The organism is Muribaculum sp. NM65_B17 (assembly GCF_004793735.1).
Lineage (GTDB): Bacteria > Bacteroidota > Bacteroidia > Bacteroidales > Muribaculaceae > Muribaculum > Muribaculum gordoncarteri.
The window spans coordinates 173,014-230,280 of sequence record NZ_SRYY01000004.1; the positions used below are offsets into that span (position 1 = coordinate 173,014).

The window sequence follows — 57,267 nt, forward strand, 5'->3', positions numbered from 1 at the left end:
GCATTGGGGCGCTTGTAGCGTTTCACTATAAGGTCGATGCCGTCGCAGATGAATTTTTTCACCGTGTTGCGGGCTTTGTACAGCGTTGTGCCTCCCGATTCAAATGTTTCGGGAAGTGACTTTATAAAGTCGCCAAGTGAGCGGAAATCATCGTTTACTATGGTTTTCATTTCAGTTGTCCCTGTATTGTTCTTTATCAATTCCGAATTGAGTGCGCACGCGGCGTGTCGCTTTGGTTTCACGGCGTATCGCCCGGTTGATCGCGATAGCCTCCTCGTTTTTATAGGGGCGGTTGTGGTCGAGATGCAGCAATATTGCCGAATACCTTATCTGCCGTGACTTCATGCCGCTGTTTACGAGTCTTTCGCCAAATTCACGGTCCTCGCCTCCGTAACGCATCCTTTCGTCAAATCCGTTGGCTTTAAGGATGTCCTTGCGCCACACCGACGAGTTGCAGCCGTTCCATGACGCGCGAGCCGGTGTTATGCGGTTCATCAGCATTGTAAACAGCTTCGATTTCACGAGCTTGCTGCACTTGAACGAGCACTTCAATCCCCGGCTGCGAAGCCATTTAAGATCGAAAGCCCGGCCCGAAGCGATGTCGTCGGGCGTTATGTCACGGCTTATGTCCATGGGCAGCTTGAAGTATCCGCCTGAAAGGAAATATCCCTCGCGGGCATATCGGCGATGAGTTTCTATGAAGTCCCTGCGCGGGATGCAGTCCTGGTCGGTGAATATGAGATAGTCGGCCGTGGCGGCTGAAATGGCTTTATTGAGTATCTCGGTCTTGCGGAAACCGTTGTCCTCATGCCACACGTGGATTATAGGCAGATGCGTGGAGTAACGCTCGATGAGCTTGCGGGTATCGTCGGTCGACCCGTCGTCGGCAATGATTATTTCATCGGCTTTGCATGATTGCGACATATATCCCAACAGCGTCTTCTCAAGCCATTCGGGATTGTTGTAGGTGGAAATTACAACGCCTGTCGTCATGTCGTTATTTCTATCCATATAACGCAAATATAGACAAAAACCTGTAACAACCCAAATAATCATGCAGTCATGTATGGAAAATTTGTATATCTTTGTGGAGCTAATGACCAATTAACAGCCATGCCGATAGTTTCATATATCATTCCGGTCTACAACGTAGGCCCCTATTTGCGAGAATGTGTCGACAGTTGCCTCGGGCAGAATGGAAATCATGATTATGAAATCGTGCTTGTCGATGACGGATCGACCGACGACAGCGGCGCTATATGCGATGAATATGCGTCATTGCATGACAATGTGAAGGTTGTGCATCAGCCCAACGCCGGTTTGCCGGCCGCACGCAACAAGGGACTGTCGGTCGCTACGGGACAGTGGGTACTCTTTGTCGACTCCGACGACTTTGTCAGTCCCGATCAGCTTTCAGTGTGTCTTGGTGCCGTCAATAGGTATGGCGATGTCGACATGGTGCAGTTTGCCTACGAATATGTGAAGCATACCGGAGAGTCTATGGGCAAGGTGAAAGGCGCCAAGTGCAACAATCTCTACACCGACATAACCCGATACGGAAATGACGGAAATTATAAGCCGGTTTCAGTGGGCTATCTGATAAACCGCAGTTTACTTGACGGTCACGATCTACGTTTCGATGAAACTCTCCGAGCCACCGAGGATGCCCACTTTACTTTGCGATACCTGTTTTATTGCAAGCGCATAGTCACGATTTCCGATGTGTTGTACTACTATCGTCAGCGTCCCGGTTCTATAATGAATCAACGTGTCAACTATCGTGTACCTTATCATCATCTTAAAGTGGCCGAGTTGTTGATGGCGTTTTTCCATGACCAAAGCTCGGGCGGCGACTATCCCCGATTTTTCAAGAAGCAGACCACGCAGCTTGTAGTCAGTTTCCTGAAGAAGTTGTACAAATTTGAAGGGAACGACAAGCGCAGGGCCTACGCCGATTATGCCAAGTTCAAGCAATATGCCAAAAACTATCCCGGCAGCCTTGTGGGTGGATTCAACATGGGAGTCGCCAAGCTCAACATTTCACTCTACCGTAGAATGAGGCGATTCTTTCACGGCAAGTTATAATCTTAATTCAGCATCATGACCAATGTTCAATACCATGCCTACCGTATCGATTATTCTTCCGATATATAATGTCGAGCCCTATTTGCGAGAGTGTATCGACAGTTGTATCGAGCAGGTTGACGCGCCCGATTATGAAATAATTCTTGTTGATGACGGGTCGACCGACAACTGCGGCGCTATATGCGATGAGTATGCATTGTTGCACGACAACATCAAGGTGGTGCATCAGCGTAATTCCGGACTGGCGGCTGCACGTAACGCAGGATTGGCCGTCGCCGGGGGACGATGGATTCTATTTGTCGACTCCGATGACTTCATCGATAAGAGTCTTCTGTCGCGTTGCTTCAAGGCCATTAAGCACTACGGCGATGTCGACATGGTGCAGTTTGCCTATTGTCATGTCGACGATTCAGGCCTGCCGCTTGATGTTGTAAAAGGAGTGCGTTATAACCGCTTGTATAACAGCTTGGAGGAGTATGGCAGTGAGCGAGGGTATCGATGGGAGGCTTGGAGCTTCCTGGCGAGGCGTGACATAATAGAGCAACATGATTTATACTTTGATGAGAAGTTGCGGTTTGCCGAGGATGTGCATTACACGATGCGTTATCTCTACTACTGCGACAGAATAGTCACAATTGCTATCCCTCTATATTATTATCGGCAACGAGCCGGTTCCATGATGTTTAATCGCAATGTTTACCGTCAGGTAAAGTTTAACCTTACAGCTGCCGAGCTACTCATGAAATTCTTTTACGAGAAGAGCGGAGGAAGCTGTTATCCGCGTTTTTTCAAGAAGTGCACTACCCGATTGGTCCTGAATTTCATCAAGGCTCTCGACTCGCTCGATGCCTCCGATCTTCAAAAGGCCTCGGTTGATTATGCAGAGTTCATTAAATGTAGGAAGCGTTATCCGGGCACTTTGATATGGAAATTAAAAATAATGCTGACTGACCTTAATTTCAATCTGTATGTAAAAATGCGTCGCAGGTAGCGGCGATGATTCATCAGCGGCTCGGTTCCCCCGGAATTGAGATAAATTTTATATAAATAGGGCGCTGATATGATGATGTAGTTGATTTATTTCGTATTTTTGTATAGTTTAGAAATGCGGAAATACGATGCGAATTGTTATACAACGTGTACAGCATGCCTCCGTCACGATTGACGGCAGTGTATATTCCTCTATCGGAGCCGGACTGCTCGTTCTGGTCGGTGTTGAAAACGGCGATGTCGCCGCCGATGCCGAATGGCTTGCAGCAAAGACCTCGTCGCTGCGCATATTTGACGATGAGGCCGGCGTGATGAACCGATCGGTCAAGGATGTCGGCGGTGAAGTGCTTGCCGTGAGCCAGTTCACGCTTACGGCCTCGACGCGCAAGGGCAACCGCCCGAGTTACATACGCGCGGCAGGGCACGAAACTGCGGTACCTCTCTACGAGCACTACTGCAAGTGCGTGCATGACTTCACGGGTCGTGAGGTGAAGAGAGGGGTATTCGGAGCCGACATGAAGGTGGAGCTGCTGAATGACGGCCCCGTAACCATAATCATAGATTCAAGACTTAAAGAGTGACATGACTGACAATAATGACGACATAACGTTGCGTGACGCGCAGGCCACGGTCGACAACTGGATCACAACCGTTGGAGTGCGTTACTTCTCCCCTCTCACCAACATGGCGGTTCTCGCCGAGGAGGTGGGCGAGGTAGCCCGTATAATGGCGCGTCGCTACGGCGACCAGTCGTTCAAGGAGGGCGAGCGTGACACTCTCGGCGACGAGCTTGCCGATGTAATGTGGGTTGTCATGGCAATTGCCAATCAGAGCGGTATCGACCTTACCGAGGCATTCAAGGCCAATCTGCGCAAGAAGAGCGAGCGTGACGCGTCGCGCCACAAGAACAACAGTAAATTATCCAACTAATATATAACTCAAATACTTAGAAATCATGAGCGACAAATACCACGACACCGTGTCGGCATCGGCTGTCACTACCGATGACAACGAAGTGAAGGCTGCGGTAGAGAAGATAATTTCGGAGCACCTCAGCGAAAACATGAATCAGGATGTGTATAAATTCCTGTTCAACTGCATTGACCTCACCACATTGTCAACTACCGACTCTCCGCAATCGGTAGCCGATTTTGTCGAGAATGTCAATGCTTTCGACAACGATCATCCCGAGCTGAAGAATGTAGCCGCTATATGCGTCTATCCCAATTTTGCCCCTGTCGTGCGCACCGTGCTCGATGTGTCGGATGTAAAGGTGGCCTGTGTATCGGGCGCATTTCCCTCGTCACAGTCGTTCCTTGAGGTGAAGATTGCCGAAACTGCGCTTGCAGTAGCTTCAGGAGCCGATGAAATAGACATTGTGTTTAATGTAGGCAACTATCTCGACGGTGACTGGGAAGAGGTGGCCGATGAAATAAGCGAGCAGAAGCACACCTGTCGTGACGCTCACCTGAAGGTGATTCTTGAAACGGGTGCGTTGAAGACGGCCGAGAATATACGTAACGCATCGATATTGTCGATGTATTCGGGTGCCGACTTTATAAAGACCTCTACCGGAAAAATCTATGAGGGTGCTACGCTTGAAGCCGCTTACGTGATGGCGCAATGCATCAAGGAGTACTACGAAAAGACCGGCAACGCGGTGGGCTTCAAGGCCGCAGGAGGCGTGTCGACTACCGAGGATGCGGTTAAGTACTATACCGTAATCAAGGAGGTGCTCGGCGAAGAGTGGCTTACCAACGAGCGTTTCCGCATTGGTGCGAGCCGACTTGCCAACAATCTGCTCAGCGATATTCTCGGAGAGCCTGTGAAGTGTTTCTGATAAAAATAATCGGGGAGTGACCGCCCGGTCGCTCCCCTCTAAATAACATAGTAATGCAATACTGGACTATAGTCAACAATGTCAAGGTGGGCCCCATGAATGCCGCTCAGCTTATAGCCTACGGCATAAATCCCAACTCGCTTGTGTGGTGTGAGGGAATGGCTCAATGGACTCAGGCCTGCCGTGTGCCTGAATTAATGCCCTACTTCAGGAGCGCGCAGCCTGTAAACAACTTCCGCCCTTGTCCGTCGACCTATTTTCCGTGGGCCATAGTCACGACATTGCTTTGCTGTTTTCCGGCCGGAATCATTGCTCTTATCTACTCCACGATGGTCGAGTCGCGCTATTCGCGTGGCGACTATTACGGCTCGGTGAAAGCGTCGGAAACCGCTCTGCTGTGGTGTATAATAGCCTTGGTGTTCGGCCTTGTAAGCTGGCCCTTCGCACTGTTCTTTAATTTTCCGGCCAATTACTATCTATTTTAAACAGTGGCGGCTAAGTCAACCAACCGGCGCCTTTTTATAGCTATAGGAATCCTTGTGGTTCTTGTGGGATTGTGCGTATATTTCTATTTTGACCCGTCAGACAGCGCGTTTTTTCCTAAATGCGCATTCTTTTCCATGACCGGCTACAAATGCCCCGGATGCGGCTCGCAGAGGGCAATTCACGCGATGCTTCACGGCGATGCGTTGGGAGCCATCCGATACAATGCCATGCTTCTTCCGGCAATTCCTGTTGTCGTGCTTCTTTTTGTCGCTGAATTCAACCGCGAGCGTTGGCCTCGCTTCTATTCCAAGGTCAATTCCCGATGGATGATATGGGGGTGCTTCATCATGGTCACGGCATGGTGGATAGGCCGCAACATCGCTGATTGGTGAACGAGGGTCTAATAGTCGCTGAAGAACTGGGGCTTGATTACGAGTCCTACGCGCAATTGTGAGTGAAATTTGTTGTATTCGAGCAATCCTTCGCCGTATCCGTTGTAATACTGCATGAAGAAGTATTGGTTTTCGGCCTTGAAGAGCCTGTAGTTAAGCTCGATTATGGTGTTGTAGTTAAGATTCCATCCTTTGCGCTTAACGAGCACCACCGAGGCTCCGAATCGCTTCGACGGTGGCATGTAACTCAATCCCATCTGGTATATTCCGCTGTATTTCAATATGTCGCGGTTGTTCTCGCCGTCAACTATCGGAATCCAGAATTTTCCGTGAACCATGATTGTGGGGTCGATGAGAATGTTGGCTCCGAATGTGATTTTGTTCCATGAACGGCTCATTTTTCCGGCCTTTCCGTTGCTTTCATGTTCGATTAGGAATATCGCCTTGCCTATGAAGCGGTCCTTTACAAAGAGCGGGCGTGCCAATCCTATACCCGGGTTGAAGTTGAGGTCGGTCATTGGCATTGACTTCTGCAATACATTCCAGAAGCACTTTTGGGTGTAAAATAGAAATAAGTAAGTGTTGAACGGAAGCACGCTCTTGGACAGGCGCTGTGCTACCGATATCTGAAATTTTACGTTGGTGTTGGACTTATTGGCTTTGGGGCCTATCGACGGACCGAATATGAAGTAATTGTCCTTGTAAAGACCGAAATATGGAGCGTTGTCAAACTCGCGGCGCATCGAGTCGACATCATAAACGGCATCACGTGACGGTGCTACTATCTGGCCCGTTGTCACGCATGGAGCAAACAATAAGATTGCGAACAATAGCAGAAGGCAATATCTATTCATTATACTACTCAATATTCTTTGCAAAGATAGTCATATAAATTTGTGGGATATTAAAATAAATGTCCCTAAATATGTCCGATTGTTCATATTTTTCTTTGTGGCGTGTGGCCTTATCATTAACTTTGCGGTAATCATAATAATGCCGTCACTATGGTGAAACGTTTCAATTTGTTAATTGTTTTGGTCATATCGCTAATTCTTTCTTCATGCGGTGATGACAGTCAATTTCGCATAACCGGGTCCATCGAAGGGCTCGGTACCCGTCATGTCTATATCATGTATGTTGCCGATGGCACCGTAAACCGATTCATGACAACGGCCATCGACGGTAAGTTTGTTATCGACGGCGTGTCAAACGACTATACTGTTGTAGAGATATTTTCATCCAATAAGGAGCTTGTGGGGCGTGTATTGGCTAAAAACGGACAGACGATAGAGTGCCGGTTCAACCCCGACGATTACTACTCGATGAAGATAAAGGGTAACAAGCCTACCGAGCAGTGGGGACGCTTCCTTAATGAAAATTCAAAGGTATTGTCGACTGGAACTCCTGCCGAAGTTAATGCATTGGTGAAGAAGTATGTAGTCGACAACAGGGACAACATCGTTTCATCGTTGCTTATGATGACACAATATGACGCTATCGACAATGAGTCGCAGGCCGATTCGCTCTTTTCGCTGATAGAGCCTAAGGCGCGTCCCGAGAAACTTGTCGACGATTATCGCCGGCTTCTAATACAGATCAACAATTCAGCTCTCAACATCAAGGTGCGTCCATTTTCGCTATATTCCTACGGTGACTCGATGGAACGCTACTCACCTTCGAGGTCGAGCTGCTCGTTGCTCTATTTTTCGACTGTCCAGTCGGGCCGTGACACTATAATATCCACTTTGCGCAAGGCATTTGACCGTTATCCTCGCCGCCGGTTCAAGTTGGTCGATGTGTCGTTTACTCCCGATACCTTGTCGTGGAAAAATGTAGCGCGCATGGATTCGGTTGGCTGGCCTCAGGTATGGGCAGTGGGTGGCGTGGCCAATTCTGTGTTTGATGAACTCAATATTCCGCGCCTGCCCTACTTCATCGTCGCCGATTCAACCGGAAAGCAGCTTTATCGCGGAGCGTCGGTGAGCCGTGCGGTGTCGGCCGTCAACAAGCGGTTGAGCCATTAAAACATATAAAATTCAGGTATTTGGACAAAATAATTTGAAATCATTCCAATGGATTTCAAAAAACGCGTTATCTTTGCGAATGTCCTCACTTTTTATACCTGAAAAATGCTTGTAAAGACATACGGAGCCGCCGTTTACGGCATTGATGCTATAATCGTCACCATCGAGGTGTCGGTTGAGATAGGCGTGTCATTTAACCTTGTGGGTCTTCCCGATACTGCAGTCAAGGAGAGTTATCAGCGCGTGGTGGCCGCCATGCGTCACAGCGGGCGTGACTTTCCTCGGCGTTCGGTATTGGTGAATATGTCACCTGCCGATGTGAAGAAAGAGGGTGCCGCCTATGACCTGCCCATAGCATTGGGAGTATTGGCCGCCTCGGAGCAGATCAACGGCGACCGCCTGTCGCAATACATGATAATGGGGGAGCTGTCGCTTGACGGCAGCGTGCTGCCTATACGCGGGGCTTTGCCTATGGCCATAAAGGCCCGTGAGGCAGGATTCAAGGGTATGATTGTGCCCAAGGCCAATGTCACGGAGGCTGCCGTGGTCAACAATCTTGATGTGTACGGTGTCGACAATCTCACACAGGTGATTGATTTCTTCAACGGCCTGCTGTCGGTTGAGCCTACGGTCATAAATACCCGCGAGGAGTTCAGCAAGGGGGTTGCCGAATTTGACTTTGATTTCTCGGAGGTCAAGGGGCAGCATCTTGTAAAGCGGGCATTTGAGGTGGCGTGTGCCGGCGGTCACAACATTCTGCTTGTGGGCGCTCCGGGTTCCGGAAAGTCTATGATGGCCAAGCGGTTGCCGTCGATAATGCCCCCGTTGTCGCTTCAGGAAGCTCTTGAAACCACCAAGATACACTCGGTAGCCGGCAAGCTTAAACGTGGATCCATGCTGATGACGCAGCGGCCATTCCGTTCGCCTCATCACACCATATCGCCGGTGGCCCTTGTGGGCGGAGGTGCCAATCCCATGCCGGGGGAGATTTCGTTGGCTCATAACGGAGTGTTGTTTCTTGACGAGTTTCCCGAATTTTCAAGGCAGGTGCTTGAGGTGATGCGTCAGCCGCTTGAAGACAGGCACATATCAATATCACGTGCCAAGTATCAGGTCGACTATCCGGCGGGTTTCATGCTTGTGGCATCGATGAATCCATGTCCGTGCGGCTACTATAATCATCCCACCAAGGCATGTGTATGTCCGCCCGGTGCGGTGCAGAAGTACCTGAATCGCATTTCGGGTCCCCTGCTCGACCGCATCGACATTCAGGTGGAGATAATGCCGGTTCCGTTTAAGGAGATGTCGTCGGACACGGCCGGAGAATCGAGTGCTTCGATAAGGGCGCGTGTTGTAAAGGCCCGTCATATTCAGCAGCTTCGTTTCAAGGATTGCAAGGGTGTTCACTGTAACGCACAGATGAACTCACGCCTGCTTAAGACTTATGCCGCACTTACCGACGAATGTCTTGATATATTGCGGCAGTCGATGGAACGATTTGACATGAGTGCCCGCGCCTACGACCGCATCCTTAAGGTTGCACGCACAATAGCCGACCTCGATGGGTCGCCCTCTATCTTGCCCTGCCACATCCGCGAGGCCGTCAGCTACCGCAGCCTTGACCGCTCGTCGTGGGGTGTCACCTCACCCCGCCTCTGATTCCTTTTCAAACAAGCGGAGGCAAGCCACCTTGCGCCTTTTTGAGGATTTCTAAAATTACTCCGACTTGACTTGCAGGATGTAGCCGCGTTTTTTGATGGAGATGATGGTGAGTGACGGGTCGGTGATGTGTCGGCGCAGATAGGTTATCTGAACGTTGAGTGCCAACGAGTTGGAGTAGCTGGCATCGCCCCACACGCTTTCCAGTATTGTGTCGCGGTTGACAATATGGTTGCAGTTGGAGGCAAGGATGTCGAGTATTTCGGCCTGCCGCACCGATAGGGATGTTGTTTCGTTATTGTAGGTAAGTGATGACTGCGACACGTTGAACAGGGTATTGCCAAGCTGATATATGCGCTCGTCGGCTGTTGTGTCGTCGTTGAATCGCTCCTCGATTTTGGCAATCAGCACCTCGGGATAGAATGGTTTGGGTATATAGTCGTTGCCTTTTAGGCTGAATCCTTTCAGGCGGTCGGCTTTTTCAGTGCGGTCGGTCAGGAAAAATATTATAGTGCGCCTGTCGTGCTCCCTTATCAGCGAGGCCAGCTCAAAGCCGTTCATCTCGGGCATGTTTATGTCGAGCAGAATGAGGTCGGGCTTCTCCGATGAGTAGAGTTCCCATCCTACCCTGCCGTTGTTGGCATAGGTGACGCCGTAGTTTTCGGCTTCAAGAAACCGCTTAAGCAACATGGAGTTTTTGAGGTCGTCGACGAGCAATATGTTGAGTCGTTTATTCATGTCTGAGGAATGGTGATGGTGAATGCTGAGCCTTGTCCCGGCTTGCTGCTCACGTTGATAGTGCCGTTATGTGCTTCTACAAGCATCTTTATGTAGGTAAGGCCGAGTCCCATGCCGGGTACATCGTTATGCGACGGCACGCGGTAATATTTGTCGAATATGTGGGATATGTCTTTGGCCGATATTCCGAATCCGTTGTCGGTAACTGATATTGTCGCCAAATTGTCGGTAATTCGGTAGTCGATGTCTATCTCCACATTGTCAGATGAATATTTTATGGAATTTTCGATAAGGTTGCTCATGATGTTTGACAGGTGTATGAAGTCGGCGTTTATCGTTATATCGTCATCGGGAATGATTTTTATTTCGACCGATTTGCATGACGGCAGGTGGGTTTTGGCAATTACATCTTCAAGCATGTCACGCACGCTGAACCGGGTTGCGTTCAGGGGAATCTGCTCAACGTTGTTGAATGTTATGTCACGCAGTTTTGTAAAATAGGCCGACAGGCTGTCGAGTGCGTCACGGCTGTCGGAGAGGATTTCATCACGGGTTTCACTGTTTTCCAGCATGCGTTGGTTATTGAGTCCCGAAACACACATTTTCAAGGTGGCTATGGGGCGTTTCAGCTCGTGAATCATCGTGCTTACGAAGTCGTTGCGCATCTTGTCGAGGCGGTTTTGCTTAAATATTGTTGATATCTGCCAGATAAGGCACAATATGAGCAACAGCGATATGATGATGCTGAGAATCAACGTGTCCATCATTATTGTGATTACATTGAACACGGGAATGTCATAGTCGATTATCACAACTTTCTTTTCAAGGGCGCTGAATGGGCTCGTTATTCTGATGTGAGGTGATGTCAATGATTTTTGGTGTTCAAACTTGTTTTGCCACAGCATAGTGTCGAGAGTGGCAATCGTTATGTCGGCCGTTATATCCTCCCGGCGTAGCACCGAGTCCAGTCCCTCGGCAGTGAAAGGCGAATAGAATTCAAGCTCAAAGTCCCTCATGGCATCCCATATATCCGACTCTTTCGGTGCGTTATCAACCTTGAATGTGCAATCGGTATAATCAAGGTCTTTGATTTTATTCAATGCGATATTGTTGGCCTCCTCCTCTTGCTCTTTGGTCAATTGCTGGTTACGCGGAATCGAAAGCAGCTTGTGGGCATCAAAAACGTAGGTGGTTATGTGGGCTATTTTGCTATTTGGAGAGTCGTATTTATTTATATCTTGGTTGAATGACAGAGAGCATCTTGTATTATATTTGTAGTCACCGGTTGGGATGTTCTTGTTTTCACTTTGGTAATTTCGGTATGCTTTTATCGCAGCCATTATTTTTTCGTTAACGGTTGTACTATATTCCGTTATGGAGTACTCGTAACGTGAGTTCAGCCAGTAGGCCTGCATACTCAGAAAAGCGATGATTGATACTATCGTGATGATGTATATTATTTTGATGCGTCGTTCCATATAGACAAATTTACGTATTGTCAATCGATTATGTGTTGTGTGGGAAGCCGTTTTTCGTGTGGAGTAATAATTTAGTAATAATTGAGCAATAATTGGGTAAGGATTATTTTCGGTCGATAGGGGTAGTTCTATGTTACTTTGCCTTCATAAACTTAAAACAATTAAGAGTTATGATCAAACGAACGATTCCTTTCGTGATTTTGTGTGCAATCGCATTGCTGCCTGACATAGCCAATGCAAAGGTGCTGCACCGCCGGTTGAACATTCTTCAAAGCTCGGTACCTGATTCAAAGTCACTTGCAACCGACAACATGGAGTTTATCTATGACTTCTTCTATAGTGTCGACACGGTTAGCAACAGCATTGACACTCGTGACAAGATGATGCTTCAGATTTCGCCTGAAATGTCGAAGTTTTCAAGCTACACCAACATGAATGTCGATTCACTTATCAATACGATGTCACCCGATGAGATTGTGGCAAATGCTGAAAAGCTGGTCAACGGCATACCCATGATAATTTTGAAGGATTATGCGGCGGGAAAATTCACCCATTCCGAGAAGATATGCGTCGACTGGTTCAAGTATGAGGAGCCTGCCCCGGAATTTGAATGGGAGCTTGTCGACAGCGTAACCACTGTATTGGGCTATGAGTGCAAGGGTGCTCGATGCTCGTTCCGCGGCCGTGAATGGATGGTGTACTATTGTGAGGAGATACCTGTTATGGACGGGCCATGGAAATTTCACGGGCTCCCCGGACTTATTATGGCCGCCCGCGATGCCAACAAGGAGTACGCATTTGAGTGCATAAGCATCAATTCACACTCGTCGCGTGACATAACGGTGTACGATGTCCCCTACAACAACACTACACGCAAGAAATTCTACGACACGCTGCATCGCTATGATACAAATCCTTTCAGCTATTATCAGACGACTACGGGCGGCTCCGTCACCGTGACCGACGAGGCCGGAAATCCCGATCTTACAGCCTTCGATCCCATGGAGCTGGATTACGATTATATTGAACGTGACTGGAGGGAAAAATGAAGCGTTACATCACCCTATTTATGTCGACTCTATTGGGAATCGCCGTCATGACGGCTGCGCCTGAGATAATCAGGGGCACCGTCACCGACAGCGAAAGCGGAGAGCCGTTGCCCGGTGTTGTCGTGCAGTCGATAAATGAAGCGTCGAAGTCGGTGAGCTTTTCATCGACCAAGGCCGACGGGTCGTTTACGCTGAATGTCAAGAGCGGTGTGAGCGTGACATTCCGCTGCATGGGCTACGAAACTTTGTCGATGAAGGTGACCGACGACTTTGCGTCGGTGAAGATGTCGCCCAAGGCAACACAGCTCCGCGATGTTATAATAAAGGCTCCCGACATATATCAGAAAGGCGATACGCTGGTCTACAATGTCGACAAGTTTGCCAAGCAGCAGGATGACGCCATAATCGATGTCATAAAGCGTCTGCCGGGTATAAAGGTGGACGACGACGGCACAATCATGTATAACGGGAAGCCCATCAACAAATTCTATATCGACGGGAACGACTTCATCGGCGGCCAGTACGGACTTGCGACAAATAATCTGTCGAAGGATGACGTGAAGTCGGTAGAGGTGCTTGAAAACCATCAGCCCATAAAAGCCCTCGACGACATAGAGTTTTCCGATCAGGCGGGTATAAACCTCAAGCTAAAGGAGGATGCCCGGCAAAAGTGGGTGGGCGTAGCTCAGGGAGCCGCCGGATTTTCGCCGATGCTATATGACGCATCGCTTTTTACGATGCGCATTGCCTCCAAGATTCAGAATATGTTTACGCTTAAGGTCGACAATACCGGCTGGGACCCGTCGACACAGATAATCGAGCATGATTATGAGATGCTTTTTGACCGGAGTTACGACGCAAATATATGGAGCGACTACATATCGGCCGATGCCGTGAGCATTCCGCTTGCCGACAGGCGCACACGCGACAACCTGTCGATGCTTGCCAATGCCATAACGGCATGGCGCACAGGCGACACATCGATGAGGCTTAAACTCAATTATTCGGGTGACCGCCTCGATTACAGCTCGGGAGTGACTACCGATTATTTCAGCAGCGACATACCCGACTTCGTTCAGAACAAGTCGCTGCGCACATCAAGCCATGATGTCACGGCGCAGCTTAACTCGGAGGTGAACAAGAGCGGATACTATCTGAAAAACAAGCTTGTGGCCGATGCATTGTGGCGTAACTCCGACTCCGATGTGTCGGGCTCTTACAGCCTCGGGCAACGGGTGAAGCGTCGCACGCTGTCGGTTGTCGACGATCTTCGGCTTGTAAAGCGCAACGACAAGCGGCTCGTAACAGTGTCGTCGCGCAACTCGGTGAACCACAATCCGCAGGAGCTGAATGTGACGGGAGATGAGATTAACGCCGACCAATGGATAAACACAACCGATGTGCGCAGCACCACCGAGGTGAAGTATGGACGCTTTTTCGGGCGATGGAAACTGTATACTTCGGGAGGTGTCGACTTGAACTACCACAGGCTTAGGTCGTCGCTTACGGGCCGGGAGTTGCCTGTGGAAGGTGACGGACACTATAATGCCTTTGTGTCGGGCGTCTATGTCACGCCGCAGCTCGACTATGATTACAGGTCGTTCAACCTGTCGATTTGGCTGCCTGTCAAGTGGCGTCACTACAGTATAGCCGGCAATCGTGACTTTGTAGATGTGTCGCCGCGGGTGTGGGTGCGCAAGCAAATAGGGGCGAAATCGGAGTTTTCGGCTTCGGTGGCCTATGCAATGTCGTCGCCTTCGGCTGAAATGTTTGTCGACACGCCATTCATGCTCGACTCCCGCAACATCTATCGCGCAGTGGCTATGGAGCGTTACACCAACAGTTCGTCGGCCTCGTTAACCTACAAGTACCGCAATCCGTTGTCGGCCTTTTTTGCCAACATATCGGGCTCGTTTCAGCTTAGTCGCGCACCTTTTATGTCCAATCAGCTCTTTACGGGCGATTTTATAGTGTCGACCTACTCGCCCATGGCCTGCACAAGCCGCATAATGTCGCTTTCGGGCGGTCTTAGCAAGGGTGTCGGCCACGGACGGCTTGTGATGGGCATCGACGCCTCGATGAACCATGTCACATCGGCAACCATGCGCGAAGGAGGCAAGGTTCCGTACAAGCAATGGTTTGTGTCGGTGAATCCCTATGTGAAAGGAAACATCGTGAGGTGGCTGTCGATGGCCTACGACATGCACGGACAGCACAACAGTTTCGCCATCGAGGGTGAGCCGCCAAGTCACGTAAATTCATTCAACCACTCGCTGTCGTTGACAGTGTTGCCTAACGACTACTGGATGTTTACGGCGGGATGTGAGCACTATTACACGCGGTTTGCCGAGGGCAATCACTCCAATCTGGTGCTGTTTGACGCATCGGTTGTGTGGCAGATCACCGGACGGACACGCTTATCGCTCACAGCGTCCAATCTGCTTGATGAGCGCAGTTACCGTTACATGAGCTACGGCACATTGTCGCAAAGCGAATATGCCTATCGCATAAGGCCGCGCAACGTGTTGGCTTCGGTTCAGGTAAGATTCTGATTGTCGGGCGACAACCGGTTGAGGTTGCGCAACAGTCCTGAAAGTTTCGTGCGCTTTATGGCCGAGTGCCTGAACAGCGCATTGAAACGCTCGGGAGTGAGATTGGCAATGTCGTCGCGGTCGAGTGCGAGAAATTCGGGTGACGGAGTGAAATCCTCAATTTCGGTGGGACGGCTCTTGCGGTTGTGAGGACACACTCTCTGGCAGGTGTCGCAGCCGTATATGCGGTTACCGAGATTCACGCTGTCGGGAAGTTCGCCGCGATATTCGATGGTGAGATAGGAGAGGCATCGTGACGCGTCGACAGTGCCGTCGCCTCTGATTGCACCGGCCGGACATGCACGCTGACAGGCCCCACAGTCGCCACAACGCCTGTTACAAGGCTCTGTAGGCGTTATCTCGGCAGTTGTGAGGATTTCTCCAAGAAAGAAGTAGGAGCCGCGAGAGGGCAGGATAAGCAGCGAATTCAGCCCCTTGAATCCAAGCCCCGACTTTACGGCCCAATATCGTTCAAGCACCGGGGCGGTGTCGACACACACGCGCGTGGCCGCTCCGGTGAGCTGCGTCACATAATCGGCGAGGCGTGACAGGCGTTCGCGCACTACTTCATGGTAGTCACGACCGTAGGCGTAGTAGGCAAACCGCGGATTGTCGGGCTGCCTGAATTGTGCAGGATAGTAGTTGAATGCTGCTGTTATTATGCTTCGTGCTTCAGGAAAAATCAATCGCGGGTCGGCGCGAAGATCGGGATAACGTTCAAGATAGGACATAGTGCCGTGACATCCGTCGGCAATCCATTGACGATAGCGTGACATGGTTTCGGAGTCGACAGGCTCGGCTGCAGCGATGCCTATGTCGGTTATGCCGAGTCGGCGGGCCTCGTCGATGAGGTCGTCCTTACATATCGATGGCCCTGAACTCATAGCCCTGCTCCTTAAGCCACTCGATGGCGCGGGGCAGTGCGTAACGCAGGTTGCGCTCGGCCTTCAGTGAGTCGTGAAAAACAATGATGGAACCGTTGCGGGCAAAACGCTTTATATTCTTCAGCACCTGCTCGCCGTTGAGTTTCTTGGAGTAGTCGCGTGACACAAGGTCATACATGATGATGTTGAAATGCTCCTTGATTACCTTGGCCTGTCCCCAGCGCATTATGCCGTGAGGCGGCCTGTAGAGGGGACTGTCGATGAGGTCGTCGGCCTCCTTGATGTTGCGGAGATAACGCGGTGTCTGCACTTTGAAGCCCTGCAGATGGTTCATGGTGTGGTTGCCCCAGCTGTGTCCGCGCTTCTTTATCTCTTCGAGCAGATGCGGATTGCGCTTAACGTTATCGCCAACAAGGAAGAATGTTGCCTTTATACCGTAATAATCGAGGAGGTCCAATACCCAAGGAGTTACCTCGGGTATCGGGCCGTCGTCGAATGTAAGGTATACCACCTTGCGTTTCTTACGCTTTATGCGCCACACCGCTTCGGGAAACAGAATGCGGTAGAGCAATGGCGGTTGTTCGATAAACATGTATCAGTGACGCGTTTATAGATTCTCGTCAATTGATTGAGGAAGAGCCTCTTCGGCTGCTCGCAGATAACGCGAGAAGTTGACTCCGCGAGCCTGAAGATCCTTCATCAACGACTCGGCATCGCCCCCGGCCTCGGCATATTGCTGAAGCAGCTGCAGATAGTAGGTGTCGTGGATGTAACGGTCGTCGCGCGGGAGCGTAGAGTACTGTGCGGGCGACAGGCTCTGGAAGTAGAGTATGTAGCCTGTATAGAGCTCTATCTCGTGCAGCAGGATTTCCTGAGCTTTTTCAATGTCGTCCTTTCGGTCCATGACCAGTCCGAGCCTGTCGTAGAGGTCGGCAACCTGAGCGCCTATCTGTATACCGTAGGGCGAGGTATATTCAGGAAGTTTCTCGGTCATGAGGTCGAGAACGTTCTGAGCCTTGGTGTAACGGTCGACAATGAATTTGTGAATCTTCTCACGCTGAGCCTCGTCCATCGACGCGCTGTCGTTGTTGAGATATATCTCGGCTCCAACACCTTCGTTGTAGAGCGAGGTTGCAAGTCGTAGTATGGTGCTGCGTGTTGTCGTCACCATGCGCCTTACCGTTTCGTCGAGATATATGTCGTCGGCGCTCTTGGCTTTGTCGATGCCTCCCCAGCGGAATTTGTTCACGACATTGTCATAGGCTTTGTCGGTGTTCACGTCTATCGTGTAGCCGTCGAAGTCACGGTTCTTTATAGGGCCAACTTCGTAGGCCATTCCGGTCGAGCGCATATAGGGCGACAAATTGAGATAATAGTCGTCGGGAATAGTCATCGCAAAGTAGATGGGTCGCTTCCATCCGTTTGCAGCATTGGTGGCGATCATGTCGAGTGATATGACATTGCTAAGCGAAAGTCCTCCGTCGGGCACATCGTTAAGATTCACATCGATGTATTCCTCAACAGCGGCTGCTTCATCTTCGCTCACCCTACCCTCCTTTACTACGGCTTCCTTGTCGACGGGAATGTACATGTTGGGGTAACGGAACTCCGACAATCCCCATGAATTCTTGTTGGAATCATCGGAATAGAGAGCCTTCAACGCCGACAGGGCGTTTACCTTGGCGGTGTCGGGAGTGAGGAAGTAGTTGAATTGTCGCTTGTCGTGGGCATATTTGTCGGGCGTGGCCATCATGTCGATTGCCGCAGCGTCGTAGGTCGGATACTTCATCTGGTTGACATACCAGTCGGTTGTCAGATAGGAGAGGTTTACGACTCTTACATCGGTGCGGAATCCCTCGACTTCCTGGGCATACCACAAGGGGAATGTGTCATTGTCGCCGTTGGTGAATATGATACCGTTGGGCTCGACGCTTGACAGGTAATTCATACCGAAGTCACGTGCCGCATATCGTCCCGAACGGTCGTGGTCGTCCCAAGTCTGCGACACCATCTGTAACGGAACAATCAATCCTATAAGACATGCAATCGACACGGCTATTATGCCGGTGCGGCGCTGTGAGGGAGTTTCCTCCGAATCAACAGTCGAAGCCGCCGGACGCTTTTTCCTGGATTCAACGGCGTTGACAATCAGTCGCCATATACCTGCGACTCCCATGCCTACCCATATTGCAAATGCGTAGAACGAACCGGCAAATGCGTAGTCACGCTCACGGGGCTGGTTGGGTGTCTGGTTCAGGTAGAGCACGATGGCTATTCCGGTCATGAAGAAGAGGAATGCAACCACCCAGAACTGCTCGATGCCTCGCTTTGAGGTGAATGACTGCCATCCGATACCTATTATACCGAGCAGAAGCGGCAGCATATAGAACACGTTGTGTCCCTTGTTGCCCTTGCCGAGTGGTTCGGGAAGCAGCGACTGGTCGCCGAGGCGGGGATTGTCGATGAAGGGGATGCCCGATATCCAGTTGCCGTGGGTCACTTCACCGTTACCCTGTATGTCGTTCTGCCGTCCTGCAAAGTTCCACAGGAAGTAACGCCAATACATGTGGTTGAGCTGGTAGTTGAAGAAGAACTGAAGGTTTTCCAGGAATGTAGGCTTTATGCGGGTCTGCTGATTGCCGGGATAGGGATTTCCGTTCTGGTCGACAGCGGTTGTCACCGTAACGGGCTTGCCCTTCATTCCGGTCCAGTCCTTGTAGGCGCCTGCATATTTTCCGTCATACATTCGCGGGAATAGCATGTTGAGCTCGGGAGTCATGACATACTCACTCTTGTGGCCGATCACTTCGTAACGGTCGGGGGCGTCGGGCGATGTCTTTACGCTCTTGCCGTAGATCACCTTGCCCTCTTCCTTCATGGCCTTGGGCTGGCCTGAGGCATCGACTTCGTAGACTATGCCCGAATTGAATGTGTTGCCGTAAAGCAGCGGACGGTCGCCATACTGCTCTCGGTTAAGATAGGAGCTGAGGTCGAATACGTTGTCGGGCGCATTCTGATTCATGGGCGTGTTGGCCGATGAACGTATGAGCAGCAACGCATAGGAGGAGTAACCGATGAAGATTACCGTTATGCTCAACAGTATCACATTGAAGATTCGCACGGGTATCTTCTTGAGATAGACAAACAGGTAGTAGAGCAAAGCACCGAGCAGCACTACGGGAATCAACCATCCGTCGCCGATGAAGGTTATACCCGACAGGAATACCGCAAGGAAGAATGATAGCTTCATCAGCTTCTCATTGCGCTGACGGTAAAGCTCATAGACAGCCCATATCATCATGCCCAATGCAATGATGGTGTAGGCCAATGCTCCGCTGTTGTAGCCCATTCCGAATACGTTGACAAACAACAGCTCGCAATACTGTGCCATCTCGATGAATCCGGGTACGAGTCCGTAGAGAATCAGTGCCACGATTACAAACGACACGAGCAGTGCAATGAGCGAGCCCTTGCCGTCGGGGTTCTTGAATTTCTTATAGTAGAACACAAGCACGATTGCCGGAATACATAGCAGGTTGAGCAGGTGCACGGCAATCGATATACCGATTACGTAGGCGATGAGTACAAGGTAACGGTCGCTGTGAGGCTGGTCGGCCCTATTTTCCCACTTGAGGATGAGCCAGAATACCAAGGCGGTGCAGAACGATGAAAAGGCGTAAACCTCGCCCTCTACGGCCGAGAACCAAAAGGTGTCGCTCCAAGTATATACAAGCGCACCGCATACACCTGAACCGAATATGGCAAGCATCTGGGTGAGTGACACCTTTGTCGCATCATCATTGACAATCAACCTCTTGACAAGATGAGTGATGGTCCAGAAGAGCAACAGGATGGTGCCTGCGCTCAATAACGCCGACATTGTGTTGACGGCTATTGCCACATGCTGGGCGTCGGGTGCGAAGTTGACGAAGAATCGTGCGGCAAGCATGAATATCGGGTTGCCCGGCGGGTGTCCGATTTCAAGTTTATAACCTTGTGATATGAATTCCGGGCAGTCCCAGTAGCTCGCAGTGGGCTCGAGTGTGAGCAGATAGGTGACGGCTGCGATTACAAACATCAGCCATCCGAGCGAGTTGTTTAATATGCGATATTGTTTCATCCGTTAGGGAAAAATGTGACAATAAAGGCCTGTCAGCCAAAATAAACACGCAAAGATAAGTATTTATCTCGGTATAATGCCGCTTAGGAGGGTGTAAATGTGAATATCGTGATTTAACTTTAACGATTATTCAAAGTTCCAGGTGATGATGCCCACCTGTTCGGCCTGGGCGTCGAGGTCGACCGAGAACCGTGAGTTGCGCGATGCCTCGATGCAGCTTCGGCGAGTGGCGCTGTTGGCTGCCGCCGGTCCGCTACCTCCAACATAGGTGGGATTGCCTACCACCCTACCCTGTCGGTTGACGCTTACGCGTATGCGTATCGTGCCGCTGAGCGTACTGCTCGGACGGCCCCATGACTCGGCCGTGCGGCCCTTGAGGTTGTGTCCCGGCATTCCGCTCACAGCCCCGGTTGTCGAGTTTCCGTTGGGCGAGCCGGTCTTGCCTGAGCCTTTCTTTCCTGAGAAGCCGCTTTTGAGTCGGTCGCTTATCTTGGATTGCTTTTCGGCACGTTCTTTCTCGCGCTTAACCCGCTCATGTTCGGCAAGTTCCTCTTTTGTAGGGCCTGTAGGTGCGGGTTTCGGTTTCGCCTGCTCCTTCATCGGCGATTCCTGTTGGCTTGTTGTCAACGGAGCAGCTTCGTCGGATGGCAGCCCTTCGTTGGTCATGTCCTGACCCGAATGCGACGGGGCGTTCACCGCTTCGGCGGGTGCCGGTGTGTTGTCGGTCTGTGCCACTTCCTGCTGGATGTCGCCCAACATCACATATTCTCCTCCGAATACGATTTCGCTTGTGTCCTCGGGAGGCCAACGGCGTTCTTCGGCCTCTCCGCTATAATGCAAATAGACCAGAAGCAGTATAGCCGCGATAATTATGTGAAACACGGCTGTTCCGACTCCGGCTATGATGCGATCTTTCTGTGATTGTTTCATCGTGCGTGAGAGGTGTTGTTGTTTTGAGCGTTATTTATTGAAGCGGTTGCGGGTTTGCGGCCGCTGAAGGGGTAGTTTGGGTGGGTTTGGTGGCAAGCACCATCTTGAGGTTGTTGCGGGCTCCCATGTCAAGAACTTCAACAATCTTTCCGTAGGGTACCTCTTCGTCGGCGTATATGGCTATGAAGCTTTCGGGCTCGCTCTTCTGGGCAAGCTGGAGGAATGCCAACAGGGCTTCAGGCTCGATAGCCTGCGGCTCCTCGTCGCCAAACGATGCGTAGAGCCGATGCTCCTTGTCGATATAAACCCGTGTGCCGGGTTTGATGGCTGTCTGCTCGGAGCTTTGGGGCAGGTTCACTTCAAGAGCCGTAGGGAAAACGAATGTGGAAGTGACCATGAAGAAGATGAGCAGAAGGAAGATGACATCGGTCATTGATGCCATCGAAAACATCGCCATCATGTCGTGGGGTCGTCTAAGTGCCATGACTGGTTGCGTTTTTTTATTGGGCCGGCTCGTTGAGCAAATCCATGAATTCCATAGTCTTACCCTCAAGAAGCTTCATGACACCGTTGATGCGTGACACAAGGTAGTTATAGGCAAACAGAGCGATAATACCTACCACAAGACCTGCAACGGTGGTGACAAGCGCTTCATAAATACCTCCGGCAAGTACGCCGATATTGGCTGCGGAACCGGCGCTTGCAAGTGAGAAGAATGCCTCGACCATACCTATTACCGTTCCGAGGAATCCGAGCATGGGCGCTCCCGCAGCGGTTGTTGCGAGCCAGGGCAGTCCCTTTCCGAGGTTGGCTATCTCAAGGTTGCCGGTGTTCTCGATTGCTACAAGCACATCGTTCATCGGGCGTCCTATTCGGCTGATGCCCTTTAATATCAGTCGGGCGTAGGGCGAACCGTTCTTCTTGCAAAGATTTTTCGCGCTCTCGATCTCGCCCTCATGGATGTAGTCCTTTATGCGCTTCATGAAAGAAGCGTCCTCGCGATTGGCTCGGCGAAGCACGATATAACGTTCAATGAATATGTATATGCATATTATGGAAAGGAGTGCCAACGGAATCATTATGAATCCACCTTTAAGACACAATTCCCACACTGAAAGCTCAACGGGCTCGGGAGCCGGAATGCTCTCCACCACCTCGGCAGTCGTGGTTACGGTGTCGGTCAGCGTGTCGGGTACTTGGGCTTGAATAATGCCTGTGACGGTCGATGCGCTATTTGCAACCGTGGATATGACATGGGTTGCAGCATCGAATACCTGTGAGATAAGCGAGTTTAGGGTTGACATGAAATATATTTATTGTGATGAATTCTTGTAGAGGATTTGTTATCTCAGGCAAGGCACTCCTTGTATTGCCTGATTGTTTCTTTCAGTCCGAGATACAGTGCATCGGATATCAGCGCATGTCCTATCGACACTTCGTTGAGGAACGGTACACGCTCGTGGAAGAACTTCAGGTTGGCGAGGCTGAGGTCGTGACCTGCATTTACGCCAAGACCTGCCTTGTGGGCTGCGCGGCTTGCCTCGACGAAGGGAGCCACCGCTTTTTCGGGATTGGTGGGATACAAGTCGGCATAGGGCTTGGTGTACAGCTCCACGCGGTCGGCGCCTGTGGCTGCGGCGTCTTTTATGTTTTCAATATCGGTGTCCACGAATATCGATGAACGTATTCCGGCATCACGAAGGCGATCGACTATGTCGGTCAGGAATTCCATGTTTTCCTTTACGTTCCATCCTGCGCTTGACGTTATTGCATCGGGAGCATCGGGTACAAGGGTCACTTGTTCGGGTTTCACTTTTAGAACGAGATCCAAGAACTCCGGAGAAGGATATCCCTCAATGTTGAATTCAGTTTTAACAAGCGGGCGCAGGGCAAATACATCGTCATGACGGATGTGACGCTCGTCGGGGCGCGGATGTACGGTTATACCGTTGGCTCCGAATGATTCGCAATCAATAGCAACTTGCTCCACGTTAGGCACATTCTCACCTCTTGCATTTCGCAAGGTGGCTATTTTGTTGATATTTACACTTAAATTAGTCATCTTTTTTACCTCTAATAGTAGTAAAGTGTTGTTATTATTAAAAGCTTACTTTAGTGTGGAATAAAATTCTTATATTTGTAAGCTAAAAATAGCGACTACAAAAGTAATCAGAATAAATAAGAAAGCGAAAAGTTTTGACAGCAAAAGACGCCATATCACCACAAATTGTGCCTTTACGCTCGGCTACTACCTATAGAGAGGGTCTTGAAGAGATGCGTAACGCAGGCCGTCACATTCTCCCGGTGGTTGACGACGGGGTGTATATAGGCCTGGTGAGCGACTCGGCACCGCTTTATGCTATGGAGAGTGTAGGCGATGCGGTCACCGTTATGAAGCCGGTAATTGCGTCCACCCCAATGCCGCTGCTGTTGTGGCGAATGGTCGATGAGCAGGCTTCGATATTCCCTGTTGTCGACGACCTTACCGGCGATTACATAGGAGCTGTCGACCGAGAGTCGATTATCAGGTCGGTAGCGCGGCTTTTCCCTCAGGTTGATGAATCCACTGAATTGACCATAACCTGTCGTCCGAGCCAATACAGTGCATCGGCCATCGCGCATGCCGTTGAGGATGCCGACGCGCATCTGCTTAATCTTAATGTTACAGCCGGCACGGCACCCGACTGCCCCACAACAGTGCAGTTGCGTGTCAACCACAGTCGCGGAGAGTCGGTGGCACGCTCGCTGCAGCGTTACGGATATGACACGGTTGAAATGGCCGGCACGCCGGGACTTGTAAATTCGGATCTTGCCGAGAGGGTGAACGCCTTGTTGCACTATCTGGAGGTGTGACATAAGAATTAAACGGATATTGATGTTATGAGAATAGCGGTTTACGGCAACAGTTACCAGGAAGAGCATCTTGAAGAGCTTTCAGCGCTTTTCGAGTTGCTGTCGACGCATAATGCCTGGGTTGAGATTGAGGCTTCGTTCTACCGTTATCTGTGTAAGGTGTTGCCTACGCCTCCCAAAATAAACGATGTGATAGAGGGCGACGATTTTTCGGCAGCCATTGCCTTAAGCCTCGGCGGTGACGGAACTTTCCTGCGCACCGCGCAATGGGTGGGGAAAAAGGAGATTCCGATATTGGGAATAAACACCGGGCATCTGGGATATCTTGCCGATGTGAGAATAAGCGATGTGGGCAAATGCCTTGAATGCGTATTCAACGGAAACCACCGCATAGATTCACGCACGATGATTGAGGTCGATTGTGCTGAAACCGATGTCGACGGATGGCCTTACGCTCTAAATGAAGTGGCTATCCTTAAGCAGGATACATCGTCGATGATAGACATGGAGGCCCGAATAGGCGATGCATTGCTCGCCAATTACCGGGGCGACGGATTGATAGTATCGACACCTACCGGTTCGACAGGTTATAATCTGTCGGTGGGCGGACCGATATTGGAGCCTTCGGCGCCCGTGTGGGCCATTTCGCCCATTGCCGCCCATTCGTTGACCATGAGGCCTCTTGTTGTCAGCGATGACAGCGTGTTTACGGTCACGACACATTCACGGTCGGACGCTTACCGACTGAGTCTTGACGGCCGTTCGGTGAGTCTTGCCGCCGGAACGACCGTGACGATGAGGCGTGCGCCTTTCGTGACAAAAGTCATTCAAAGCCAGGATCACCATTTTTCCGACACGTTGCGCGACAAATTGCTTTGGGGCATTGACAAAAGATGAGAGAGGCAAAGCTTGTCGAATTTCCCTATTTGGGCCCTGTGAGAATAGCGTTTCGCAACAATACGTCACGCATAAGTGCGCGATGGAAGGACGGCATTGTGAGTGTGTCGGTTCCTTCGGGGATGGAATTCAATGAAATATTGAGGACAATAGAGCGTTTTACGCCACGGCTCATGTCGTTGCGCAAGGATGTAACTTATCGGGAAGGCGTCATGGACTTTGACGGCATAACCTTTGAAATCAGGAGGCAAAGCGTTTGTCCCGAAAAGGTGCTTGGCTCGATAAGGATGCCGCAGGCATTTATAGAGGTGGGAGTGTCGCTCGACATGGACAGCATTGAGGTTAAGCGTGCCATAAGCAGAATTATGTGCAGGATTGCTTTCAATGTTGCCGACAAGGTACTGCTTCCCGGAGCCCGTAGTCTGGCTGCGAAATTGAATTGCCGACCGGCAGAGTGGGGTATAATGCGAGGACATTCCACGCTTGGCCGCTGCAGTGGCTCAGGTGTGATTCATCTGAGTTATGTGCTTGTGTTCATGCCTCAGGAGCTGCGTGACTACATAGTGTGTCACGAGCTCGCACATCTTGAGGAAATGTCACACTCCAAGCGCTTCCATGCGATATGTGACAAGCTTTGTTCGGGGCGTGCCGCCGAGCTTGAGCGCAAGCTGAAAGCTTATAGATGGCCAATAATCAAGATGTAGCAGCGTATCAGGATATGGGATGTATGAACAGGAATCGTGCACCATTGCGATAATTCGGGTCGATGCACACTTCTCCGTTAACCATGTTGGCTATAAGACGGCATATATGCAATCCGAGTCCCGATCCTTGTGAGAAGTTGTTGACTTTCTCAAATCGGTTGAATATCATCTTCATCTTGTCGGCAGGGATGCCTATTCCCGTATCGGTAACCGAGAATATCACCTGTTTATTTTCCTTGTCTACTTTGTATCCCAAAGTTATCGAGCCCCGAGATGTAAATTTTGTGGCATTTTTGAGAAGGTTTATGAGCACTTGCTCGACGCGGGCTGCATCGGTGTTGAGTACGAAGTCTTTATCGCCTTCGTTTTCAAACTTCATGATTACTCCGGGGTTGGCGAGGTGCTCGACCACGCTTATGGCTATCGAGCATATCTGCTGTAGCGATGTGGGTTTGGAGTCAAGCTTAATTGTTCCCGTTTCCATTCCGGCAGTATCAAGCACGTCGTTTATGAGCGTGAGAATCATTTCGTTGTTGATCATGATTATGTCGGAATAGCGTTCCATGTCGCCTCGATATTTTTCGGGTATGCTGTCGACTATAAGTTGTGAGAATCCTATGACGGCACTCAACGGAGTGCGTATTTCGTGACGCATGTTTCTGATGAACTGTGTTTTCATCTTGTTGGCGCTCTCGGCCTGGTTGCGCGCCTCGATCAGCTCCTGTTGCGCCGTGATGAGGTTTTCTTGTTCCCTTTGCAGCTTTTCGCGCGATTTTTCAAGATTCTTGGCGAGTTTTCTTGTTCTGAGGTACAGGCATATAGCTATTACAAGCATTATGAGCAATATGACACCTGCTATTATGAATATGCGCAGCATGTTGCGGTTGGACTGCAGTTCGGCATTGCGCATTTCAAGTTCAAGCTCTACATTTCGGTTGCGGAGTTCGTTAATGTCAAATCTTATCTGAAGTTCCTTGTATATTTCGGCGGCTTTCAGCTTGTTGTACTCTTCAAGCTGCTTGTTGTAGGCCATTGTGGCATCAAGGAGTGACTCCTTGTCGTTTATCGCGCCGGCGGCTTCCATCATCAGCTTGAGGAATTGTCGTTTATGTGATGCGTTGACAGGATTGTCGATCTGTTTTTTCAACAACTGCAGGGCTTCCTTGTAGCGCTTTGTAGCCATAAGATAGTATATGGTGCTGCGCTGATTGTGCATGATGTCGTTTCGGATGGTCGAATTGCGGCGTGATATCGCGTTTATCTGGTTGTTGTAGTCCTCGATTTCTTCGGGCGAAAGTACCGAGTAGTTGCTGAGCATGCGACGGTATACGTTATAGTAGTTTGCGTCGTAATTCCTGTAGCGTCGTCCTTGACTGCGGTAACGTTTTTCAAGCTCTTTGACTATTTTCAGCTGCTCCTTATCGGCGGCTATAGCCTGAACATACTGGTTATTGGCCGTGTATATGGGCCCCATCTGCGAATAGTACATATTGCGTAGCGGGTTATATTCCTGGGGCAGTCGATTGATGAGGTTTATTAGCTTGTTGGCATAGTCGACATATAGCTCACCGTGGGTTGTGGTTCCAAGATATATGCATAGGTTGAAGAGCTGCCTTATGCGGTCGTACAGGTCGTTGCTGGGTTCTTCGTTGTATTCTTTCATAAGCTCGCGCAGTCGGTACTGGCGCTCGGCTTCGGTTGCGTTGCTTGCTTGTTTGGCGTTAAGCGCTATTTCAAGAAAAAGTTTTGTCATTTTCTTGTCATCGCTCTCAGGAACGAGTTCGGTTTCGGCTATTAGCACTTTGTGCATCGAATCGGACGGTGCGATCAGATATAGGTTTGAGAGATTACGAAGTATGTCAAGCTGTACATCGTAGAGCTTGTTTGCCTTGGCAAATTCGTAAAGTTCATTACCTATTTCCTTTTGATCCTTGCGTGGTGTAATGTCGAATATATTATACATTATGTTCAGACTGTCGGCAACGGTTTTTGAACGGGATAGTTCACGCTGCAAACTGTCACGAACAGATATAGGTGCTGATAATAGATGATTGATGTTCATCATCAGCAGTGTGACGAACAGAAATAGTTTTAATCGGGACATTATGTCATGTTAGGTTAATATTGCAAAAATAGGGATTTTTGTGAAAAGCGTAGTATAAAAACGATTAAAACAGACCATCAATTAACCAAATTGTAATCATGGTTAGTGAAAAATAGATTTGATTATAACGCAATCAGATTATTTCAACCGTAGGGCTCAGAAGGTATAGATTGTAGGTGGCGCGTGTCACGGCAGTGTACAGCCAACGATAGAAGTCGATTCCCATCGCTTCGGGAGGAATGTAGCTCATGTCGATAAAAACATTGCTCCATTGTCCGCCCTGCGCCTTGTGACATGTCACGGCGTAGGCATACTTCACCTGTATTGCATTGAAGTAGGGGCTCTTCAAGGCATTGGCGGCTCGTGTGGCTGCCGACTGCTCGCTGTCGTCGGGGTCGGCGACTATGCTCTCGTAGAGTTTCATCATGACCTCGCGGCTCATTGAAGCGTCGTCCGATACAAGAGTGTCGAGCATAATCTTACAGTCAAGGGTTATTTCACGGTCGGGGAGCAGTAATCTTACATCGGCAAACCGGTGACCGTAGCGTGACTCGGTGGCATATATCTTTTCAACCATCGCGACATCGCCGTTGGCAATGAAGTCGAGCCCCTTTATCTCCTTGCTCCAGTAGTAGTTGTTTTTTGCGACAAGAAGCAGTTCTTCGGAAGCAAGCTCCTCTTCGCTGTAGAATATGCGTGAGCGTATTGCGAGATTAAACTCGGTGGCGCGTTTGTTGGAGCGTGTTATCAGGATTGTTTGGGATACTCCGTCACGTGCGTAGGCTTCGTTTATCATGTCCTCAAGTTCTTCACCGTCGACTACGTTTACATCGCCAAATGGTGTTACGGTGAGCTTTGGCGGGGGCAGTGGATCCTTTTTCATAGCACGTCTAAGCCATGTGGCGTTATATAGGATTCCGGAGTCGGATGCCTGCCTGACGGTTGCAGTGAGCACCGCGCGATTGACTCTCAACCCGAGCGACCGCAGCTGCTTAACGCTCATGGCAGGACTCTCTTCGCATCCTACAGGTGGCAGCTGGGCGGTGTCGCCGAGTAGAATCAGTCGGCAGTTGATGCCTGAATAGACATAGTGTACAAGGTTTTCAAGAAGATTGCCCGATGAGCTGTCGTCGCCTATCATGGATGCTTCGTCGACGATGAATACGACATTGGTCGAGTTGTTACGTGCCTGACGGAGCACACGTGCCGATGTGATGTCGTTGCCTCCCACGCTGTAGATGCGCCTGTGTATAGTGTAGGAGGGGTGCTTGGCAAATGCACCGAGCACCTTGGCGGCGCGTCCCGTAGGCGCGAGCAGCACGGTGCCTATGCCCACCGAATTGAGTGTGCGTACAAGTGCGGCACATAACGATGTCTTTCCCGTGCCGGCATAACCGTTGAGCAGGAATACGGTATCGGAAGGTGTGCGTGACGAGCAGAACCGTGACAACGCCGCTATCACCTCGACTTGCTGTGAAGTGGGGGTGTAGGGCAATGAGCTCACGACAAGCTCGGCAAACTGCATCGTATCCATCGTGCGGGTTTATTGTTTTGCCGGTTGCGGCTTGTCGGTAGTGGAACGCGTGACGAAAGCCACACCTATGAATATCAGCGCCGTTGCGGTGATTTTGGTCAATCCGAATGCGGCTATTCCTATTGCTGTTGCAAGCAGGGCCGAGAACACAGGCTGGAAATAGGTGTACATGCTCACTACCGTAGGCTTAAGCAGACGCTGGGAGTAGGGTATGAGCAGGTAGGCGATGAACGATGCGAAAATGATGATGTAGGCTATCGACCACCACACGAAAGGAGGCAGCGAGGCGTAGTCGACCTCCATGAGCCATGGCAGACAACATGGAACGTAGGTGACGGCCGAGAACCAGAACATCCACTTCATCATGGTCCATGGCGAATAGCGGCTTATTATGTCCTTGAATATCACGTAGTACAACGCGGCGCAGAATTGGGCGGCAAGGCACAGGATGTCGCCAAGTATGGGGTTGGTCGAGCCGTGGGAGCTGTCGTTGTCCGACAATACAAGCATCAGTGCACCTCCAAGGCCTACGGCCACTCCGGCAGCCTTCATCCATGTTATGGGCATTCCTATGAGTATTGCCGCAAGAATCATGGTGAAAATAGGCGTTATGGTACACATGACAGTAGCGTCGATGGGTGATGTCAGTCCGACTCCCATGATGTAAAGCCCTTGGTTGCAGGCAATCATCAGGATGGATGCGAGAAACAGCTTCATGTAGTCGCCTCGCATTATTTTTTCCTTCTTTACGATGGACGAGGGCAGCATCATGTCCATCAAGAAGAAAACCAAAGCTCCCCCGGCGATTCTTATCGCCGAGAGAGCAATCGGGCTGACCAGCCCTGTAAGCAGTATGGTCTTGGAGATAGGGGCCATTATACCCCACACCATATTGGCAAACAACATTGCCAGATGTCCTTTCCAAGCTCCGTTGTCGGATAGCGTACGAGCCATTTTTTCAGTTATGAATCGCTATTTTTTGAGGCTCCATTCGTAGCCGTCCTTGGTGTCCTTTATGTCAAAACCTATTTCACCGAGTCGATTGCGTATAAGGTCGCTTGTGGCCCAATCCTTTGATGCCTTTGCTTTAGCGCGGATGTCGAGAAGCAGTCCCACAGCATCCTCAAAGGGCTTCAGCGCCTCGCCCGATGACGCTCCGTTACCGAGAATGTCGGTGCGTATACCAAGAATGTCGATCAGGAATATGTCAAAGAGCTCTTTCAGTTCCTTGATGTCGTCGGCTGTGGCTGTGGCCTTTCCGTCATTGACCTGATTTATGAGTCGGCATGCCTCAAAGAGGTGTGCGATTACAATAGGCGTGTTGAGGTCGTCGTCCATTGCCTCATAGCATTTTGCTCGAAGTCCTTTTACATCTATGGTCGATGTTTCCGACGGCGTAAGTTCGTAGAGTCGTCGCCATCCTTCAAGCATTCGGTTAAGAGCCTTCTCCGAAGCCTGGAGCGCTTCGTTAGAGAAGTCAAGAGTGCTTCGGTATTGAGCCTGCAGGATGAAGAAGCGTATGGTCATGGGAGAGTAGGGCTGTTCAAGCGACGGATGCGAGCCGGTGAAGAACTCATCGAGTGTGATGAAGTTTCCGAGTGATTTGCCCATCTTCTGTCCGTTGATGGTGATCATGTTGTTGTGCATCCAGTAGTGTACGGTTTCTTTGCCGTTGTGAGCCACCGACTGAGCTATCTCACATTCGTGATGGGGGAACATCAGGTCCATGCCGCCTCCGTGTATGTCGAATGTTTCACCGAGATATTTTTCGCCCATGGTCGAGCATTCAAGGTGCCAGCCGGGGAATCCCTCGCTCCAGGGCGAAGGCCAGTGCATTATATGTTCGGGCGCGGCTTTTTTCCAGAGGGCGAAATCGGCCGGATTGTGCTTCTCCTGCTGACCGTCAAGTGCACGTGTGGTTGCGAGCAGCTCATCGATGTTGCGTCCCGAAAGTTTGCCGTAATGGTGGTCGCGATTGTATTTGGGGACATCGAAATATACCGAACCTTCGCTGATATAGGCATATCCGCTGTCAAGAATCTTCTTTATATATTCAATCTGCTCGATAATGTGACCCGATGCGTGAGGCTCGATCGACGGCGGCAGTACGTTCAGGTCGTCCATGGCCTTGTGGTAGCGGTTGAGGTAGTGTTGCACGACTTCCATGGGTTCGAGTTGTTCAAGACGGGCTTTCTTGGCAATCTTGTCCTCACCTTCGTCGGCATCGTGTTCAAGATGGCCCACATCGGTTATGTTGCGCACATAACGCACCTTGTAGCCGAGATGAGTGAGGTAGCGGTAAAGGATGTCGAACGTTATTGCGGGGCGTGCGTGACCGAGATGTCCGTCACCGTAGACAGTGGGACCGCATACATACATTCCCACTCTTCCTTCATGTATTGGCACGAAACGTTCCTTGCGGCGTGACAGGGAATTATATAAAGAAAGATAGTTTTCGATCATTGTAGTGATTTTAGTGAGTTACGTTTAAATTATCAAGCTTTGAAGGGATTGGGCAGGTCACCGTTGTTTCCCATAGGGCGGCGAGGCTCAATCACGCCGAATGTCTTCTCATACAGTTCTACATTCTCTCGCAGGGCAAAAAGCAGTTGTTTCGCATTTTCGGGAGTCATGATTATACGGCTCTGAACCTTGGCTTGCGGCAGGTTTGGCGCAAGCGCGATGAAGTCCATGAAGAATTCGTTAGGTGAATGTACTATCATTGCGAGATTGGCATAGTGACCGTTTGCCACTTCGGGAGTAAGCTCTATCTTAATCTCGTTCTTTTTTCCGTTGTTGTTATCCATATCGTGAGAGTGTTATTGTTTTTTAGTGAATATGTAGACATCCTTTTTCAGGTTTATGTCGTTGACATGTACTTTTATCGACTGACAAGTGGGGAGTGACCACACGTTGGTCATATCGAATGAAGCATAGGTTTCCATCATGTAGTTTTCGGGCTGACCTTGCTTGTCATGGACGAGGTAGACCTCGGGCTGCGGATTTTTCAGTGTGAGAGAGTCGACCACAAGTCCGAATTGGCGCGGTTTTTCGGAGTATTCCACTTTCATGCGCAGGTTCAGGTAGTTGCCGGTGCGCCATATCGAGTTAAGGAATACCGGCGTGGCTGTCCAGTTGTATTTTTCGATAGGGCGTATGCGCGTTGTGTCGTTGTTTATTAGCGTGAGTCCCACAACCTTTATGGCTCCTGAAACATAGGGTTCTCCCGATTCGGGATAATATCGGAGCAACACGCGGTTGTTGACGATTTTTTCAGGGAGGTCGACATTGCCGGCGGTGAGTTTTATGAGCGGAGAGTCATCGTAACGTTGAAATTCAAACCGTGTGTCATTGCCCACCGATGTGACAGTGACAATGTCGCTCAGCATCATCTCGGTGCTATACTCCTCGTCGCTGCATGAGCTCAAGGTCACGGCCATTAGTGCGGCCATGAATGATGCTATTGTCTTATGTCGGAAAATATGTGTCATCTAGGCAATGGTGTCTTATTTTTGATTTATTATTTCAGTTATGTGACCGTCACGCATGTGTATTATGCGGTCGGTGTCGGCGGCCAGCGACTCGTCATGGGTGACGATGACAAATGTTTGTCCCATGTCGCGGCGAAGGTCAAAGAACAGCTTGTGCAGTTCACGCCTGTTGTGGCTGTCGAGGCTTCCCGACGGCTCGTCGGCGAGCACTACACGGGGGCTGTTGACAAGTGCGCGCGCCACTGCGGCACGCTGTCGCTCGCCTCCCGAAAGCTGGGCCGGCTTATGGTCGGCCCGTGCGGTGAGTCCGAGGTACTCTATCAGCTCCTTGGCTTTGGAAAACGCATCGGCACGGCTGCTGCCTCCGATAAGTGCCGGCATTGCCACATTCTCAACAACGGTAAACTCGGGCAAAAGTTGATGAAACTGGAAAACAAAGCCTATGTTGCGGTTGCGGAATTTAGCAAGTCGTGCGTCCTTAAGCGACATGACATCCTCGTCGTCGTAAAGCACCCGTCCTGAGTCGGGGCGTTCGAGAGTGCCTATTATTTGCAGCAGAGTTGTCTTTCCCGCTCCGCTGGGACCCACAATCGACACTATTTCGCTCTTCATAATGTCGAGGTTTATGTCGGAGAGCACTTGCAGGTTGCCGTAGCTCTTTGATATGTCGCGTACTTGTATCATCTTTTTCCTGTAATGCTGTTTATGGCATAGGCGGCAAGCATCATGCCGAATATGGCCGGTATCCATGCCACGGTTCCGAATGATGAAGCCTTGCAGGGCATCTCGTCGGTGAACATCAGTGAACTGCGTTGAGCCTGTTCAGTAGAAAACACTACTTTTACGCCTGAGGTTATTCCGCACTGTTTAAGCCGCTGACGCACAACTCGGGCAAGCCCGTCATGGAATGTTTCGGAAATGTCGGCATAACGTATTTTCGTGGGGTCGACGCGTCCTCCTGCACCCATCGACGATATCAGCTTGATCTTATTGCGACAGCAGTGCTGAATCAAGGCTATCTTTGGCGCTATTGAGTCGATGGCGTCGATGACATAGTGGGGATTGTCGCCGAGAATCGACGATACGTTATCAGGAGTCATGAACATCTCCAATGCCGTGACGGTACATTCCGGATTTATGTCGTGGATGCGGCGTTTCATGACCTCGACCTTGGGTGCTCCTATTGTCGAGTGTAGAGCCGGCAGCTGTCGGTTGAGATTGCTCGGGGCTACTACATCGGCATCGACGATGGTTATGTGGCCCACACCTGCGCGTGCGAGCATCTCCACCGCGTAACTGCCCACGCCGCCGGTGCCCACAACGGTTATGCGCCGTGTAGCAAGCAGCTCCACTGCTTCGTTGCCGAGCAGCAGAGCCGTGCGTTGGTTGAAATCATTTACCGGCATTGGTGTGCAATTGCGGGTGTTGATGAGTTGTTACTTTATCTTTGCCGCTGTTGCCGCAGGTATTGCGTTGCGGTTGACGAGTATGCTGAGAGTCTTTGCGAGGAAATAGGGTTCAGATACGTAGAAATATCCGTCATATATCTGGTTGGTGTCCCACGAATTCTTGACCTTGTAGTACTTGTTGCCCTTCTGGTCTACGGCCTTGCCTACGATTACCATGCCGTGGTCGTCGGTCGTTTCCTGACGGTCAAACATATCCTGGCGTATCTCGGGGGTGATTTCCATCTCTTCAACCGGACCCTTTATGTCGAAGCGTGAGTTGGCGCGGTCACGGTCGGAAAGCTTCACCCAACGGGCGAGTTCGGTACCGGTAAGATCCTTCTCGTTCTTTTCCTTAGGCATTACGGCAAAGCCTTCATTCCACTTGAAGCCGCCTTCGCTTACATCGGCAGCCCATACAACCGAGTAGCCTTTGTCGATAGCGTTGTCGACAACAGCCTTAAGCTCGTCAAGAGGCACATTATAGTAGTTGCCCCAAAGCCAGTTGTCGGACACCTCAAGACCGAAAGGCTTGTAGTAGGGGTGATGGGTAAACGAGGTGAGGGGCACATAGTCGTCCATGTCGAGATTGAGCTCGGCTGCGAAACTTTGCGGGGTGTAGGTTTTGCCTTTATAGGTGAACGATTCAGGCACTTCGCCTAAATAAGCGTCGAGGATTCCTTCAAATCCTTTGAGCCATGCGGTTGAATATTTGCGGTCGTGCTTGGCGATAACTGCGTCAAGATAGGCCTTCATGACAGACGAAAGCTCGCCGTGAACGTGCTTTTTCTCGCCATAGTTCAGGCCTGCGTAAGCTTCTTCGGGCATTGCGCCGTAGTGTTCCCACACGTAGGGCACATCAAGGATGCTGCCTCCCTGTGAAAAATTGGTGGCACCGTTCATCCTTACATATTTCTTTGCTTTGTCGATGTAACAGTTGCGCACAACAAACATTTCGCTGAGATCGACTTCGGGAGCGCCTTTGTGCATGGCTTCTTCCTCAAAGAATGAGTTTCCTGAGAAACACCAGCATGTACCTGTCTGGTTCTGGTCCTTAACGGGTGTGGTCTTGACCACTTTCACATCGGTGAATTTGAATCCTGTGCTGTCGTTTTTGGCAGCCTTGTCATCAGCGCTGGCGTTGAAAGCCACTACGCCGGCCAAAATGGCACTTAAAAGCAGTTTCATAATATAATGGCAATAAATTTTAGTCGTTAGCTACAAAATTACACAAAATTAGTAATAATTGAAACAATCGTCTTTATAAATGTTCCTATTTATCGGAAGGGTTAAAAAATATTGTTTATCATGGTGTTGGAGCGGGGTTGCGGAACATTGGTCGAGGATGTTATGTTATATGGTTGAGTGACTGCAAACAGAGGTAAAATATGATTGTGTCGGAGGACGCAGTCGTCAAATGATTCATGTGGCATATATCAGATTTTTTGACAATCCAAATATTCTATCTAAATTTGTAGCTTGGTAAAGTTATCGAAATTTTTTACTTAATTATAAACAACATGGATAACCAAGATTTAGACCGTATAAGCTATGCTTTAGGGTTGAGTATGGGAAATAATTTCCGCAATTCGGGTATCAAGACTATCAATGTCAGCGATTTTGCCGACGGAGTTGCCGCTGTTTTTGAAGGCGCCAAACCTAAAATGAGCTATGACGAGGCAAAGGAAGAGATACGCATTTTCTTCCAGGCCATGGAAGAGGAGCAGCGTGCAGCCGCTCAGAAGATGGGTGAGGTGAATGCCGCTGCCGGAAAGGCTTTCCTTGAAGAGAACGGCAAGCGCGTGGAAGTTAACGTTACTCCTTCGGGTCTTCAGTATGAGGTGCTGGAAGAGGGAACAGGCAAGCAGCCTTCAGCAGGCGACAACGTTACCGTACATTACACCGGCAAGCTCATCGACGGTACTGTATTTGACAGCTCGGTCGACCGCGGAGCACCTGCAACTTTCGGCGTAACTCAGGTGATACCCGGATGGGTCGAGGCTCTTCAAATGATGAAGGAGGGCGCAAAGTGGCGTCTTTTCATTCCGTCAAACCTTGCTTACGGACCTAACGGCGCCGGTAACATAATCGGCCCCAACTCTACCTTGATATTCGATGTAGAGCTTATAAAAGTGAATTAAACCAATTTATAATCAAATCAAAAAAGGAATTATGAAGAAATTATTTATGGCTTGCGGAGTATGCGCAATGCTTTTTAGCGCTACCGCATGCAATAAAAGCAACGCGGCCGGAAATGAGGACGCTGCGTTCAATGATTCAATCGCCGAACTCGCCGGAAAGGTAATCGGCTCGGAAATCGCCGGAAGTCTTGGTCAGTCAATGACTCCCGAACAGCTTAAGAAGGATGCCTATATACGCGGTATGCAGGTTGCCATCATGGCCGATACATCGGATATCGCATATCTTCAGGGATTGCGTGCAGGTGTAAACCTCGCACAGAACTTTGACGCTATGGCCAAGCAGGGCGGCATCGATATCGACCGCAACGTGTTCATGGCTTCGTTTAAGAAGGCATTCCTTGCCGACAGTGTAAACTCGGATGAGTTGTCGGCCAACAACATGGCTCTCCAGTTGATGATGCAGCGTGCGCAGCAGCGCAGCGAGGAGCGTCGCAAGGCTGAGCTTGAAAATGCTCCCGAGGCAAAGGCCAATCGTGAGGCAGGCGAGAAGTTCATTGCCGACTTGAAGGCAAAGGATCCCTCAATAAAGACTACCGAATCGGGTCTTTCATATAAGGTGATCACTGAAGGTGCCGGTGATTCAATAACCGATACCGACCGTGTGGCTGTCATCTATAAGGGTGAGCTTACCGACGGAACCGTATTTGACGATTCAAAGGGTGAGGCCCGCACATTCAGCCCCCGCAGCGTAGTGCCCGGTTTCGGTGAAGGTCTTAAGCTGATGAAGAAGGGTGCCAAGTACATCCTCTACATCCCCGGTGACCTTGCTTACGGTGTTGAAGGACAACCCTACGCAAAGATTGGCCCCAACCAGACTCTCGTGTTCACTGTAGAAGTAGCAGGTGTAAACGAAACTCCCAAAAAGTAAGTAGTATCGCACACCATATATAAAATAAGTCCCTGCCGCTCATAAACGGCAGGGACTTTCTATATAGGGGCGAATGTAAAAATCCTTGTTATTCGTAGTGTACCGGAATTTCGCGGTTGATGCTGTCATCAAGCGAAATGAGCGTTTCGGTGCCTTTTACACCGTGAATCATCTGTATTTTGTCGTTAAGCAGCTCCATAAGATGCTCGTTGTCGCGAGCATATAGCTTTATCAGCATGGTGTAGGGGCCGGTAGTGAAGTGACATTCTACTACCTCGGGGATTTTTTCAAGTTCGGGGACTACATCACGATACATGGCTCCACGTTCAAGATTAACGCCTATGTAGGTGCATGTGCGGTAACCGAGCACTTTGGGATTTACATGATAGCCCGATCCTGTGATTACCTTCAAATCAATCATTCGTTGAATGCGCTGATGTATTGCAGCGCGCGACACGCCACACTCTGTTGCCACATCCTTTGACGGGATTCGTGCATTGCGCATCACTATCTCAAGTATTTTTCGGTCAAGGTTGTCAATTCTTTCCATATAGGAACAAAATTATCGTTTTGAGTTGAAATGGAAAGCAAAAGTAGTGATTATTTTTTACAAACAAAGCAAAATGTTATAAAAATCATCTATTTTATGACCGCTTAATCAAAAAACGCTGTTATTCAGTGGCTGTATTTAGCCGAAAGCAGTAGTTTATGGTCTATGCAGTTGTATATAAAAAGATAAAAAGGCACCCTGCTGTAGATTGTGTACCGCAGGGTGCGCTGTGTATTTTACGCTTTTGTGCGTTATTATTCGCCTTCGGGAGCTGTTGCAGGTGCTGTGGGAAGCACGGGAGTTGCTGCGGGAGCTACATCGGAGTTGAAGTCGGCGGGCTGAGTCTGTTCGGTAGCCTGAGGCACGATGCGCGATGAGCTTTTGATGATGTTGCGCGGCATTGTGAATACACCGAGTATGGCAAGAAGGCATATTGCACCGGCAATCCACCATGTTGCTTTTTCGATGAAGTCATTGGTGCGGCGTACACCCATTACCTGGTTGGCACCACCGAATTGTGAAGAAAGGCCTCCGCCTTTTGATTTCTGTATAAGTACCACTCCGATCATGAGAATCGAGGCGATAACAGTGAGAGTGATAACGACTACATGCATTGTTTTTTGTTGTTATTTTTGTTTTTGATATTGCTGATTTATGATAAGTTTCTGTAAGAAACGTAATTGGTCTGCAAAGTAAACACTTTTTTCCGGATATTTCAAACTTAAACCGCTTATAATTTCAAAAGCTTTGGCATAACGGTGTTGTTTTATGTAAATTTTGGCCAAACTTTCGCTTAATAGGGAGTCATCCTGCACTTCAGGGGCCTGAATGGGTTCTTCGGGCGTTTTTTCACTGACGGTGTCTTCGGGCTTCTCGGCGCTCTCTTCGCTTGTCGCCGGGAAGTGTCCGTGATTTTCCTTGCTCTTGATGATAAATGCGTTTATCAAGCTCTCCCGGCTGTCGCCTGCAGCTTCTTCGGGCAGGGGCAGGCTGTGCTCCTCTTCGTCGGCGAGCAGTAGGGCGTAGTCGGGGGTGGGGTTGAATATGAGGCGCTCAAGCAGCTCGTCCTCGCGGGGGGTCGGCTTTCCGTAGTTTACGATGAAGGTGTCGATTGCTTCATCGGTCGTGGGTGCCGACGGACGGTCGTCGGGCGGATATATGTCGGCTATGTCGGCGGCCATCGGCTCGACTATAGAGTAGAGCACATCCTTTGACGGAGTGTTCAAGGCTATGCGCCGCAGCAGTTTGCGCCTGCGTTCGTCGCTCATGCCGTTGTCACGCTTCACCTGCAGCAGCGCGGGGACGGTGAAGTAGGGGTATTGGCGTGACATCTCATCGACCCATGACGAGTCGACTTTGTCGGAGCTGTTTTCAAGCAAGCGTACAAGTGTTTCACGCAGAGTTTCCATTGCTTGTCGATTACCAATTACCGAGGGTGGCGTTGAAAATAAGGTCTACGAGCTGGTCGGTAATCTCCTGACACAGCTGATCCTGCACATCGGTCAGCATTTCGGAGCTGTCGAAGTCCTGATAGGCCGAGAAGGTTTGGTCGACATCGTTTTTCTCATTCTTGGTGTCGGTGTATTTCACTCTCACGGTTATTGTTAGTCGTGTCTTTGACGCGATGGCGTTTTCGGTTACGGCCTGCGGACTGAGGCTGTAGCCGGTTATTTCGCCTTCCATCTCGAGGTCGCTTGCTCCGTCCACAACCTGAAGTCGGGTGTTGCGCGTTATGTAGTCGAGTAATTCGTTCTCAAACAGTTGCTGCAGAGGAGGATATACCAGGGCGGCTCGTATGGGGAACTGTGACACTCTTATCGTCTTGTAGACATTATAGTCGAGTGCGGCTCCGTTGAACTTGTAGCTTATCGTGCAGCTTTGGAATGCGAGCATTACGGTGAGGCAAAGTACGGCTATTCCGGCCAGCCGGCTTTTATATCGTGACATGAAGTTGTTGCGCATTTTGCGGATATTGTATTGGTTTATGTTTTTGTGTACTATTCGAGTCCGTATTCCTTGATTTTGCGATAGAGTGTGCGCTCCGATATGTTTAGCTCCTGTGCCGTGGCCTTGCGACGGCCTTCATTGCGTTCAAGCGCACGCTTGATTGTTTCGCGTTCGGTGTCCTCGAGCGTCATGCCCGAGTCGATGTTTTCGGCATCGGCTTGCGGTGCGGGCTGCTCTTTAAGCAGGTCGTGTACCGGGGTGTAACGCACCAGTGAACGGGGTGAGTCGTCGACCGTAACGGCTTCGTTGTAGGAGTGTCGTCCGTTTTGCATTTCAAGCGATTCGACAGTCGACCGCAATGAGTCGATTTCGTTGCGCATGCGGAATATCATGTTGAACAGCAACTCGCGCTCCGAGGCATAGGAGTGTCCTCCTTCCTGCGATACGGTGGGTGTGAAAACCGATGTTGCCGACGGCAGATAACCGTGAAGGTTTTCGGCGGTTATTTCATTCCCGGCTTCAAAAAGCGCTATCTGTTCTACTACATTCTTTAATTGTCTTACGTTTCCGGGCCATCGGTAGTGCAGCAATGCATGTGACGCGCTCTCCTCAAATGTCACGGCGGGTGTGCGATAACGTTCGGCAAAATCGGCTGCGAATTTTCGCGTGAGCAGCAGTATGTCACCGCCTCTTTCGCGCAGGGGCGGCACGGTTATGTGCACTGTCGAGAGTCGGTAATAGAGGTCCTCGCGGAATCGGCCTTTCTCGATGGCCTTCATCATGTCGACATTGGTTGCCGCCACGATGCGTATGTTGGTTTTCTGTACGGTCGAAGAGCCCACTTTTATGAACTCGCCGCTTTCGAGCACTCGCAGCAGTCGGGCCTGTGTGGTCAATGGAAGTTCGGCGACCTCATCGAGGAATATAGTGCCGCCGTCGGCTTCCTCAAAGTAACCTTTGCGCGATGCCACGGCGCCGGTAAACGCTCCCTTCTCATGACCGAAAAGCTCGGAGTCGATAGTGCCTTCGGGTATCGCGCCGCAGTTTACGGCGATGTACTTGGAGTGCTTGCGTGCGCCGTACTGATGTATTATCTGCGGAAAAAACTCCTTGCCCGTGCCGCTTTCGCCGGTTATGAGCACCGACAGGTCGATCGGGGCCACGCGCAGCGCGCGCTGGACTGCGGCGGTGAGCGCCGGAGCGTTTCCAACGATTCCGAATCGGGCCTTGGCCTGCTGTACTTCAGCTGAAATGTCTACTAAGCTCATCGACGGTCGCGTAATTCGTAGGTTTTACTTTTCAGGAATGTTCCGAGAGCTTCCACCGATTCATGCTGTTTCTGCTCCTCGGGAGTTATGATGTCGCCCACCGATACGTGTATTGTAGTGTGACATTTGCGCCACACCTCGGCGGGAAGGCGCAGTGTGCGCAGTTGCCAGCTTATCATGCCGAGAATGTTGAACCACAGGCTGTTGTGGCCGTGGAAATATATAGGTATCACAGGCACGTTGAGTTGCTGGATGAGTCGTATGATCGAGGGTTGCCATTCGCGGTCTTCGATGCGCAGCTTGCCGTTGATTTTGCTTACGGCTCCGGCAGGGAAGAATCCGATGGGATTTCCGCGGCGTACCTGCATAATGGCTTCCTTGATGCCTTTCATCGACACGGCTTTCTTGGCCGGGTCGTCCGATGCAAGCGCGTCAACGGCTATGAAGTTGGGCCTCATTGCCGATATGTGGTTAAGCACCATGTTCACCATCACTTTAAACGAGGGGCGTATCGAGCCCATCATTGCTATGAGCGATATTCCGTCGAGAGCGCCAAACGGGTGGTTGCTTACGGTGATGAAGGCTCCTTCGGGAAGGTTGTCGAGTACTTCCTTTCCGTCGATGCGTAGATTTATGTCGAAATCCTTTAGAAGATTGCGGGCAAATTCGGGACCGGGCTTGTCGCAGTAGCGGTCATGTACATCGTTCACCTTGTCGACCGAGAGCCAATGAAGCACACGGTTCACGAGCTTTTCGTGACCGCGGGCCTGTGGAGCTATCTCCACGATGTCGTTATAATCGAGAACAGTGCGCTTGATGGGTGCGTTGACTGCTGAATTGTTGTTTGTGTCCATTACATCAATCTATGAACTACAAAGTTACTAAATATCGTTCACACAACAAATCGAGCGGTCATAAAAAAGAAAAAAGAGCCGTATCTCACGACAAGGCTCTAATAAATGTTGTAAAGTGTATACAGGGATGTGATTATGCTTAATACGGTTTGTTTTTGTGATTTGGTCAACTTTCACGCCACAAATATATAACATATTTTTTGTAAAAGCAATTTTATTTTGGATTCTTTATATAAAAAGTGTGAAAAATTTGGATTTTGCACACATGGAGTCAAATTTTTTTTCACAAAAAATATATTTTTATGAAACATTTAGCAATAAATTTGTTACTATGTTAGTGTGAAATTTTTATTAAGGAAAAATGAAAAAGATTATTTTTTCGGTAGCAGTGGTTGCTACTATGGTTTTTGCCGCTTGTAGCGGAGAGAAGAAAGTTCAGGACGAAGCATCTTCAATGCAGTCAAAGATTGAGAATTGCACCAATCCCGACAGCTTGAAGGCCTACGCAGCTCAGGCTCAGGCTTACTATCAGAAGCTTGTTGCCGAGGGTAAGGTTGACGAGGCAAAGGCGTTCCTTGACAAGGTGGAGCCTACAATCAAGGAGAAGGTGCCCTCTCTGGCAGGTGCTTTTGAAACGCTGAAGAGCGGCGTTGACGCACTTCCCGGCAAGGTTGACGATGCTGCATCGGCAGTTGGCGACAGCATAAGCGCAGCCGCCGATCAGGCTCAGCAGGCAGTTGCCGACAAGACCGCTGAAACAAAGGCCGCAGCTGAAGCTAAGGCTGATGAAGTTAAGGCAAAAGCCGCCGACAAGGCTGAGGAAATTAAGGGCAAGGCTGCCGACGCTGTTCAGCAGGGTGCCGATAAGCTTAAGGATGCGCTTGGCAAATAATTTCACCTCGGGATTAAACAATTAAGAAATTAAAATCGCGCAGCGTGCTGTCAATTCAGCAGGCTGCGCGTATTTTTTTTGCCGTGTGTAGTGACGGCTCTTAGTATTGTTCCGATGAGTTGGGGAAGTCGCCGGTCTTTACATCGTCGATGTAGCATGCCACTGCATCGTTGATGACGGTTGAAAGGTCGGCATAACGGCGAAGGAATCGCGGAGAGAAGCCCTTGTTGATTCCGAGCATGTCGTGCATTACGAGAACCTGACCGTCGGTGCCGCCTCCGGCTCCGATGCCTATGACGGGAATCGACACTTCCTGTGCCACACGAGTGGCAAGTGTTGCGGGAATCTTTTCGAGTACGAGAGCGAAACATCCGATTTCCTCAAGCATTTTGGCATCTTCTATCAGCTTGTTGGCTTCGGCTTCTTCCTTGGCGCGTACGGCGTAGGTGCCGAATTTATTGATTGACTGAGGTGTCAGTCCGAGGTGTCCCATTACGGGGATACCGGCGCATAAAACACGTTCTATCGATTCGCGTATTTCAGCTCCTCCTTCCATCTTTACAGCCTCGGCATGGCTTTCTTTCATTATACGTACGGCTGAAGCAAGTGCTTCCTTGCTGTTGCCTTGATAACTTCCGAAGGGAAGGTCTACTACTACAAGTGCGCGGCTGACTCCTTTTACTACCGACTTGGCGTGGTAGATCATCTGGTCAAGAGTTATGGGCAGTGTGGTTATGTTACCGGCCATTACATTTGATGCTGAATCTCCTACGAGTATTACATCCATTCCGGCCTCGTCGATCAATTTGGCCATTGAGTAGTCGTAGGCTGTGAGCATTGCGATTTTTTCACCGCGCTGCTTCATTTCGGTAAGGCGGTGGGTGGTTACCTTGCGCCTGTCTTCAGTGTATGTTGACATGATTATCTATTTGGGATGAAAAACCGCGCAAAGTTACCCTTTATATATATTACAAGCAAGCATATTTATTCAAAATTGGCTTCTCAGCGGTTTTTTACTTATTTTTTAGCTAAATATTAACGATAGAACCGATTGTATATTTGCAATTTATATGTAAATTTGCATTGTTAAAAATCACTATTATGGAAACATCACATACTCAAGGCGGAATAATAGGTCGTATACGTCACCTGATGTATCTCAACCATCTTTCCCAGGCCGGGCTTGCCAAGCTTATCGGTATCGATGCATCCAATGTGTCGAAATATTTGAGCGGAAGGCTTCCGGTGAGTGACGCATTGATCAACAGGATAATAGTAAACCTCAACGTGTCGAAGTCGTGGCTTAAGGATGGTATGGGGTTGCCTTATGAAAAGATGTCGCTGGCTCACGATAACGATGCCGATGATGTCGAGCGACCTGTGAGTCAATCACAGGAGGGAATGCCGGTCTATAATATCGATGTGGCAGCGGGAACTACGGTTCTCAGCCGTGAGCTGACTCGCGAAAACATTATAGGATGCATCAATCTGCCCAACTTGAACCGTGACTGGTGTGTGGTTAAGGTGTCGGGCGAGTCGATGCAGCCTGTCATACGCAATGGCGGTTACCTTGCAATCGATCGCGAGAGCGACCCTTCATCGATATTGTGGGGACAGATATATGTAGTGGTTACCGATGATTTTCGTGTAGTGAAATATGTGCGCAAGCATCCCGACGACCCTGAAAAGGTGATACTGCGCAGTCGCAATGAGAACTTTGACGACATCGAGTTGCAGCGGAGCGAAATAGTGGCCCTGTATCCGGTGAAGTGCATTATAAATCTTGAAATGTGTATATGACATGGGCAAGAACAAGTTAAAGAAATTCAACGACATGGCCACGATGGATTGCGTGTTCCAATATCCGTTTGGTGTGCTTAAGGAGTCGGGATTCCCGATAAAGGGCAGCTGGAGGCGCGACTATTTTCATAACGACAATCCCATTGTGCTTGAACTGGGTTGCGGAAAGGGTGAGTACACGGTAGGACTTGCCGAAAGGTATCCCGACCGCAATTTCATAGGCATCGACATAAAGGGCGCCCGCATGTGGACCGGAGCTTGTCAGGTGCGTGAACGCGGAATGAAAAATGCCGCGTTTCTGCGTACCAACATAGAGTTGCTTCCCTACTTTTTTGCGCCCGACGAGGTTGACGAGATATGGATTACCTTCCCCGACCCGCAGATGAAGAAGGTGACAAAGCGTCTTACCGGAACCCGCTTTCTCGGACTTTACCGTCAAGTGATGAAGGATGGCGGCGTAATAAACCTTAAGAGTGACAGCCCCTTCCTTTATACCTATACGCGACTGATGACGCAGCTCAACGGTTTTGAGGTGATTACCGATACCGCCGACTTGTATAATGACGCTACGGTGGACGGTGACATACTCGGCATACGCACTTTCTATGAGCAGCAGTGGCTCGACCGCGGACTTACCATAAAATATATAGCGTGGAAGCTTGACCGTGAAACTCCGTTGCAGGAGCCCGATGTGGAGATAGAGCACGACACCTATCGAAGTTTCTCGCGCGGGGAGCTTCAATGTCCCGAACTGTGCAACAATCCCGAAGTGCGCCCTAAGGGGAGTCAAAGTGAAAAATAAGATTCATAAAACAATAAAACAACATCATAGATATGGAAACATTATATCCTCGTCTTATTCTTGACGCGCTTACCAATGTGCGTTATCCGGGTAACGGCAAGAACATCGTCGAACTTGGAATGGTGGAGGACGACATTCGCATCGACGGTAACAAGGTGAGCTTTTCGCTGATTTTCGACAAGTCGACCGATCCCTTTGTGAAGTCGCTCGTTAAGGCTGCCGAAACGGCTATTAATACCTACATCTCGCCCGAGGTGGAGATAAAGGGAAACATTGCTGTGAAATTCCGTCACACAACTCCCGAACCGCGAGAGAATCCGCTTCCCGGTGTTAAAAACATCATAGGTGTGTCGTCGGGCAAAGGCGGAGTGGGCAAGTCGACCGTTGCGAGCAATCTGGCTGTGGCTTTGGCGCGACTCGGCTATAAGGTGGGATTGCTTGACGCCGACATATTCGGGCCTTCGGTTCCCAAGATGTTTGGAGTCGAGGACGAACCCATATATATGGAAACAGTCGATGGAAATGACCTCATAGTTCCAATCGAGAAGTACGGAGTGAAGGTGCTTTCAATCGGATTCCTTGTCGACCGTAACAGCCCCGTGCTTTGGCGCGGTGCAATGGCTTCGCGAGCATTGAATCAGCTCATAACTCAAGCCAACTGGGGCGAACTCGACTATTTCCTCATCGACATGCCTCCGGGAACGAGCGACATACACCTTACACTTGTGCAGACACTTGCCGTTACGGGTGTCGTGATTGTAAGTACGCCTCAGGAAGTGGCACTTGCCGATGCACGTAAGGGTATCGCCATGTTTACCGATGAAAAGGTCAACGTGCCGGTGCTTGGAATAGTGGAAAACATGGCATGGTTCACTCCTGCCGCTCACCCCGACGAGCGTTACTATCTGTTTGGCCGCGATGGTGCGGTAAAGCTTTCCGAAGAGCTTAAGGTGAAGCTTCTCGCTCAGATACCTATTGTTGGTACAATATGTGAAGGTGGTGACAGCGGTTCGCCAATCGCGTTGAACGACAGCATAACCGGTGAGGCGTTCCTCGGCCTCGGGCGTTCGGTTGTTGAAGCGGTTGAAGAGCGTAACTCCCAGTTGCCTCCGTCGGCAAAGGTTGTGACTCACTCTTAAGGATGAATCTGCTGACTTCCTATGACAGGACACGGCCGAGAATTGCGGCCGTGGGGATGTTTGACGGAGTCCATGCCGGGCACCGTCATCTCCTTGATGTGCTCTGTCAGGCGGGCGACGAGATGGGATTGTCGCCTACGGTGATTACGTTTCGCAATCATCCTCGCAAGGTGGCTAATCCCGGTTCGCGAGTGGAGATGCTTTCTACGCTTGACGATCGGCTGGATATGCTCTCTCATGCCGGGATAGCCGATTGTGTGGTGATGGACTTTAACGACGGATTGCGCTCCATGTCGGCCCGCGACTTCATTGTCATGCTGCGTGACGATTATTCGGTAAAGGCCATGGTGAAGGGTTTTAACAACCGCTTCGGACATGAGAGGAATCTTGACCTGGATGACTACATCAGGATTGGCCGCGAGGAGGGTGTTGAGATAATATGCGCCGATGAATATCGTAGCGTTGCGACACCTTCGGTAAGTTCGTCGACTGTAAGGAAGTTGCTGCATGAGCATGAAGTGGGGAAGGTGGCTGAGTTGCTTGGCCGGCCTTACTCGATAAAGGGGCGTGTGATACACGGCAAGAAGCTTGGCCGTCAATTGGGATTCCCTACCGCCAATATAGAGCCGATAGGTGATTCCATATTGGTGCCGGGTAACGGAGTGTATGCCGCATTTGCCACCATAAGCGACGGTAGTCGGCATCGGGCAATATTGAACATAGGTCATCGTCCTACGGTTGACGGATGCGATTCGCCTGTAAACATTGAGGTGCACATAATGGATTATGACGGCGATCTCTACGGAACAGAAATGCGCATTGAGTTTATGGCTTTTCTTCGTAAGGAGATGCGCTTTTCAGGTCTTGACGAGTTGAAAGCGCAACTTGCGCGTGATGCCGAGGCTGCCAATGCCCTGTTGCTATAGCACTGGTTAGAATTTCACCTCAAATCCGGCCATTACGGTGGCTCCGGGCATGGGGAATCCTTCGTTTATTTCATAATGCTTGTTGGTGAGGTTGTCGCCTTTTACGAATATCTTGGCATCGCATATTCCGGCAATGTCGACATTATAAGCTGCACGTAGATTAAGCAGAGTGTAATCGTTTTTGGTGCCTGAGGTGACATTGGTGTACAGCCCCCATATCGACTGTACTTCGGCTGTGAACTCAAACTGACCGGGATTATAGTTGACCTCCGCGTTGAACTTGTTGCGGGGAGCGGCCAGGAGTGGTTTTGATGTATGCAGATAACTGTAGTTGGCGTTGGCGTTCCATTGACGATTGATTATATATGTAGCGTCAAATTCCACGCCTTTGTTTATGAACGATCCGGTATTGCCGTTGAGCGGACGGCCGTCGACCGTCGATGTTTGTATCATGTCTTTTCCATCGATGAAGAATAGTGACAGCCCTATGTCGAGATGTCCGTCGAGCAGTCGCTGGCGTATTTCGACATCGTAGTTATACATGTATTCGGGGTTGAGGTTGGGATTGGCCGGGCGGTAAAGGTAGAGTTCGCGAAGGTTTGGAGCTCTATATCCTTTGCTGAACGAGAACTTCACGGTGTTGTTGAGCACGGGATGCAATATGAATCCGGCCTGAGGCACCCATTCGTTACCGAATTGAGTGTTATGCTCGAGTCGCACTCCGGCGTTTACCGACATCATTTCACACAGTTGCTGCTGGAGCATCAGATAGCCTGCTACTTCGGTTTCTTTGCGGTCTATTATCTCTTCCCGGCCACCTTTGTCGAGGTCGTTCCAGGCATGTCCTCCGTATTGCTTGTAGTCAAATCCAAGGCTTAGGTCGCTGCCTGTCCACGGATTCAATGTTTCGTAGGCGGTAAATCCGCGGTTGAAGTCGGATAGTCGGAAAATGTAGTCCGTCGGTTCGGCATCGGGGGCATATCCGTCGTCGACCCAATGTTGTCCCCAGCTATAGTACATCTGAACGCCGCCTTTCAATCGGTCATACACATTGTTGGCATATAACGCGGCTGTGCCACGGAAGAAGTGGGTCCACATCGACAGCAACGGTTCATTTGTGGCACCCGGATTTCGGGCTAAGCTTTGCGTGAGGTTGATGTTGGCTCCTACGTTCCAGTTCTTGGATGTGTTGTAGCGTATCTGGGCAACTTCGTTTGCAAGCCAGAAGTCGCTTCCGGGTCGGTTGTTTTTGGATCGGTCGTATTGCGCTCCGGCTGTAGCCTGAAATTTATTGTGGCGGTAACCGAGGCTTATGCCGTAACGTTGTGTGGCGTGAGTACCCCACATCATGCGGGCTCTTCCTTGAAATCCGTTTCGATCTTGGTCACGGGTTATGATGTTGACCGAGCCGCCCATTGCATTTGAGCCGTAGAGCAGCGATGACGGGCCGCGCACGACTTCCAGATGGTCCACTTCGGTGGTTGTGTATGTGTCGGCGAGCGAGTGTCCGTATATTCCCGCCCAGTTGGGCAGGCCGTTGATCATGAACAGCACTTTGTTGCCTTGTCCCACGCCGCGTATGTTGATTGTTCCGGCCGAGCCGCCTGAAACTCCGTATCCGGCCATGCCTCGCTCGGTGACGAATAGTCCGGGCACTTTGTTGACAAGCACCGGAAGCAGCGATGTTTCGGTGCTGCGGCTTATCTGTTCGGCTGTTATGCGCATTGAGTTCAGAGGTATAAGCTCGATGTTTGTTTTACCGGGCTGTATGAATTGGACTTCATGCAGCGGTATAGTGTCATTTAACGAGCCGGCAAATGTGACAAGACTTGAGGCTGAAAGCGCAATCGACAATAATTGATTTCTCATTGATCTGGAATTTGGGTAATATTTAGGGTTCGTTGTTTTAATAATGAACAATTAAAATTATAAAATTGTTTTAAAGTTAGTAAAAATGTATAGTATATCATTATGAGCTGCCAGAATAATGTCGATTTTTTTGATTCCGTAGCCGAGTTATGGGATGAGATAAACACATATAATGTCGAAGCTATAAACCACATCATCGACAAGGCCGGTATCGGGCCTGATGATGTTGTGCTTGACTGTGGAACCGGAACTGGAGTGCTTATCCCCTATATTGTGGAAAAAATTACCGAAAACGGATGGGTCGATGCCTATGACATGTCGACCGAGATGCTTAAGGTGGCTCACCGTAAATTCTCGTCGACCGAAAAGGCAAGGTTCATTTTGGGAAATATAGAGCGCGACAGGTTGTTTGGTGCCTACGATCGAATAATGATGTTCTGCATGCTTCCGCATCTTGACGATCCTGTGGCTACGGTGGCTCGACTCTATGAAGGAAATCTGATGCCCGGCGGACGCATCGTGATTGCATTTCCTTCGAGCAAGGAGGAGATTAATTCCATTCACCATGAGCGACAGCATAACCATGTTCACAGTCATTTCCTTGTGTCGGCCGATGAGCTTGCCGATGACCTGAGGCATGCCGGGTTGAATGTCGACTATGTGGAGGACAACGACAGCTGCTACATAGTGCGGGTTGCCAAGCCTCAGTAGCTTGTAACGGCTATTTTTGCCTAAGCGGTAGATTTTAGCTACCTTTGCCGGCAAGATGAAAAAGAAGACCATTTGGGACTTGCACCGCATCTCCCCCGAAGAATTCAAAGCTTCCGAAAAGCTTCCGCTTGTAATGGTGCTCGACAATGTAAGGAGTCTTACCAATGTGGGCGCGATATTGCGCACCTGCGACGCCTTCAAGGTTGAGCGGGTGTTGCTGTGCGGTGTCACGGGCTGTCCTCCTTCGCCCGAGATTCACAAGACCGCCCTTGGTGCCGAGGATTCGGTCGATTGGCAATACTGCAAGGACACTCTTGAGGCTGTGAAGGTGTTGCAGGCCGAGGGCTACACACTGTGTGTGCTCGAACAGGTCGAGGGTAGCGTGTCGCTTGAGAAGATGACGGTCGAGCCCGGTCGCCGATATGCTATTGTTGCCGGCAACGAGGTCAAGGGTGTGGAGCAATCAGTTGTGGATGCCGCCGATGTGTGCATCGAAATTCCCCAGTTTGGCACAAAGCACTCGCTCAACGTATCGGTAAGCGCGGCTGTGGCCATGTGGCACTTCTTTGAAGCCTCGCTCCGTTAATAATGGAATGAAGAACCTCCCAAAAATTCTCGTAAGAGCGATGTCGACGGTATCAGCCTGTCGGTGATGGGAGTGAAATAGCTGAGTAATTTTCTTAATCGGTAGGCTTCGGCATACTCCCTGATGTCACGCGGCACTCCGTTGAGAATGTCATCGGCAAGTTCCTTCATGACCCCGAGTTCAAAGATTAATGAGGAGTTGAACATCGCATCGGCATTTTCCTGGAACGGGAATATCCACTTTTCTTCGCCTCGACGCACACTTGGCCATCGCTTTATGGTGTCGGTGGCGCTTACACCACGGTATTTGTAGTCACGTATTATTCTTCGCAGCAGTCGGTTGTCGGTTGTCGGTACCCAGTTGTGGTCGTCGATCGACAGCGTGGTTAGTGCCGACACATAGATGAGATATTTCATCTTGGCGTCGATATGGGCCGTGAGTTCGGGATTTAGACCGTGGATACCTTCGATCAGCAGCACTGAATTGCTGTTAAGTTTCAGCTTTTTCCCTTTGTACACACGATGTCCAAGTTCAAAGTTATAGGTTGGCAGATTCACTTCCTCGCCGGCAATAAGAGCGTTGAGGTCGCTGTTGAATGTTTCGAGGTCGAGGGCATACAGTGATTCGTAGTCATAGTCGCCGTCAATGTCACGCGGTGTAACCTCGCGGTTGACAAAGTAGTCGTCGAGCGATATCATTTTAGGCTCAAGGAGGTTGGTCATAAGTTGTATGGCAAGCCTCTTGGTGAATGTGGTCTTTCCCGATGATGACGGTCCGGCGATGAGCACGATCCTTGCGCCTCCTTCGGCGTAACGGCGTGAAATGTCATCGGATATTCGTCCTATTTTTTTGTCATGCAGTGCTTCGGCTACATTTATCAGCATGGCCGACTCCTTGCTGGCTACAGCTTCGTTTAGCTCACCCACGTTGTCGACCCCGATCACTCGGTTGAAGGCCAGGTAGTCGGTGAATGCGTGATACATCTTCTCCTGTACGATTGGTGACGCAACCATTGAAGGGTTGCTGCTGTCGGCTCCAAGCAATAGGAATCCGTCCTTATACAGCTGGAGGTCAAATATGTTGAGCATGCCGGTCGAAGGTGCGAGATTGCCATAGTAGCTGTCGCACACATTGTCAAGGCGATAATATACTGTATATAGTTCATGGGTGGAGCGTAGCAGCTTGACCTTGTCGTCAAGCCCCTGCTTTTCAAATATCTTTATCACATCGGATGTAAGACGCTCCTTGCGTTCAAATTTTATATCACGCTTTACGAGCTCGGTCATCCGGGCCTTTAATCGCGCGACGACATCCTCGTTTACGGTTATGTCGCCTGTGAGCCTACAGTAGTAACCGCGTGAGATGGAATGTTCGATTATAAGTCTTACACCGGGAAACAGGTCGACTACCGACTTGTAAAGCATCATGCACAGTGAGCGCACGTAGACGCGATGCCCCGAAGGACTTTGACGAGTAAGGAACTCGACTTGCTTGGGAGCGAACAACGGAAACTGTAGGTCCTCGGTCTTGTTGTTGACATGAGCGCATATCGGATGCTCGGGAATGCGGTCGGCGATGGTGTTGTATATGTCCATAAGCGTATCGCCGCCCTTGAACGGAATATACTCTTCTATATTCTTGCAGTAAACTTTCAGTTGGTCACTCATAATTTAATAGTCGAAAATGAATTATACTCTTGTAAAGATACAAAAGTTAGGGCAAATAAGTTTCCGGCAACAGTTAAAAAAATCCAAGACGATTATTTATTGTATTTGTCACTTTTTTTGATTACCTTTGCCGCCCATTACAAATCAAAAACACTTTTAACGTTATGACTAAAAGTAAGATATACACTCGTACGGGCGATCTCGGAGTGACTTCGCTCGTTGGCGGACAAAAAGTGAAGAAAACCGACATACGCATTGAGGCTTACGGTTCGGTTGATGAACTCAATGCCAACCTCGGCGTATTGATTGCAATCCCCAATCTTCAGTCTGAATATGTCGACCTGCTCCGTTTTGTTCAGAACAAGCTATTCAACATAGGCGCATATCTTGCGACTCCAAATGTCGATAATGCCATAACCCACTGCAACGGATTGACCCATGAGGACATCGAGCGCATCGAAACCTCAATCGATGTTATGGACGCTCAGTTGCCTCCGTTGACATCGTTTGTATTGCCCGGAGGAACACATCGCTCGGCAGTCGCTCACGTGTGCCGCACAATGTGCCGTCGCTGCGAGCGTCGCATAGTTGCTCTATCCGACACTACCTATGTCGATCCCAACGTATTGAAATTTGTGAATCGATTAAGCGACTTTCTCTTCGTGTTTGCACGTTTTAACAATGTCGCCAATCAATTTGATGAAATATTTTGGGATAAGAATTGTTAGTTAATCAATAGACAGACTAATTCTACCTTTCTAATAACTATAAAAATTAAATAGACCTATGTATTGGACATTGGAACTTGCATCAAAGCTCGAAGATGCACCTTGGCCCGCAACCAAGGAAGAACTTATCGACTATGCAATGCGTTCGGGAGCGCCGCTTGAAGTAATCGAAAACCTCCAGGAAATGGAAGATGAAGGCGAAACCTACGAATGCATCGAAGATATCTGGCCCGACTACCCCAGCAAAGAAGACTTCTTCTTCAACGAAGACGAATATTAAGTCAAAAAAGCGATAAAAGACGCTGAAATACAACTTAAATCATAAGCCATTGGGGACAATAAGTAAGTTCTCAATGGCTATTTTTGTCCCCTTATGGCTTGATATTTGTCCCCATTTATTGCTATCTTTGCAAAAATATTCCAAACAATTAGGATAGCAACATATATGGGAAGACCGAAAATTACAAAGATTAGCGGAAAACTCTACCTACGTACTGACCGTAAACCTGACAAAAACGGTCGTTTACCTCTATATCTCGATTATACGCTTGGCACAAAACACGCACGAATCGAAACAACCGTGTGGATTGAGGAGAAATATTGGGACAAAGAAAAGAAATCTATCAGTCCCAAACATCCTCAATATGCCCGATTGCAAAATCAGATAGAAAAACAGCGCAGGGATATTGATGAGCGTATATTTTCATTTAATGAAAGAGGAGCGAGGTTAACTATTGACGTACTTCGACAGCTTGTTGCAGGGAGAAATGCGCAAGGAGCATCTTCAAAAGAAGACCTACTCACATACGGCAAGAGTGTGATGAATGATGAGTATAAATTAGGTAAAATTGGAGTGGCAGTTAGAGATAACGCTTACTCAAACTTCAATCAATTTCGCAAGTTTTTATTACAGGTTTTCAAGGAGGATTCTATATTTTTAAATGAATTGACTGTTGACCTTATAAGGCAATATATCCTGTGGAGGCAAGGCAATGGAAATACAAATGAAACAATAAATAAGGCAATCACTCCATTTATTAAGATAGCTAAACGTGCAGCTGAGGAAAATTTGTTGGATTCATCAATATCATTTGGCATAAGCGGACTCTATCTTAAATCGCAAAAAGAACTCGGAAGCGAGAATGAGGATGGCGATGTTAGATATTTGACAGAACAACAAATGGGGCAATTCCTCAAATTATATGATGAGGCAAAATACGACCGTACTCGCGATTACATGGATATGTTCTTGTTTTCACTTAACGCGTGCGGTATGCGCGTAAGCGATATGATAACATTGGAATGGGCATCAGTAGACCTCAACAATGCCCTCATCAAAAAAATCATGTATAAGACAAAGCAACTATGTACTATTCCGATTAATGATATGGCAGTGGAAATATTGAAGCGTTGGCAAAAGCGTACAGGTAAAAACCGTTTTGTTTTTGGATTACTCCAAGACGATTTTGATCTATCTGATGATGAGGAGGCAAAACGTAAACGGCTTAATAAAAACAGGGCATTTATCACCTCATTAAAAGCGATTGGAGATAAGATGGATTTGCCGTTTAACCTTTCTCCTCATGTTGCACGCCATACCTTTGCGGTATGGGCACTGCAAAGAGGCGTAGATATTCATAAAATAAGCGTACTTATGGGGCATTCAAGCATTATGGTGACTGAAAAGGTTTATGCAAAGTTCCTTCCCTCAACACTTCAAGATGAGGTGAGAAACAAACTCAACTTCAAATTCGATTAAGTTAATTTAACAATAAAATCCTTGACAAGAGGGCTAAAATTTTGTAATTTCGTAATGCAGTTCAGCATCGCCTGCCCTCATTGTTGAGGTCGAGTCTTCAAGACATACTATCAAAGCAACCTTTACCATTTCAAGGTGCAGATAGCCTTCAAGATGCGCAACCCGAAGGAGGGGTTGAAAAATGGACATCTTAAATCATTCAGCTTCACTAATTTTGGTCGATAAAACAGTTATCGACAACTTAATTCAGACAGTCAAAGAGCTTCAGTCTGAAATTAAAACCATAAAGGTAAAACCATTTAAGAGTATTTTCAACAATCAGGAAATCAAAGGGCTTCTTGGTATTCAAGACAAGTTACTGAAAAAGTACCGAGATGAGGGGCTGTTGGCTTACACGCAAGTTGGTGACAAATATTGGTATACTTGGGATGACATACAATCGTTCTTACATTATCATAGGGAGGAGGCATACGCTTTAGCAGGTTAACCACCTATATAATAGATTAGTAAAAGGTTGTTTGATAGCCAATTTGATATACTACGTTGCGTATATGTATATTCCCTTGCATTAATCTCTACATATCATTTATTGTTGAAATTCTGTTTGAAAACTGCCACGGATTTAATACCACCCCAATTCTGAAATATAAGCATAGGGTATTTGTATTAGCATGAGCAACTGTTTGACAGCGGTATCCTCGCACTCAGAATGAGGTTAAATCTGTATTGAGGTATATTGAAACACACGGCTCTGTATGTAATCAGAGGCTAATAACTATCAGCCCCACAGTGCAAGCATCCCCCCGATTCCCCTACAGTATTTCCTTACTTGAAAATTAAATCTGTAAGCGAGTAGCTTTTCCGTTGTTTTGTGAATCTTATTAGTCTCCTACTGATATTCTCAAATAGGAGTAGACGTGACTCCTCATCAGACAGGCGAATGTATAAATCCTCCTCACTCCATTTTAAGTCATTCAGGATTTTGGCTATTTGCTTATGACTACCACATCGAACTTCAAGACGGTGGATTCCACAAAATCCATCCTCATCCTCGATATACGTTTTACCACTTTTTTCTTCAATCTCAAGCGATTTATCATACCCAATAATTTGTAAATCCTTACTTTTACTTCCGTTGCGGATGTGAAAGGTTTTATGTTTATATGGGCTTTCTCTACTTCCAAAATAGTGCCCATCGACCTCGGGGACTAATTCGTTCATAGCATCAGAAGTCTTCTTGCCATTTATTATGACAGAATAATTCTCGTTACGAAAAATTTTATAGAATCGCTTGACTATATTGATGTTTGAATCAAGTGCAATATCAAGTTTACTGATTTGCTTGAAAGTCAACCCAAGGGCATCCCCTATGTAAAACCGACCATGCAACAAAAATTCCTTATCATCGTAGAGGGCTTTGTTTGTATAGCTGAAATAAACGTCCTTACGATTGATATTAAATGATTCCCAGTATATTAACCCGATAAGAGTTTTACGATTATACCCATCATAATAGAAAACATTGAACTCAAACTTGTATTTTCGGCTCTCCTTGCGTTCCAAGATTAGGTCGTCGAACTTGATTTGAAGCGGTTCATCAGATTTTTTTGCCTGAATGTGTGCTTCAAAAAATTCATTCCACCCATCGGGAGCAATATATGTGATTTCAAGTTTATCAACAACGAGTTTGTACTTGTATACCATGTTCTTCTTGTGCTGCTATTTATATGTAAATATACATAAAGTTCAATAAAAACCAATATAGACCAATGCAAAGAATCAGACGAACATTAAGCGAGCAGACCAAATATAAGATGAGACTTGCCAAACTCGGCAAGAAAAACCCCATGTTTGGTAAGCACCATTCTCAGCAGTCCAAGCGCAAAATTAGTGAAAAATTAACAGATTATTGGCGAACAATCCCTATGGTGTAACAATAACGGTTGACCTCAACTCAATGAAGCCAACCGTATATGCCATTCGTTTAGATTTTAGAGTCTCTTGTAATCGTAATTTATTGTACCGTTTAAAGAGTATGTTGTGCCTTCGTTATCCGAAGTTTCAAATCTGAAATTATTAAACTTCAAGCCACAACCTTCGGAGTAATCAACAACTGTTATATCTCCATTAAGAACAGTTGTAACTTTCAGCGCAACCTGCGAACCTGAGACATTCCCTGCCCCGTCTCTAACAACAATATGAACGCGAGATGGGTCAAGTTTCGTTCCTCTTTCTAATGAGTTGCCGAAACGGTCATAGTATAAGAATACCGTTTTATTCCCACTCTCCGCTTTAATAGTAGCAACAAAACCGTATGCATCATTCTCCGTGTCGATGAGGTAAAACGCCGTACCGACAGTATACGTAGAGTTATCAAATGTTACGGTAGTTGACGTTGAAGTCGAA

59 protein-coding genes (2 of these 59 cut by a window edge) are annotated in these 57,267 nt (G+C 49.1%); 27 read left to right on the forward strand and 32 right to left on the reverse strand.

Annotation, left to right across the window (positions count from 1 at the left end; genetic code table 11):
- Together E5354_RS07420 and E5354_RS07425 are read right to left on the reverse strand one after the other, a co-directional pair.
- On the reverse strand, positions 1–170 hold the 5' end (the start) of the coding sequence (locus E5354_RS07420) for a lipopolysaccharide kinase InaA family protein (protein ID WP_135946993.1). It extends 577 nt beyond the left edge of the window; the window shows 170 of its 747 coding nt (coding positions 1–170); its start codon is at positions 168–170; its stop codon lies off the left edge, out of view.
- A 1-nt stretch (position 171) separates the two neighbouring features.
- A complete protein-coding gene (locus E5354_RS07425; RefSeq protein WP_135946995.1) occupies positions 172–1,011 on the reverse strand; it encodes a glycosyltransferase family 2 protein in 840 nt (279 codons plus the stop codon).
- A 102-nt stretch (positions 1,012–1,113) separates the two neighbouring features.
- Between E5354_RS07425 and E5354_RS07430 the strand changes: the two genes are divergently transcribed.
- The 7 genes from E5354_RS07430 (at position 1,114) to E5354_RS07460 (ending at position 5,793) form a co-directional block, all read left to right on the forward strand.
- Positions 1,114–2,085, forward strand: coding sequence for a glycosyltransferase family 2 protein (locus E5354_RS07430; protein ID WP_168353846.1), 972 nt, complete (start codon positions 1,114–1,116; stop codon positions 2,083–2,085).
- A 34-nt stretch (positions 2,086–2,119) separates the two neighbouring features.
- A complete protein-coding gene (locus E5354_RS07435; RefSeq protein WP_168184392.1) occupies positions 2,120–3,076 on the forward strand; it encodes a glycosyltransferase family 2 protein in 957 nt (318 codons plus the stop codon).
- A 127-nt stretch (positions 3,077–3,203) separates the two neighbouring features.
- On the forward strand, positions 3,204–3,656 hold the full coding sequence (gene dtd, locus E5354_RS07440) for a D-aminoacyl-tRNA deacylase (RefSeq protein ID WP_135947001.1): 453 nt from the start codon (positions 3,204–3,206) through the stop codon (positions 3,654–3,656).
- A gap of 22 nt (positions 3,657–3,678) precedes the next feature.
- Entirely contained in the window at positions 3,679–4,005 is a 327-nt protein-coding gene (locus E5354_RS07445) for a nucleotide pyrophosphohydrolase (RefSeq protein WP_135947183.1), read from the forward strand.
- A 25-nt stretch (positions 4,006–4,030) separates the two neighbouring features.
- Positions 4,031–4,915: a deoxyribose-phosphate aldolase gene (deoC, locus tag E5354_RS07450; RefSeq protein WP_135947003.1), complete on the forward strand. Its 885-nt coding sequence runs from the start codon at positions 4,031–4,033 to the stop codon at positions 4,913–4,915.
- Positions 4,916–4,968: 53 nt separating this feature from the next.
- Positions 4,969–5,400 carry a CD225/dispanin family protein gene (locus E5354_RS07455; RefSeq protein ID WP_135947005.1) on the forward strand — a complete coding sequence of 144 codons (432 nt, stop codon included), beginning with the start codon at positions 4,969–4,971 and terminating at the stop codon, positions 5,398–5,400.
- A gap of 3 nt (positions 5,401–5,403) precedes the next feature.
- Entirely contained in the window at positions 5,404–5,793 is a 390-nt protein-coding gene (locus tag E5354_RS07460) for a DUF2752 domain-containing protein (RefSeq protein ID WP_135947007.1), read from the forward strand.
- 8 nt (positions 5,794–5,801) lie between these two features.
- Here the strand turns inward: E5354_RS07460 and E5354_RS07465 are convergent, their stop codons facing one another.
- Positions 5,802–6,647 carry a phospholipase A gene (locus tag E5354_RS07465; protein WP_135947009.1) on the reverse strand — a complete coding sequence of 282 codons (846 nt, stop codon included), beginning with the start codon at positions 6,645–6,647 and terminating at the stop codon, positions 5,802–5,804.
- 180 nt (positions 6,648–6,827) lie between these two features.
- Between E5354_RS07465 and E5354_RS07470 the strand changes: the two genes are divergently transcribed.
- Positions 6,828–7,817: a DUF4369 domain-containing protein gene (locus tag E5354_RS07470; protein ID WP_168353847.1), complete on the forward strand. Its 990-nt coding sequence runs from the start codon at positions 6,828–6,830 to the stop codon at positions 7,815–7,817.
- Between the two features lie 105 nt (positions 7,818–7,922).
- Entirely contained in the window at positions 7,923–9,476 is a 1,554-nt protein-coding gene (locus tag E5354_RS07475; protein ID WP_135947012.1) for a YifB family Mg chelatase-like AAA ATPase, read from the forward strand.
- A gap of 57 nt (positions 9,477–9,533) precedes the next feature.
- On the opposite strand, the gene E5354_RS07480 is transcribed toward E5354_RS07475, so the two are convergent.
- Positions 9,534–10,214, reverse strand: coding sequence for a response regulator transcription factor (locus E5354_RS07480; RefSeq protein WP_135947013.1), 681 nt, complete (start codon positions 10,212–10,214; stop codon positions 9,534–9,536).
- Positions 10,211–11,692 carry a sensor histidine kinase gene (locus E5354_RS07485; protein ID WP_135947015.1) on the reverse strand — a complete coding sequence of 494 codons (1,482 nt, stop codon included), beginning with the start codon at positions 11,690–11,692 and terminating at the stop codon, positions 10,211–10,213. Before E5354_RS07485 ends, E5354_RS07480 begins: the two co-directional genes overlap by 4 nt.
- Positions 11,693–11,862: 170 nt before the next feature.
- Here E5354_RS07485 and E5354_RS07490 point away from each other — a divergent pair, with 170 nt between their 5' ends.
- The gene (locus E5354_RS07490) at positions 11,863–12,741 is read left to right on the forward strand and encodes a GLPGLI family protein (protein ID WP_135947017.1); all 879 of its coding nucleotides are present in this window, start codon (positions 11,863–11,865) and stop codon (positions 12,739–12,741) included.
- A 20-nt stretch (positions 12,742–12,761) separates the two neighbouring features.
- Entirely contained in the window at positions 12,762–15,293 is a 2,532-nt protein-coding gene (locus tag E5354_RS07495) for a carboxypeptidase-like regulatory domain-containing protein (protein WP_168353848.1), read from the forward strand.
- On the opposite strand, the gene queG is transcribed toward E5354_RS07495, so the two are convergent.
- The 7 genes from queG to E5354_RS07530 form a co-directional block, all read right to left on the reverse strand.
- Entirely contained in the window at positions 15,278–16,216 is a 939-nt protein-coding gene (queG, locus tag E5354_RS07500) for a tRNA epoxyqueuosine(34) reductase QueG (protein WP_135947021.1), read from the reverse strand. The two genes, E5354_RS07495 and queG, sit on opposite strands and share 16 nt — an antisense overlap.
- On the reverse strand, positions 16,191–16,808 hold the full coding sequence (locus E5354_RS07505) for a polysaccharide deacetylase family protein (RefSeq protein ID WP_123394854.1): 618 nt from the start codon (positions 16,806–16,808) through the stop codon (positions 16,191–16,193). Before E5354_RS07505 ends, queG begins: the two co-directional genes overlap by 26 nt.
- A gap of 15 nt (positions 16,809–16,823) precedes the next feature.
- Positions 16,824–20,336: a protein O-mannosyl-transferase family gene (locus tag E5354_RS07510; protein WP_135947022.1), complete on the reverse strand. Its 3,513-nt coding sequence runs from the start codon at positions 20,334–20,336 to the stop codon at positions 16,824–16,826.
- Between the two features lie 126 nt (positions 20,337–20,462).
- Entirely contained in the window at positions 20,463–21,266 is an 804-nt protein-coding gene (locus E5354_RS07515) for a hypothetical protein (RefSeq protein ID WP_135947024.1), read from the reverse strand.
- Positions 21,267–21,300: 34 nt separating this feature from the next.
- The gene (locus tag E5354_RS07520; protein WP_123394857.1) at positions 21,301–21,750 is read right to left on the reverse strand and encodes an ExbD/TolR family protein; all 450 of its coding nucleotides are present in this window, start codon (positions 21,748–21,750) and stop codon (positions 21,301–21,303) included.
- Positions 21,751–21,766: 16 nt separating this feature from the next.
- The gene (locus E5354_RS07525; protein WP_123394858.1) at positions 21,767–22,570 is read right to left on the reverse strand and encodes a MotA/TolQ/ExbB proton channel family protein; all 804 of its coding nucleotides are present in this window, start codon (positions 22,568–22,570) and stop codon (positions 21,767–21,769) included.
- A 44-nt stretch (positions 22,571–22,614) separates the two neighbouring features.
- Complete coding sequence (locus E5354_RS07530; RefSeq protein ID WP_123394859.1) at positions 22,615–23,328, reverse strand: pyridoxine 5'-phosphate synthase; 714 nt, start codon at positions 23,326–23,328, stop codon at positions 22,615–22,617.
- A gap of 134 nt (positions 23,329–23,462) precedes the next feature.
- On the opposite strand from E5354_RS07530, the gene E5354_RS07535 reads away from it, so the two are divergent.
- Genes E5354_RS07535 through E5354_RS07545 form a run of 3 tightly spaced genes read left to right on the forward strand, consistent with a single transcriptional unit; the run spans position 23,463 to position 25,720 of the window.
- The gene (locus tag E5354_RS07535) at positions 23,463–24,119 is read left to right on the forward strand and encodes an HPP family protein (protein ID WP_168353849.1); all 657 of its coding nucleotides are present in this window, start codon (positions 23,463–23,465) and stop codon (positions 24,117–24,119) included.
- Between the two features lie 27 nt (positions 24,120–24,146).
- Positions 24,147–25,016 (forward strand): NAD kinase, encoded by an 870-nt coding sequence (locus E5354_RS07540; RefSeq protein WP_135947026.1) that lies wholly within the window; start codon positions 24,147–24,149, stop codon positions 25,014–25,016.
- A complete protein-coding gene (locus E5354_RS07545) occupies positions 25,013–25,720 on the forward strand; it encodes a M48 family metallopeptidase (protein WP_135947028.1) in 708 nt (235 codons plus the stop codon). The genes E5354_RS07540 and E5354_RS07545 overlap by 4 nt, the downstream gene beginning before the upstream one ends.
- A 7-nt stretch (positions 25,721–25,727) precedes the next feature.
- Here the strand turns inward: E5354_RS07545 and E5354_RS07550 are convergent, their stop codons facing one another.
- From E5354_RS07550 to E5354_RS07590, 9 genes are all read right to left on the reverse strand, one after another.
- Positions 25,728–27,824 (reverse strand): sensor histidine kinase, encoded by a 2,097-nt coding sequence (locus E5354_RS07550; RefSeq protein WP_135947030.1) that lies wholly within the window; start codon positions 27,822–27,824, stop codon positions 25,728–25,730.
- Positions 27,825–27,957: 133 nt separating this feature from the next.
- Positions 27,958–29,358 (reverse strand): ATP-dependent RecD-like DNA helicase, encoded by a 1,401-nt coding sequence (locus E5354_RS07555; protein WP_135947032.1) that lies wholly within the window; start codon positions 29,356–29,358, stop codon positions 27,958–27,960.
- Positions 29,359–29,367: 9 nt separating this feature from the next.
- Complete coding sequence (locus E5354_RS07560; RefSeq protein ID WP_123394865.1) at positions 29,368–30,312, reverse strand: DMT family transporter; 945 nt, start codon at positions 30,310–30,312, stop codon at positions 29,368–29,370.
- Between the two features lie 18 nt (positions 30,313–30,330).
- Positions 30,331–31,821, reverse strand: a complete 1,491-nt coding sequence (gene cysS / locus E5354_RS07565) for a cysteine--tRNA ligase (protein WP_370271091.1) — start codon at positions 31,819–31,821, stop codon at positions 30,331–30,333.
- 32 nt (positions 31,822–31,853) lie between these two features.
- Entirely contained in the window at positions 31,854–32,165 is a 312-nt protein-coding gene (locus E5354_RS07570) for a DUF3467 domain-containing protein (protein ID WP_135947034.1), read from the reverse strand.
- A 12-nt stretch (positions 32,166–32,177) separates the two neighbouring features.
- Positions 32,178–32,849, reverse strand: a complete 672-nt coding sequence (locus E5354_RS07575) for a hypothetical protein (RefSeq protein ID WP_135947036.1) — start codon at positions 32,847–32,849, stop codon at positions 32,178–32,180.
- A 15-nt stretch (positions 32,850–32,864) separates the two neighbouring features.
- Positions 32,865–33,533, reverse strand: a complete 669-nt coding sequence (locus E5354_RS07580; RefSeq protein ID WP_135947037.1) for an ABC transporter ATP-binding protein — start codon at positions 33,531–33,533, stop codon at positions 32,865–32,867.
- Complete coding sequence (locus tag E5354_RS07585; RefSeq protein WP_135947039.1) at positions 33,530–34,255, reverse strand: ThiF family adenylyltransferase; 726 nt, start codon at positions 34,253–34,255, stop codon at positions 33,530–33,532. The genes E5354_RS07580 and E5354_RS07585 overlap by 4 nt, the downstream gene beginning before the upstream one ends.
- 30 nt (positions 34,256–34,285) lie before the next feature.
- Positions 34,286–35,482: an aminopeptidase C gene (locus tag E5354_RS07590; RefSeq protein ID WP_135947041.1), complete on the reverse strand. Its 1,197-nt coding sequence runs from the start codon at positions 35,480–35,482 to the stop codon at positions 34,286–34,288.
- Between the two features lie 332 nt (positions 35,483–35,814).
- On the opposite strand from E5354_RS07590, the gene E5354_RS07595 reads away from it, so the two are divergent.
- Together E5354_RS07595 and E5354_RS07600 are read left to right on the forward strand one after the other, a co-directional pair.
- On the forward strand, positions 35,815–36,435 hold the full coding sequence (locus E5354_RS07595; protein ID WP_135947042.1) for an FKBP-type peptidyl-prolyl cis-trans isomerase: 621 nt from the start codon (positions 35,815–35,817) through the stop codon (positions 36,433–36,435).
- Positions 36,436–36,466: 31 nt separating this feature from the next.
- Complete coding sequence (locus E5354_RS07600; protein ID WP_123394872.1) at positions 36,467–37,363, forward strand: FKBP-type peptidyl-prolyl cis-trans isomerase; 897 nt, start codon at positions 36,467–36,469, stop codon at positions 37,361–37,363.
- Between the two features lie 88 nt (positions 37,364–37,451).
- Here the strand turns inward: E5354_RS07600 and E5354_RS07605 are convergent, their stop codons facing one another.
- From E5354_RS07605 to E5354_RS07630, 6 genes are all read right to left on the reverse strand, one after another.
- Positions 37,452–37,913: an Lrp/AsnC ligand binding domain-containing protein gene (locus E5354_RS07605; RefSeq protein WP_123394873.1), complete on the reverse strand. Its 462-nt coding sequence runs from the start codon at positions 37,911–37,913 to the stop codon at positions 37,452–37,454.
- Positions 37,914–38,167: 254 nt separating this feature from the next.
- Positions 38,168–38,527 carry a preprotein translocase subunit SecG gene (gene secG / locus E5354_RS07610; RefSeq protein ID WP_135947044.1) on the reverse strand — a complete coding sequence of 120 codons (360 nt, stop codon included), beginning with the start codon at positions 38,525–38,527 and terminating at the stop codon, positions 38,168–38,170.
- A 12-nt stretch (positions 38,528–38,539) separates the two neighbouring features.
- A complete protein-coding gene (locus tag E5354_RS07615; protein ID WP_135947045.1) occupies positions 38,540–39,322 on the reverse strand; it encodes a hypothetical protein in 783 nt (260 codons plus the stop codon).
- A gap of 10 nt (positions 39,323–39,332) precedes the next feature.
- Positions 39,333–39,860 carry an LptE family protein gene (locus tag E5354_RS07620; RefSeq protein WP_246863767.1) on the reverse strand — a complete coding sequence of 176 codons (528 nt, stop codon included), beginning with the start codon at positions 39,858–39,860 and terminating at the stop codon, positions 39,333–39,335.
- A 50-nt stretch (positions 39,861–39,910) separates the two neighbouring features.
- The gene (locus E5354_RS07625) at positions 39,911–41,128 is read right to left on the reverse strand and encodes a sigma-54 interaction domain-containing protein (protein ID WP_135947047.1); all 1,218 of its coding nucleotides are present in this window, start codon (positions 41,126–41,128) and stop codon (positions 39,911–39,913) included.
- Positions 41,125–41,982, reverse strand: coding sequence for a lysophospholipid acyltransferase family protein (locus E5354_RS07630; protein WP_123394877.1), 858 nt, complete (start codon positions 41,980–41,982; stop codon positions 41,125–41,127). Before E5354_RS07630 ends, E5354_RS07625 begins: the two co-directional genes overlap by 4 nt.
- A gap of 361 nt (positions 41,983–42,343) precedes the next feature.
- On the opposite strand from E5354_RS07630, the gene E5354_RS07635 reads away from it, so the two are divergent.
- Positions 42,344–42,874: a hypothetical protein gene (locus E5354_RS07635; RefSeq protein ID WP_135947049.1), complete on the forward strand. Its 531-nt coding sequence runs from the start codon at positions 42,344–42,346 to the stop codon at positions 42,872–42,874.
- Between the two features lie 100 nt (positions 42,875–42,974).
- Here the strand turns inward: E5354_RS07635 and panB are convergent, their stop codons facing one another.
- Positions 42,975–43,793, reverse strand: coding sequence for a 3-methyl-2-oxobutanoate hydroxymethyltransferase (gene panB / locus E5354_RS07640; RefSeq protein WP_123394879.1), 819 nt, complete (start codon positions 43,791–43,793; stop codon positions 42,975–42,977).
- A gap of 182 nt (positions 43,794–43,975) precedes the next feature.
- On the opposite strand from panB, the gene E5354_RS07645 reads away from it, so the two are divergent.
- From E5354_RS07645 to ribF, 4 genes are read left to right on the forward strand one after another with little or no spacing between them, the layout of a single operon-like run.
- On the forward strand, positions 43,976–44,674 hold the full coding sequence (locus E5354_RS07645) for an XRE family transcriptional regulator (protein ID WP_135947050.1): 699 nt from the start codon (positions 43,976–43,978) through the stop codon (positions 44,672–44,674).
- 1 nt (position 44,675) lies between these two features.
- Positions 44,676–45,476 carry a tRNA (guanosine(46)-N7)-methyltransferase TrmB gene (gene trmB, locus E5354_RS07650; RefSeq protein ID WP_135947052.1) on the forward strand — a complete coding sequence of 267 codons (801 nt, stop codon included), beginning with the start codon at positions 44,676–44,678 and terminating at the stop codon, positions 45,474–45,476.
- 32 nt (positions 45,477–45,508) lie between these two features.
- Complete coding sequence (locus E5354_RS07655; RefSeq protein WP_135947054.1) at positions 45,509–46,615, forward strand: Mrp/NBP35 family ATP-binding protein; 1,107 nt, start codon at positions 45,509–45,511, stop codon at positions 46,613–46,615.
- Positions 46,616–46,617: 2 nt separating this feature from the next.
- Positions 46,618–47,541: a riboflavin biosynthesis protein RibF gene (gene ribF / locus E5354_RS07660; RefSeq protein ID WP_135947055.1), complete on the forward strand. Its 924-nt coding sequence runs from the start codon at positions 46,618–46,620 to the stop codon at positions 47,539–47,541.
- A gap of 6 nt (positions 47,542–47,547) precedes the next feature.
- Here the strand turns inward: ribF and E5354_RS07665 are convergent, their stop codons facing one another.
- Positions 47,548–49,410 carry a TonB-dependent receptor plug domain-containing protein gene (locus E5354_RS07665; RefSeq protein WP_135947057.1) on the reverse strand — a complete coding sequence of 621 codons (1,863 nt, stop codon included), beginning with the start codon at positions 49,408–49,410 and terminating at the stop codon, positions 47,548–47,550.
- A 102-nt stretch (positions 49,411–49,512) separates the two neighbouring features.
- Here E5354_RS07665 and E5354_RS07670 point away from each other — a divergent pair, with 102 nt between their 5' ends.
- Positions 49,513–50,121, forward strand: a complete 609-nt coding sequence (locus E5354_RS07670; protein ID WP_123394885.1) for a class I SAM-dependent methyltransferase — start codon at positions 49,513–49,515, stop codon at positions 50,119–50,121.
- Positions 50,122–50,176: 55 nt separating this feature from the next.
- Complete coding sequence (locus E5354_RS07675) at positions 50,177–50,707, forward strand: RNA methyltransferase (protein ID WP_123394886.1); 531 nt, start codon at positions 50,177–50,179, stop codon at positions 50,705–50,707.
- Here E5354_RS07675 and E5354_RS07680 read toward each other — a convergent pair.
- Positions 50,704–52,374, reverse strand: coding sequence for a nucleoside kinase (locus E5354_RS07680; RefSeq protein ID WP_123394887.1), 1,671 nt, complete (start codon positions 52,372–52,374; stop codon positions 50,704–50,706). The two genes, E5354_RS07675 and E5354_RS07680, sit on opposite strands and share 4 nt — an antisense overlap.
- 164 nt (positions 52,375–52,538) lie before the next feature.
- Between E5354_RS07680 and E5354_RS07685 the strand changes: the two genes are divergently transcribed.
- The 4 genes from E5354_RS07685 (at position 52,539) to E5354_RS07700 (ending at position 55,348) form a co-directional block, all read left to right on the forward strand.
- Positions 52,539–53,102 carry a cob(I)yrinic acid a,c-diamide adenosyltransferase gene (locus tag E5354_RS07685; protein WP_123394888.1) on the forward strand — a complete coding sequence of 188 codons (564 nt, stop codon included), beginning with the start codon at positions 52,539–52,541 and terminating at the stop codon, positions 53,100–53,102.
- A 58-nt stretch (positions 53,103–53,160) separates the two neighbouring features.
- Positions 53,161–53,382 (forward strand): DUF2795 domain-containing protein, encoded by a 222-nt coding sequence (locus E5354_RS07690; RefSeq protein ID WP_016563122.1) that lies wholly within the window; start codon positions 53,161–53,163, stop codon positions 53,380–53,382.
- Positions 53,383–53,547: 165 nt separating this feature from the next.
- Positions 53,548–54,861 carry a tyrosine-type recombinase/integrase gene (locus tag E5354_RS07695; RefSeq protein ID WP_135947058.1) on the forward strand — a complete coding sequence of 438 codons (1,314 nt, stop codon included), beginning with the start codon at positions 53,548–53,550 and terminating at the stop codon, positions 54,859–54,861.
- Positions 54,862–55,042: 181 nt separating this feature from the next.
- On the forward strand, positions 55,043–55,348 hold the full coding sequence (locus E5354_RS07700; protein ID WP_135947059.1) for a hypothetical protein: 306 nt from the start codon (positions 55,043–55,045) through the stop codon (positions 55,346–55,348).
- 338 nt (positions 55,349–55,686) lie between these two features.
- Here the strand turns inward: E5354_RS07700 and E5354_RS07705 are convergent, their stop codons facing one another.
- Both E5354_RS07705 and E5354_RS07715 read right to left on the reverse strand, forming a co-directional pair.
- A complete protein-coding gene (locus E5354_RS07705; RefSeq protein ID WP_135947060.1) occupies positions 55,687–56,565 on the reverse strand; it encodes a hypothetical protein in 879 nt (292 codons plus the stop codon).
- 287 nt (positions 56,566–56,852) lie between these two features.
- A protein-coding gene (locus E5354_RS07715) for a hypothetical protein (protein ID WP_135947062.1) crosses the window boundary here: on the reverse strand, positions 56,853–57,267 show its 3' portion. Its footprint extends 98 nt past the window's final position; the window shows 415 of its 513 coding nt (coding positions 99–513); the start codon falls outside the window, past its right edge — the gene reads right to left on this strand; it ends in the stop codon at positions 56,853–56,855.

Coding starts and splice junctions, on each gene's coding strand:
- E5354_RS07435 (WP_168184392.1), top strand. CDS start 2,120: ATGCCTACCGTATCGATTATTCTTCCGATATATAATGTCGAGCCCTAT.
- E5354_RS07580 (WP_135947037.1), bottom strand. CDS start 33,533: ATGATACAAGTACGCGACATATCAAAGAGCTACGGCAACCTGCAAGTG.
- E5354_RS07550 (WP_135947030.1), bottom strand. CDS start 27,824: ATGTCCCGATTAAAACTATTTCTGTTCGTCACACTGCTGATGATGAAC.
- secG (WP_135947044.1), bottom strand. CDS start 38,527: ATGCATGTAGTCGTTATCACTCTCACTGTTATCGCCTCGATTCTCATG.
- E5354_RS07630 (WP_123394877.1), bottom strand. CDS start 41,982: ATGGACACAAACAACAATTCAGCAGTCAACGCACCCATCAAGCGCACT.
- E5354_RS07690 (WP_016563122.1), top strand. CDS start 53,161: ATGTATTGGACATTGGAACTTGCATCAAAGCTCGAAGATGCACCTTGG.
- E5354_RS07540 (WP_135947026.1), top strand. CDS start 24,147: ATGAGAATAGCGGTTTACGGCAACAGTTACCAGGAAGAGCATCTTGAA.
- E5354_RS07485 (WP_135947015.1), bottom strand. CDS start 11,692: ATGGAACGACGCATCAAAATAATATACATCATCACGATAGTATCAATC.
- E5354_RS07575 (WP_135947036.1), bottom strand. CDS start 32,849: ATGACACATATTTTCCGACATAAGACAATAGCATCATTCATGGCCGCA.
- E5354_RS07545 (WP_135947028.1), top strand. CDS start 25,013: ATGAGAGAGGCAAAGCTTGTCGAATTTCCCTATTTGGGCCCTGTGAGA.
- E5354_RS07670 (WP_123394885.1), top strand. CDS start 49,513: ATGAGCTGCCAGAATAATGTCGATTTTTTTGATTCCGTAGCCGAGTTA.
- E5354_RS07625 (WP_135947047.1), bottom strand. CDS start 41,128: ATGAGCTTAGTAGACATTTCAGCTGAAGTACAGCAGGCCAAGGCCCGA.
- E5354_RS07570 (WP_135947034.1), bottom strand. CDS start 32,165: ATGGATAACAACAACGGAAAAAAGAACGAGATTAAGATAGAGCTTACT.
- E5354_RS07645 (WP_135947050.1), top strand. CDS start 43,976: ATGGAAACATCACATACTCAAGGCGGAATAATAGGTCGTATACGTCAC.
- E5354_RS07685 (WP_123394888.1), top strand. CDS start 52,539: ATGACTAAAAGTAAGATATACACTCGTACGGGCGATCTCGGAGTGACT.
- dtd (WP_135947001.1), top strand. CDS start 3,204: ATGCGAATTGTTATACAACGTGTACAGCATGCCTCCGTCACGATTGAC.
- queG (WP_135947021.1), bottom strand. CDS start 16,216: ATGAGTTCAGGGCCATCGATATGTAAGGACGACCTCATCGACGAGGCC.
- E5354_RS07585 (WP_135947039.1), bottom strand. CDS start 34,255: ATGCCGGTAAATGATTTCAACCAACGCACGGCTCTGCTGCTCGGCAAC.
- trmB (WP_135947052.1), top strand. CDS start 44,676: ATGGGCAAGAACAAGTTAAAGAAATTCAACGACATGGCCACGATGGAT.
- E5354_RS07480 (WP_135947013.1), bottom strand. CDS start 10,214: ATGAATAAACGACTCAACATATTGCTCGTCGACGACCTCAAAAACTCC.
- E5354_RS07675 (WP_123394886.1), top strand. CDS start 50,177: ATGAAAAAGAAGACCATTTGGGACTTGCACCGCATCTCCCCCGAAGAA.
- E5354_RS07555 (WP_135947032.1), bottom strand. CDS start 29,358: ATGGATACGATGCAGTTTGCCGAGCTTGTCGTGAGCTCATTGCCCTAC.
- E5354_RS07495 (WP_168353848.1), top strand. CDS start 12,762: ATGTCGACTCTATTGGGAATCGCCGTCATGACGGCTGCGCCTGAGATA.
- E5354_RS07705 (WP_135947060.1), bottom strand. CDS start 56,565: ATGGTATACAAGTACAAACTCGTTGTTGATAAACTTGAAATCACATAT.
- E5354_RS07490 (WP_135947017.1), top strand. CDS start 11,863: ATGATCAAACGAACGATTCCTTTCGTGATTTTGTGTGCAATCGCATTG.
- E5354_RS07515 (WP_135947024.1), bottom strand. CDS start 21,266: ATGAAACAATCACAGAAAGATCGCATCATAGCCGGAGTCGGAACAGCC.
- E5354_RS07425 (WP_135946995.1), bottom strand. CDS start 1,011: ATGGATAGAAATAACGACATGACGACAGGCGTTGTAATTTCCACCTAC.
- E5354_RS07595 (WP_135947042.1), top strand. CDS start 35,815: ATGGATAACCAAGATTTAGACCGTATAAGCTATGCTTTAGGGTTGAGT.
- E5354_RS07590 (WP_135947041.1), bottom strand. CDS start 35,482: ATGAAACTGCTTTTAAGTGCCATTTTGGCCGGCGTAGTGGCTTTCAAC.
- E5354_RS07505 (WP_123394854.1), bottom strand. CDS start 16,808: ATGTTTATCGAACAACCGCCATTGCTCTACCGCATTCTGTTTCCCGAA.
- ribF (WP_135947055.1), top strand. CDS start 46,618: ATGAATCTGCTGACTTCCTATGACAGGACACGGCCGAGAATTGCGGCC.
- E5354_RS07510 (WP_135947022.1), bottom strand. CDS start 20,336: ATGAAACAATATCGCATATTAAACAACTCGCTCGGATGGCTGATGTTT.
- cysS (WP_370271091.1), bottom strand. CDS start 31,821: ATGATCGAAAACTATCTTTCTTTATATAATTCCCTGTCACGCCGCAAG.
- panB (WP_123394879.1), bottom strand. CDS start 43,793: ATGTCAACATACACTGAAGACAGGCGCAAGGTAACCACCCACCGCCTT.
- E5354_RS07465 (WP_135947009.1), bottom strand. CDS start 6,647: ATGAATAGATATTGCCTTCTGCTATTGTTCGCAATCTTATTGTTTGCT.
- E5354_RS07430 (WP_168353846.1), top strand. CDS start 1,114: ATGCCGATAGTTTCATATATCATTCCGGTCTACAACGTAGGCCCCTAT.
- E5354_RS07475 (WP_135947012.1), top strand. CDS start 7,923: ATGCTTGTAAAGACATACGGAGCCGCCGTTTACGGCATTGATGCTATA.
- E5354_RS07455 (WP_135947005.1), top strand. CDS start 4,969: ATGCAATACTGGACTATAGTCAACAATGTCAAGGTGGGCCCCATGAAT.
- E5354_RS07700 (WP_135947059.1), top strand. CDS start 55,043: ATGGACATCTTAAATCATTCAGCTTCACTAATTTTGGTCGATAAAACA.
- E5354_RS07655 (WP_135947054.1), top strand. CDS start 45,509: ATGGAAACATTATATCCTCGTCTTATTCTTGACGCGCTTACCAATGTG.
- E5354_RS07665 (WP_135947057.1), bottom strand. CDS start 49,410: ATGAGAAATCAATTATTGTCGATTGCGCTTTCAGCCTCAAGTCTTGTC.
- E5354_RS07525 (WP_123394858.1), bottom strand. CDS start 22,570: ATGTCAACCCTAAACTCGCTTATCTCACAGGTATTCGATGCTGCAACC.
- E5354_RS07530 (WP_123394859.1), bottom strand. CDS start 23,328: ATGACTAATTTAAGTGTAAATATCAACAAAATAGCCACCTTGCGAAAT.
- E5354_RS07620 (WP_246863767.1), bottom strand. CDS start 39,860: ATGTCACGATATAAAAGCCGGCTGGCCGGAATAGCCGTACTTTGCCTC.
- E5354_RS07695 (WP_135947058.1), top strand. CDS start 53,548: ATGGGAAGACCGAAAATTACAAAGATTAGCGGAAAACTCTACCTACGT.
- E5354_RS07560 (WP_123394865.1), bottom strand. CDS start 30,312: ATGGCTCGTACGCTATCCGACAACGGAGCTTGGAAAGGACATCTGGCA.
- E5354_RS07680 (WP_123394887.1), bottom strand. CDS start 52,374: ATGAGTGACCAACTGAAAGTTTACTGCAAGAATATAGAAGAGTATATT.
- E5354_RS07520 (WP_123394857.1), bottom strand. CDS start 21,750: ATGGCACTTAGACGACCCCACGACATGATGGCGATGTTTTCGATGGCA.
- deoC (WP_135947003.1), top strand. CDS start 4,031: ATGAGCGACAAATACCACGACACCGTGTCGGCATCGGCTGTCACTACC.
- E5354_RS07605 (WP_123394873.1), bottom strand. CDS start 37,913: ATGGAAAGAATTGACAACCTTGACCGAAAAATACTTGAGATAGTGATG.
- E5354_RS07600 (WP_123394872.1), top strand. CDS start 36,467: ATGAAGAAATTATTTATGGCTTGCGGAGTATGCGCAATGCTTTTTAGC.
- E5354_RS07635 (WP_135947049.1), top strand. CDS start 42,344: ATGAAAAAGATTATTTTTTCGGTAGCAGTGGTTGCTACTATGGTTTTT.
- E5354_RS07615 (WP_135947045.1), bottom strand. CDS start 39,322: ATGGAAACTCTGCGTGAAACACTTGTACGCTTGCTTGAAAACAGCTCC.